Annotated in this window: 55 protein-coding genes (1 of these 55 cut by a window edge); 36 read left to right on the forward strand and 19 right to left on the reverse strand. The window is 72.5% G+C overall.

The genetic code is table 11. The features are described from left to right. A protein-coding gene (locus LE181_RS12700; RefSeq protein ID WP_225661355.1) for a succinate dehydrogenase hydrophobic membrane anchor subunit crosses the window boundary here: on the reverse strand, positions 1-123 show its beginning. The gene continues 345 nt to the left of window position 1, outside the view; only the first 123 of its 468 coding nucleotides appear in the window; it begins with the start codon at positions 121-123; the stop codon falls past the left edge of the window. Between the two features lie 8 nt (positions 124-131). Continuing rightward, on the reverse strand, positions 132-512 hold the full coding sequence (gene sdhC / locus LE181_RS12705) for a succinate dehydrogenase, cytochrome b556 subunit (RefSeq protein ID WP_190111125.1): 381 nt from the start codon (positions 510-512) through the stop codon (positions 132-134). 281 nt (positions 513-793) lie between these two features. Here sdhC and LE181_RS12710 point away from each other — a divergent pair, with 281 nt between their 5' ends. The 8 genes from LE181_RS12710 (at position 794) to LE181_RS12745 (ending at position 11,081) form a co-directional block, all read left to right on the forward strand. Then, entirely contained in the window at positions 794-2,434 is a 1,641-nt protein-coding gene (locus LE181_RS12710; protein ID WP_225661356.1) for a beta-N-acetylhexosaminidase, read from the forward strand. A 226-nt stretch (positions 2,435-2,660) separates the two neighbouring features. Beyond that, positions 2,661-4,736, forward strand: a complete 2,076-nt coding sequence (locus LE181_RS12715) for a glycosyltransferase (protein WP_225661357.1) — start codon at positions 2,661-2,663, stop codon at positions 4,734-4,736. Positions 4,737-4,830: 94 nt separating this feature from the next. Further along, positions 4,831-5,358 (forward strand): hypothetical protein, encoded by a 528-nt coding sequence (locus LE181_RS12720; RefSeq protein ID WP_225661358.1) that lies wholly within the window; start codon positions 4,831-4,833, stop codon positions 5,356-5,358. A gap of 218 nt (positions 5,359-5,576) precedes the next feature. Next, the gene (locus LE181_RS12725) at positions 5,577-6,683 is read left to right on the forward strand and encodes a DUF4328 domain-containing protein (RefSeq protein WP_225661359.1); all 1,107 of its coding nucleotides are present in this window, start codon (positions 5,577-5,579) and stop codon (positions 6,681-6,683) included. A 34-nt stretch (positions 6,684-6,717) separates the two neighbouring features. Then, positions 6,718-7,386: an RNA polymerase sigma factor gene (locus tag LE181_RS12730; protein WP_225661360.1), complete on the forward strand. Its 669-nt coding sequence runs from the start codon at positions 6,718-6,720 to the stop codon at positions 7,384-7,386. Next, positions 7,386-9,068 carry a hypothetical protein gene (locus LE181_RS12735; RefSeq protein ID WP_225661361.1) on the forward strand — a complete coding sequence of 561 codons (1,683 nt, stop codon included), beginning with the start codon at positions 7,386-7,388 and terminating at the stop codon, positions 9,066-9,068. Before LE181_RS12730 ends, LE181_RS12735 begins: the two co-directional genes overlap by 1 nt. Before the next feature lie 179 nt (positions 9,069-9,247). After that, complete coding sequence (locus LE181_RS12740) at positions 9,248-10,831, forward strand: acyl-CoA mutase large subunit family protein (protein ID WP_225661362.1); 1,584 nt, start codon at positions 9,248-9,250, stop codon at positions 10,829-10,831. Positions 10,832-10,862: 31 nt separating this feature from the next. Continuing rightward, on the forward strand, positions 10,863-11,081 hold the full coding sequence (locus tag LE181_RS12745; RefSeq protein WP_225661363.1) for a hypothetical protein: 219 nt from the start codon (positions 10,863-10,865) through the stop codon (positions 11,079-11,081). 27 nt (positions 11,082-11,108) lie between these two features. Here the strand turns inward: LE181_RS12745 and LE181_RS12750 are convergent, their stop codons facing one another. Then, positions 11,109-12,623 carry an alpha/beta hydrolase gene (locus tag LE181_RS12750; protein WP_225661364.1) on the reverse strand — a complete coding sequence of 505 codons (1,515 nt, stop codon included), beginning with the start codon at positions 12,621-12,623 and terminating at the stop codon, positions 11,109-11,111. Positions 12,624-13,040: 417 nt separating this feature from the next. On the opposite strand from LE181_RS12750, the gene LE181_RS12755 reads away from it, so the two are divergent. Together LE181_RS12755 and helR are read left to right on the forward strand one after the other, a co-directional pair. Then, on the forward strand, positions 13,041-14,231 hold the full coding sequence (locus tag LE181_RS12755; RefSeq protein WP_372458333.1) for a glycosyltransferase: 1,191 nt from the start codon (positions 13,041-13,043) through the stop codon (positions 14,229-14,231). Between the two features lie 95 nt (positions 14,232-14,326). Then, positions 14,327-16,489, forward strand: coding sequence for an RNA polymerase recycling motor ATPase HelR (gene helR / locus LE181_RS12760; RefSeq protein WP_225661366.1), 2,163 nt, complete (start codon positions 14,327-14,329; stop codon positions 16,487-16,489). Here the strand turns inward: helR and LE181_RS12765 are convergent. The 3 genes from LE181_RS12765 to LE181_RS12775 are packed head-to-tail and all read right to left on the reverse strand — an operon-like array spanning position 16,486 to position 17,682. After that, a complete protein-coding gene (locus tag LE181_RS12765; protein WP_308103126.1) occupies positions 16,486-16,662 on the reverse strand; it encodes a DUF397 domain-containing protein in 177 nt (58 codons plus the stop codon). The two genes, helR and LE181_RS12765, sit on opposite strands and share 4 nt — an antisense overlap. Next, positions 16,659-16,859, reverse strand: a complete 201-nt coding sequence (locus LE181_RS12770) for a DUF397 domain-containing protein (protein WP_225661368.1) — start codon at positions 16,857-16,859, stop codon at positions 16,659-16,661. The genes LE181_RS12765 and LE181_RS12770 overlap by 4 nt, the downstream gene beginning before the upstream one ends. Continuing rightward, positions 16,849-17,682, reverse strand: a complete 834-nt coding sequence (locus tag LE181_RS12775) for a helix-turn-helix domain-containing protein (protein ID WP_225661369.1) — start codon at positions 17,680-17,682, stop codon at positions 16,849-16,851. The genes LE181_RS12770 and LE181_RS12775 overlap by 11 nt, the downstream gene beginning before the upstream one ends. Positions 17,683-17,798: 116 nt before the next feature. Between LE181_RS12775 and LE181_RS12780 the strand changes: the two genes are divergently transcribed. Together LE181_RS12780 and LE181_RS12785 are read left to right on the forward strand one after the other, a co-directional pair. Next, complete coding sequence (locus tag LE181_RS12780) at positions 17,799-18,182, forward strand: hypothetical protein (RefSeq protein WP_225661370.1); 384 nt, start codon at positions 17,799-17,801, stop codon at positions 18,180-18,182. Beyond that, a complete protein-coding gene (locus tag LE181_RS12785; RefSeq protein ID WP_225661371.1) occupies positions 18,179-18,409 on the forward strand; it encodes a DUF6255 family natural product biosynthesis protein in 231 nt (76 codons plus the stop codon). The genes LE181_RS12780 and LE181_RS12785 overlap by 4 nt, the downstream gene beginning before the upstream one ends. Here the strand turns inward: LE181_RS12785 and LE181_RS12790 are convergent. Next, complete coding sequence (locus LE181_RS12790) at positions 18,406-19,137, reverse strand: GbsR/MarR family transcriptional regulator (protein WP_225661372.1); 732 nt, start codon at positions 19,135-19,137, stop codon at positions 18,406-18,408. The two genes, LE181_RS12785 and LE181_RS12790, sit on opposite strands and share 4 nt — an antisense overlap. A gap of 223 nt (positions 19,138-19,360) precedes the next feature. Between LE181_RS12790 and LE181_RS12795 the strand changes: the two genes are divergently transcribed. The 3 genes from LE181_RS12795 (at position 19,361) to LE181_RS12805 (ending at position 22,285) form a co-directional block, all read left to right on the forward strand. After that, entirely contained in the window at positions 19,361-20,029 is a 669-nt protein-coding gene (locus tag LE181_RS12795; protein ID WP_225661373.1) for a DUF4097 family beta strand repeat-containing protein, read from the forward strand. Between the two features lie 65 nt (positions 20,030-20,094). Beyond that, complete coding sequence (locus LE181_RS12800; protein WP_225661374.1) at positions 20,095-20,754, forward strand: GNAT family N-acetyltransferase; 660 nt, start codon at positions 20,095-20,097, stop codon at positions 20,752-20,754. 100 nt (positions 20,755-20,854) lie between these two features. Next, a complete protein-coding gene (locus tag LE181_RS12805; RefSeq protein WP_225661375.1) occupies positions 20,855-22,285 on the forward strand; it encodes an amidase in 1,431 nt (476 codons plus the stop codon). A gap of 79 nt (positions 22,286-22,364) precedes the next feature. Here LE181_RS12805 and LE181_RS12810 read toward each other — a convergent pair whose 3' ends face one another. Further along, positions 22,365-23,063, reverse strand: a complete 699-nt coding sequence (locus LE181_RS12810) for a FadR/GntR family transcriptional regulator (RefSeq protein WP_225661376.1) — start codon at positions 23,061-23,063, stop codon at positions 22,365-22,367. Positions 23,064-23,222: 159 nt separating this feature from the next. Here LE181_RS12810 and LE181_RS12815 point away from each other — a divergent pair, with 159 nt between their 5' ends. Together LE181_RS12815 and LE181_RS12820 are read left to right on the forward strand one after the other, a co-directional pair. Further along, on the forward strand, positions 23,223-23,732 hold the full coding sequence (locus tag LE181_RS12815; protein WP_225661377.1) for a gluconokinase: 510 nt from the start codon (positions 23,223-23,225) through the stop codon (positions 23,730-23,732). A gap of 30 nt (positions 23,733-23,762) precedes the next feature. Beyond that, positions 23,763-25,160: a GntT/GntP/DsdX family permease gene (locus LE181_RS12820; RefSeq protein ID WP_225661378.1), complete on the forward strand. Its 1,398-nt coding sequence runs from the start codon at positions 23,763-23,765 to the stop codon at positions 25,158-25,160. Between the two features lie 80 nt (positions 25,161-25,240). Here LE181_RS12820 and LE181_RS12825 read toward each other — a convergent pair whose 3' ends face one another. Then, positions 25,241-25,663 carry a MarR family winged helix-turn-helix transcriptional regulator gene (locus LE181_RS12825; RefSeq protein WP_225661379.1) on the reverse strand — a complete coding sequence of 141 codons (423 nt, stop codon included), beginning with the start codon at positions 25,661-25,663 and terminating at the stop codon, positions 25,241-25,243. A gap of 172 nt (positions 25,664-25,835) precedes the next feature. Here LE181_RS12825 and eno point away from each other — a divergent pair, with 172 nt between their 5' ends. Then, positions 25,836-27,143, forward strand: coding sequence for a phosphopyruvate hydratase (eno, locus tag LE181_RS12830; RefSeq protein ID WP_225661380.1), 1,308 nt, complete (start codon positions 25,836-25,838; stop codon positions 27,141-27,143). 55 nt (positions 27,144-27,198) lie between these two features. On the opposite strand, the gene LE181_RS12835 is transcribed toward eno, so the two are convergent. Further along, the gene (locus tag LE181_RS12835) at positions 27,199-28,794 is read right to left on the reverse strand and encodes an FAD-dependent monooxygenase (RefSeq protein WP_225661381.1); all 1,596 of its coding nucleotides are present in this window, start codon (positions 28,792-28,794) and stop codon (positions 27,199-27,201) included. 71 nt (positions 28,795-28,865) lie between these two features. On the opposite strand from LE181_RS12835, the gene LE181_RS12840 reads away from it, so the two are divergent. Next, positions 28,866-29,570: a TetR/AcrR family transcriptional regulator C-terminal domain-containing protein gene (locus LE181_RS12840; RefSeq protein WP_225661382.1), complete on the forward strand. Its 705-nt coding sequence runs from the start codon at positions 28,866-28,868 to the stop codon at positions 29,568-29,570. Here LE181_RS12840 and LE181_RS12845 read toward each other — a convergent pair. The 3 genes from LE181_RS12845 to LE181_RS12855 form a co-directional block, all read right to left on the reverse strand. Next, positions 29,502-30,641 (reverse strand): acyltransferase family protein, encoded by a 1,140-nt coding sequence (locus LE181_RS12845; RefSeq protein WP_225661417.1) that lies wholly within the window; start codon positions 30,639-30,641, stop codon positions 29,502-29,504. The genes LE181_RS12840 and LE181_RS12845 overlap by 69 nt on opposite strands. Before the next feature lie 71 nt (positions 30,642-30,712). Continuing rightward, on the reverse strand, positions 30,713-32,122 hold the full coding sequence (locus LE181_RS12850; protein ID WP_225661383.1) for a polysialyltransferase family glycosyltransferase: 1,410 nt from the start codon (positions 32,120-32,122) through the stop codon (positions 30,713-30,715). Further along, positions 32,119-33,114, reverse strand: coding sequence for a glycosyltransferase family 2 protein (locus LE181_RS12855; protein WP_225661384.1), 996 nt, complete (start codon positions 33,112-33,114; stop codon positions 32,119-32,121). The genes LE181_RS12850 and LE181_RS12855 overlap by 4 nt, the downstream gene beginning before the upstream one ends. A 186-nt stretch (positions 33,115-33,300) precedes the next feature. Here LE181_RS12855 and LE181_RS12860 point away from each other — a divergent pair, with 186 nt between their 5' ends. The 11 genes from LE181_RS12860 (at position 33,301) to LE181_RS12910 (ending at position 46,830) form a co-directional block, all read left to right on the forward strand. Next, positions 33,301-34,626, forward strand: a complete 1,326-nt coding sequence (locus LE181_RS12860; RefSeq protein WP_225661385.1) for a DUF6716 putative glycosyltransferase — start codon at positions 33,301-33,303, stop codon at positions 34,624-34,626. A 14-nt stretch (positions 34,627-34,640) separates the two neighbouring features. Further along, entirely contained in the window at positions 34,641-36,107 is a 1,467-nt protein-coding gene (locus LE181_RS12865) for an acylneuraminate cytidylyltransferase (RefSeq protein WP_225661386.1), read from the forward strand. After that, positions 36,104-37,048, forward strand: a complete 945-nt coding sequence (locus tag LE181_RS12870) for an N-acetylneuraminate synthase family protein (protein WP_225661387.1) — start codon at positions 36,104-36,106, stop codon at positions 37,046-37,048. The genes LE181_RS12865 and LE181_RS12870 overlap by 4 nt, the downstream gene beginning before the upstream one ends. Before the next feature lie 146 nt (positions 37,049-37,194). Beyond that, on the forward strand, positions 37,195-38,346 hold the full coding sequence (locus LE181_RS12875) for a hypothetical protein (protein ID WP_225661418.1): 1,152 nt from the start codon (positions 37,195-37,197) through the stop codon (positions 38,344-38,346). Between the two features lie 106 nt (positions 38,347-38,452). Then, positions 38,453-39,685 (forward strand): amidohydrolase, encoded by a 1,233-nt coding sequence (locus LE181_RS12880; RefSeq protein ID WP_225661419.1) that lies wholly within the window; start codon positions 38,453-38,455, stop codon positions 39,683-39,685. 130 nt (positions 39,686-39,815) lie between these two features. Continuing rightward, positions 39,816-40,847, forward strand: coding sequence for a BMP family lipoprotein (locus tag LE181_RS12885; protein WP_225661388.1), 1,032 nt, complete (start codon positions 39,816-39,818; stop codon positions 40,845-40,847). 248 nt (positions 40,848-41,095) lie between these two features. Next, the gene (locus tag LE181_RS12890; protein ID WP_225661389.1) at positions 41,096-42,670 is read left to right on the forward strand and encodes an ABC transporter ATP-binding protein; all 1,575 of its coding nucleotides are present in this window, start codon (positions 41,096-41,098) and stop codon (positions 42,668-42,670) included. Further along, on the forward strand, positions 42,667-43,773 hold the full coding sequence (locus tag LE181_RS12895) for an ABC transporter permease (RefSeq protein ID WP_225661390.1): 1,107 nt from the start codon (positions 42,667-42,669) through the stop codon (positions 43,771-43,773). Before LE181_RS12890 ends, LE181_RS12895 begins: the two co-directional genes overlap by 4 nt. Further along, positions 43,770-45,059 (forward strand): ABC transporter permease, encoded by a 1,290-nt coding sequence (locus tag LE181_RS12900; RefSeq protein ID WP_225661391.1) that lies wholly within the window; start codon positions 43,770-43,772, stop codon positions 45,057-45,059. The genes LE181_RS12895 and LE181_RS12900 overlap by 4 nt, the downstream gene beginning before the upstream one ends. Next, on the forward strand, positions 45,056-45,451 hold the full coding sequence (locus LE181_RS12905) for a cytidine deaminase (RefSeq protein WP_225661392.1): 396 nt from the start codon (positions 45,056-45,058) through the stop codon (positions 45,449-45,451). The genes LE181_RS12900 and LE181_RS12905 overlap by 4 nt, the downstream gene beginning before the upstream one ends. Positions 45,452-45,546: 95 nt before the next feature. Continuing rightward, positions 45,547-46,830 (forward strand): thymidine phosphorylase, encoded by a 1,284-nt coding sequence (locus LE181_RS12910; protein WP_225661393.1) that lies wholly within the window; start codon positions 45,547-45,549, stop codon positions 46,828-46,830. Between the two features lie 374 nt (positions 46,831-47,204). Here the strand turns inward: LE181_RS12910 and LE181_RS32640 are convergent, their stop codons facing one another. Further along, entirely contained in the window at positions 47,205-47,465 is a 261-nt protein-coding gene (locus LE181_RS32640; protein WP_225661394.1) for a DUF6255 family natural product biosynthesis protein, read from the reverse strand. Continuing rightward, on the reverse strand, positions 47,459-48,037 hold the full coding sequence (locus LE181_RS12920) for an ATP-binding protein (protein WP_225661395.1): 579 nt from the start codon (positions 48,035-48,037) through the stop codon (positions 47,459-47,461). The genes LE181_RS32640 and LE181_RS12920 overlap by 7 nt, the downstream gene beginning before the upstream one ends. 166 nt (positions 48,038-48,203) lie before the next feature. Here LE181_RS12920 and LE181_RS12925 point away from each other — a divergent pair, with 166 nt between their 5' ends. Genes LE181_RS12925 through LE181_RS12935 form a run of 3 tightly spaced genes read left to right on the forward strand, consistent with a single transcriptional unit; the run spans position 48,204 to position 50,028 of the window. Then, positions 48,204-49,139 (forward strand): helix-turn-helix domain-containing protein, encoded by a 936-nt coding sequence (locus tag LE181_RS12925; RefSeq protein ID WP_225661396.1) that lies wholly within the window; start codon positions 48,204-48,206, stop codon positions 49,137-49,139. Positions 49,140-49,147: 8 nt separating this feature from the next. Continuing rightward, positions 49,148-49,342: a DUF397 domain-containing protein gene (locus tag LE181_RS12930; protein WP_225661397.1), complete on the forward strand. Its 195-nt coding sequence runs from the start codon at positions 49,148-49,150 to the stop codon at positions 49,340-49,342. After that, complete coding sequence (locus LE181_RS12935) at positions 49,336-50,028, forward strand: RraA family protein (RefSeq protein WP_225661398.1); 693 nt, start codon at positions 49,336-49,338, stop codon at positions 50,026-50,028. Before LE181_RS12930 ends, LE181_RS12935 begins: the two co-directional genes overlap by 7 nt. Positions 50,029-50,078: 50 nt before the next feature. Here LE181_RS12935 and LE181_RS12940 read toward each other — a convergent pair whose 3' ends face one another. Together LE181_RS12940 and LE181_RS12945 are read right to left on the reverse strand one after the other, a co-directional pair. Continuing rightward, complete coding sequence (locus LE181_RS12940) at positions 50,079-50,591, reverse strand: hypothetical protein (RefSeq protein ID WP_225661399.1); 513 nt, start codon at positions 50,589-50,591, stop codon at positions 50,079-50,081. Between the two features lie 216 nt (positions 50,592-50,807). Next, entirely contained in the window at positions 50,808-52,073 is a 1,266-nt protein-coding gene (locus tag LE181_RS12945; RefSeq protein ID WP_372458334.1) for an MFS transporter, read from the reverse strand. A gap of 171 nt (positions 52,074-52,244) precedes the next feature. On the opposite strand from LE181_RS12945, the gene LE181_RS12950 reads away from it, so the two are divergent. Next, entirely contained in the window at positions 52,245-53,177 is a 933-nt protein-coding gene (locus tag LE181_RS12950) for a LysR family transcriptional regulator (protein ID WP_372458332.1), read from the forward strand. 87 nt (positions 53,178-53,264) lie between these two features. Here LE181_RS12950 and LE181_RS12955 read toward each other — a convergent pair whose 3' ends face one another. After that, positions 53,265-54,059, reverse strand: a complete 795-nt coding sequence (locus LE181_RS12955; RefSeq protein WP_225661402.1) for an alpha/beta hydrolase — start codon at positions 54,057-54,059, stop codon at positions 53,265-53,267. A gap of 104 nt (positions 54,060-54,163) precedes the next feature. Between LE181_RS12955 and LE181_RS12960 the strand changes: the two genes are divergently transcribed. After that, positions 54,164-55,312 (forward strand): adenosine deaminase, encoded by a 1,149-nt coding sequence (locus LE181_RS12960; RefSeq protein ID WP_225661403.1) that lies wholly within the window; start codon positions 54,164-54,166, stop codon positions 55,310-55,312. 192 nt (positions 55,313-55,504) lie between these two features. Next, positions 55,505-55,894 carry a hypothetical protein gene (locus LE181_RS12965; protein ID WP_225661404.1) on the forward strand — a complete coding sequence of 130 codons (390 nt, stop codon included), beginning with the start codon at positions 55,505-55,507 and terminating at the stop codon, positions 55,892-55,894. Between the two features lie 109 nt (positions 55,895-56,003). Here LE181_RS12965 and LE181_RS12970 read toward each other — a convergent pair whose 3' ends face one another. Beyond that, positions 56,004-56,216: a PspC domain-containing protein gene (locus LE181_RS12970; RefSeq protein ID WP_190112806.1), complete on the reverse strand. Its 213-nt coding sequence runs from the start codon at positions 56,214-56,216 to the stop codon at positions 56,004-56,006. Positions 56,217-56,288: the final 72 nt, after the last annotated feature.

The raw sequence follows: 56,288 nt of genomic DNA on the forward strand, positions 1-56,288 counted from the left end.
ATTGGTGCGCGTGGACTTCGGGGTCTTCTTGGTGCGCTTGCGCGGCGCTTCAATGAGCGGAGCCGGGTTGTCCACGTCGTAGAGGGACACGTCGCTCACAGCGGGGGTGGTTTCAGCGGACATCTCGTGCCTCAGCTCCCGAACAGTTCGCGTGCGGCGTGCCCGAGGACGGGGTAGATCGCCCCGGCCATCAGCACGACCCAGATGCCGACGACGGTCCAGAGCATCTGCTTCTGGTACCTCGGGCCCTTGGACCAGAAGTCCACCGCGATGACCCGGAGGCCGTTGAGCGCGTGGAAGAGGATGGCAGCGACCAGGCCGTATTCCAGGCAGGCCACGATCGGAGTCTTGTACGTCGCGACGACGTCGTCGTACGCCTCGGGAGAGACGCGGACGAGAGCGGTGTCGAGGACGTGCACGAACAGGAAGAAGAAAATGAGGACGCCGGTGACTCGATGAGCCACCCAGGACCACATGCCTTCCCGGCCGCGGTACAGCGTTCCAGCCGGCACGGAAAACCCTCCGGGAGCGGGGATTGGGGCCTGCCGGCTTCACTGTCGGTCGGGCCCGGCCGGGTACGGTCCACCGGCCCTGGCCATCGTAGCGACGCTCTGTCGGTTCGGTCCCCCGGGGTCTGTCAGGTGTGATCAAACAGGCACGTACGGCCTAGGCCACAGGGACCAAGGGGTCCCGGATGTCCGATGCGCCCCGGCGTGTCCGGGGCACGAGTCACGACACTCCGGGTGAAAACCAATATCTTCGCAGCAAAGCACCACATAGGAGGTTTTGCTCCATGGCACGGACCGTCAGGCTCTCCCGCGCGTCGGCCGTCCGGGGAACCGTGGCCAGCCTCGCCCTCCTCGCCACGATGTCTCTCATGGGGTGCCCCCGGGACGGATCGGCCGACCGGCCGGGCCGTGACGACTCCCGTTCGCCCGAGGGATCCACGGTCGCCACCTCGGCCAAACCCTCCCCGGCCGCACCCGGACCCGCGCCGGCGCCCGTGGCGCGCGGCGTGCCGCAGACCGTGCCCGCCGTCCGGGGGTACGCCCCGCGCAACGGCCCCGGCTGGCGGCCGGCCAACGGTGCCAGGGTGGTCGCCGACGAGAAGGGGCCGCTGGCCGACGAGGCCCGCCGGCTCGCCGCCGACCTGCGGCTCCCCTTCGCCCCTCCCCCCGCCCGGCCCGGCGACGTCGAGCTGGCACTGCGCCCCGCCCAGGGCGGCGGCCGCGAGTCGTACGAGCTGACGACCCAGGACCGCAAGGTCGTGATCACCGCCCCCGACGAGGCCGGCGCCTTCTACGGCACCCGCACCGTCGTCCAGGCCGTCCGCACCGGCGGCGGGCTCCCCGAGGGCGTGCTGCGCGACGGCCCCGACCGCCCCCAGCGCGGCCTCAACCTGGACATCGCCCGCAAGCACTTCACCGGCGACTGGATCGAGCGCCGGCTGCGCGAGATGGCCGACCTCAAGCTCAACCAGCTGGGCCTGCACTTCTCCGACGACCAGGCATTCCGCATCGAGAGCTCCTCGCACCCCGAGGTCGTCTCCCCGCAGCACCTCACCAAGGCCGAGCTGCGCCGCATCACCGACCTCGCCACGGCCCTCCACATCACCGTCGTCCCCGAGATCGACTCGCCCGGCCATCTGGGCGCCGTCATGAACGCCCACCCGTCCCTGCAGCTGCGCGACGCCTCCGGGACGGTCGCCCGCGGCGCCGTGGACGTCGCCAACCCCGAGTCCGCCCGCATCCTGGACGACCTGATCCGCGAGTTCGCGCCGCTCTTCCCCGGCCCGTGGTTCCACCTCGGCTCGGACGAGTACCGCGCGCTGATGGCCAAGGACCCGCAGACCTCCTACCCCCGCCTGGCCGAGGCGGCCCGCCGGAAGTACGGACCCAAGGCGCGCGTCCAGGACCTGGCGACCGGCTGGCTCAACGACCGCGCGGCGGTCGTGCGCAGCCTGGGCAAGACGCCGAAGGCGTGGAACGACGGATTCTTCACGGGCGGTGTGGTCACACCGGACAAATCCATCGAAGTGGAGTACTGGACGGGTAAGGAGATCGGCGCCCGTCAGCCGCAGGAGTACCTGAACGAGGGACGGACGCTGGTCAACCTGAACGACGAGTACCTCTATTACGTGCTCGGCCAGCCGAACCAGTTCGTCTACCCGACCGGCGAGCGGATCTACCGCCAGTGGTCACCGGCCGTGCTGCGCGGCACGGCGCCCGTACCCAAGGGCCCGACGACCCCGGACCGCATTCCCGGCGGCCGCCTGGCCGTGTGGTGCGACCTGGCGAACGCCCAGACCCCGGCGCAGGTGGCCGCGGGAATCCGCCTGCCACTGGCGGCGGTGGCCCAACGCCTGTGGGACCCCCGGGTCCCGTCCCGCCCGTGGGCGGACTTCACGGCTCTGGCCGGCCGGGTGCGTCGCTGACACATCGGTGTCCTCAATCGCCGGACAGGCTGATTTTCAGCCCGTCCGGCGATTGAGGACCGGGGTCCGGGGCGGAGCCCCGGTTCCGGGAAGGGGCGGGGTGGGGAAAGGCCGCGCGCAGCGCCCCCGGGTGCACCGCCCGGTTCCGGGGAACCGCGAACCGCCACCCGGCGGCAGCGCGGAGCGTTACCCTCCCCGGAAGCACCGCGTACGTAACGAGGGTCCGATGAAGATCGAATTCCTGCTGCACAACGCCTACGGCATCGGCGGCACCATCCGCTCCACCGTCAACCTCGCCACCGCCCTGGCCCACCGGCACGACGTGCGGATCGTCAGTGTCAACCGCCCCACCGACGAGCCGGAGCTCGCCCTCGACCCGCGCGTGCGGCTCACCTCCCTGGTCGACCTGCGCGAGGGCACCGAGACCGACGAGCACGCCGCCCCGCTCAACCAGCGGCCCAGCGAAGTCTTCCGCGACGAGCGCATCGACAACGGCCGCATGGCAGCCACCGCCCTCACCGACGAACGCGTCGCCGCGCACCTGGCCACCACCGACGCCGACGTCGTCATCGCCACCCGCCCCAAGCTCATCGGCTACCTCGCGCGGTACGGAGAGGGCCGCCCGTACCTGCGGCTGGGCCAGGAGCACCTCACCCACGAGGCGCACGTCGCCGAGCTGCACGCCGTGATGGACCCGGCCATCGCCGCCCTCGACGCCTTCACCACCGTCTCCGAGGCCGACGCCGTCCACTACCGCCGCGCCCTGCCGGACGCCGGGGCCCGCATCCTCTGCGTCCCCAACGCCGTCCCGGCCCCGGCCGCCGCTCCCTCCGACGGCACCTCCAAGCTGATCGTCTCCGCCGGCCGCCTCGTCGCCGTCAAGCGCTACGACCGCCTCATCGACGCCTTCGCCAAGGTCGCCGCCGAGCGCCCGGACTGGAACCTGCGGATCTACGGACGCGGGCCCGCCAAGGCCAAGCTGCGCCGGCAGATCGAGGAGCTGGGCCTGTACGAGCGCATCACGCTCATGGGCGCCCGCTCGCCCATCGAGACCGAGTGGTCCAAGGGCGCCGTCGCGGCCGTGGCCTCCGACGCCGAGTCCTTCGGCATGACGATCGTCGAGGCCATGCACGCGGGCCTGCCGGTCGTCGCCACCGACTGCCCCCACGGCCCCCGCGAGATCCTCACCGACGGCACCGACGGCGTGCTCGTCCCGCTCGACGGCTCCGGCACCGTCGACGCCTACGCGGACGCCCTGCTGCGGCTGACCGGCGACGCCGCCCTGCGCGCCCGGCTGGGCGACGCCGCCCGCACGGCCGCGCACCGCTACGAACCGGCCGCCGTCGCCCGCCGCTACGAGGAGCTCTTCGAGGAGCTGCGCCCGGGCTGCACCACCGCGACGCCGCCGAAGAAGGGCGGGCTGCTGCGCGGCCTGTTCGGCGGCCGCAAGCAGCCGCAGGCCGCCGCACCGCGCCCGCAGGGCGGCATCGCCCACCCCGAGGCGCGCTGCGCGGCCGACGCCGACGGCTCGCTGGTCGTCCGCGTGCCGGCGGAGCAGCTGACCGGTGCCGACACGCACGTCCTGCTCCGCCACCGGGGCAGCAAGGGCAAGGAGACGGTGCGGGTGGCCCTGCCCGCGCAGGGCCGCGAGGCGGGCACGTGGGTGGAGGCCCGCGTCGACCGGGCCGCGCACGTGCTGTCCGAGGGGCGCTGGGACGTCTACGCCGAGCGCGCGGGCGACGCCTCGCGCCGCCGCCTGCGCGCCGCGCTCGTCGAGCAGAAGGCGCTGCTGGACCTGCCGCTGCAGCACACCGGGCGGGGCGTCGCGGCCTGGGTGCCGTACGCGACCAGCGACGGCTTCCTGGCCGTACGGACCTGGCTGCGCCCCCGGCACGTCGAGGCCGTGGAGGTGCGGGTGGGCGAGGACGGGACGATGGTCACCCTCGCCGCCTCCGGGGACACGACGCTCGGGGAGGGCGCCGAGCTGATCGCCCGGCTGCGGGACGCCGACGGCTCGGTGGGCGACGTCCGGGGAGCCGTCGAGAACGGGACCGGCTTCCTGCCGCACGAGCCGATGAGCCGGCGCATCGGCGACGAGCAGGACCTGTGGGACCTCTACGTGCGCCCCGCGGCCGGCGCGGCGCTCGTGCGCCTCGGCCGGATCGCCGGGGACTTCGCCGACCGCAAGGGCATCGACACCTTCCCCGCCGCCACCCGCGGCGAGGTGCGGCTGCGGCCGTACTTCACGGTCACCAACGACCTGACCATCGCGGTGAAGGACGTGGCGGGCGAGGACGCGTGATGCTGTCCGCGGCTGGTGTGACGTAGGAGGAGCCTGCCGCGCTGTAAGACCCAGAGCCGTTTGTTTCGCGGAAACAGACAGAGGGAGAACGCTCATGGGTTTCTGGGGCTACTTACTCCTCGGCCGCGGCGGCGACGGGGCACTCGCCGAGTGCCCCGTTCCCGCGGTGCGCCGTGAACACCTGAGACCCGCCGGCACCTTCGCCGGCGGCTGGCGGCTGTGGGAGCACCCCGGGCCGCCCGAGCCGGCCGGCGTGGACGCGCTGGTGCGCGCGCTCGCGGACCGGACGGGCGCGCCGGCCCTGGCCGCGTACGTGATGGAGAGCCACTGCGCCGTCCTCGGCGGCGCGGAACCCGGGGGCGCGTGCTGGTCGGCCTGTCTGGGGCGGACGCCACTGGCCCACTACATGGCCGACACCGGGCTCGGCCTCGACGAACTCTTCCCCACCCCGCGGGCGGCCGCGGCGCACTGCGCCGCGTGGGCGGCCGCGGCGGGGCACGCGGTGGACGCGGCGGAGCTGGCGGGAGTGCTGGCCGCCGACCCCGAACCGCTGGTGGAGGACCTCTTCCACGAACTGCTGGCGCGGCTGGGCATGGTCGAACGGCGGCTCGCCGGACGGTGAAGCCGGCGGAGACGGCGGAGGACGGCCGGAGCCGCCACCCCCCACAGGAGAGGCTCCGGCCGCCGCCGTTGCGAACCCTGGTGGGGCACGCACTTCCTACAGCGCCGGGATTCGAAAATTCGTCACACCCTGGCCGCACCCCGCGGCCGCGTAGTATCTCCCGCTCATAGCCGTTTTCCGGGTGGCCGGGACCGGCCACCACCCTGGGGGTCGAAAACATGTATCCGTGCGGTCATTGCCGCGCCGCCGCAGTGGGCCCGGACGGCCGCTGCGCGGCGTGCGGGTCGTACCAGCAGCAGGTGGGCGTGGGGGCGCCCGCCGCGGCGTACCCGTACCCGGGCGCGCCGGGCATGATGCCGGCCGGGATGCCGGTCGGCGGCGTCGACCTGCGGCGCGGCGTGCGGATCGCACTGACGGTGTTGCTGTCGCTGACGATGGCGGTGCTGCTGCTCCTCATCGCGGCACGCAGCGAGCAGCGCGAAGCGCTCGACGAGATCCTCAACGGCGGCGCCTTGTCCAGCGCGCGCGAGCGGGCCGACGACGCCGACGGGTTCTACGCCGCCATGCTGGGACTGCACACCCTGGTGCTCATCGCCACGGCGGTGCTGTGGGTCATCTGGTTCCGCCGGATGCGGCTCAACGCGGAGGCGTTCGCGCCCGGTACGCACCGCTTCGGCAGCGGCTGGGCGGTCGGCTCGTGGTTCACGCCGGTCGTCAACCTGTGGTTCCCCAAGCAGATGGCCAACGACATCTACCGGGCCAGCGCACCGGCGGGCCCGCAGAGCGCGCCCAAGGGCCTGCTCAACGCCTGGTGGACGCTGTGGCTGACGGCGGGCGGCTTCAGCATCGTCGGCTCGGTCATGTTCGCGGTCGCCGAGCGCCGGCTCAAGACGCGCCGCTACATCTTCTCGTCGGCGCGCGAAGACGTCGAGTCGCTGAAGACCGCGATCTCGGTCTCCACGTTCGCCCTCGTGCTGTACATCGTCGCCGCGCTCCTGGCCCTGCTGGTCGTGCGGCAGCTGTCGAAGCTGCAGGAGCAGCGCGCCCTGGCCGGCCCGCTCGGCGTCCCGCCGATGGGCGGCGCGATGCCGATGACGGGCGGGATGCCCGCACCGGGCATGCCGGGCATGCCGGGGATGCCGTACGGTGCTCCGGCGGCGCCGCCGGCGCCGTCGGCGGGCTGGGCGCCCGTCCAGCCGCCCATGCCGCAGCCGCCCATGCCGCAGCCGCCCATGCCGCAGCAGCCGCCGGGGACGCCGTACGGGCAGCCCCCTCAGGGGCCGCCGCCGCAGAATCCTTTCGGCAACGGTCCGCAGGGCTACTGAACCGCAGGTACGACGCGTAGTGCAGGATGAGAGCGTGCAGGGGGACGACGCTGAGCTGACCGCCGCGGTGCGCGCGGCGCAGGGCGGGGACGAAACGGCTTTCCGTACGGTCTACCGGACCGTGCATCCCCGCCTGCTCGGGTACGTACGCACGCTGGTCGGCGATGCCGAGGCGGAGGACGTGGCCTCGGAGGCGTGGCTGCAGATAGCCCGGGACCTGGAGCGGTTCACGGGCGACGCCGACCGCTTCCGCGGCTGGGCCGCCCGGATCGCCCGCAACCGGGCGCTCGACCACATACGGATGCGCGGGCGACGCCCCGCCATCGGCGGGGACGACAGCGAACTCGCGGGCCGCGCGGGCGACGCGGACACCGCGGGCGAGGCCCTGGAGGCGCTCGGCACCGGCCGGACCCTCGCCCTCATCGCCCAGCTGCCGCAGGACCAGGCCGAGGCCGTGGTGCTGCGCGTGGTCGTCGGCCTGGACGCCAAGAGCGCCGCCGGCGTGCTGGGCAAGCGCCCCGGCGCGGTACGCACCGCCGCACACCGGGGCCTGCGCCGGCTGGCCGAACTGGTGACGTCCGGAGGCGGCAGTACGCCCGCCGACGCCACCCCCGGACAGCGGCAGTCACACACCGGAGCGGGCGGAGTCAACGCTTCTGCCGGTGTGACGCAATTGCGCGCGCGGACGCAGAAGGACATGTGATGGCGGACGACCACCGGTACGACAATGACTGGCTGGATGACGACGCCGTGGAGCGAGTGCTGCGCGGCGAATCCGTCGTCGCCGAAGACGTGGCGGGCGGGGGTGCGCCCGAGGGCCCGGAAAAGGCCGCGCGCGTCGCGGCCGAGCGCCTGGACGCCGCCCTGCGCTCCCTGATCGCCCCCCTCCCGGACGGCCCCCTCCCCGGCGAGGAAGCAGCCCTGACCGCCTTCCGCGCAGCCCGCGCCGAGGCTGCCGCGGCCACGGCCGACACGACCACGGGCGCCGCCGGCACCGCCACGGGCCTCGGCCCGGCCGCCGGTTCCGCCGCCGCCCGTGACCTCACGGCGGCGCCGGGCACGACGCCCGCCAACGGTTCGGCTCGGGCCACGGGCCCGGCCCACGCGGCCGGTTCAGCTCGGCTCACGGGCCCGGCCGGTGCTGTCGGTTCGGCGGCCGGTTCCGGTGCCGCGGGGTCTGCCCTGGGCCCGGGCGCGGGCGGTGCGGGCGGTTCGGCTCCTGCCGTAGGCCGTGGCCTCGCCGCAGGGCCGGGCAGGGTCGTCGGCGCCGACGGTTCGGCTTCGGGCACGGGCCCGGCTGGTGCGGCTCCGGCCGCGGGCCGTGGTCTGGCGGCGGGCGCCGGTGCGGTTGCCGGTTCCGGCGCCAACGGATCCGCCCCGGCCACGGACCCGGGCGGTGCTGTCGGTTCGGCTCCGGCCGCGGGTTCTGGCTCGGCCGCCGGTTCCGGTGCCGCGGGGGCTGTCCCGGCCGGTGCTCCTGATTTGGTCGCGGCCACAGGCCCGGCCGGCTCGGCCGGCGGCCGTGGCTCCGCCGTCGGCCCGGCCGCCGGCCACGGCTCCGGCGGCCGCCCCGCCGAGGTCGCCGGTCCCGGGCGCGTCGGCGTGCGGCCCGGCCGTGCTGCCGCTCCGGGTGGCCATCCGGTGCGGGACCCGCACGGAGGGTCCGGCGGGCGCATTCGTTCCTTCCTTCAGCGGCCCGTCAAGGCCGCCCTCGCGCTGACCCTGGCCGGGTGCGCGGTGGGTGGCGTCGCGGTGGCCGCCGGTGCGGGCGTGCTGCCCGTGCCCTTCGGGCGGGGCGGCAAGGAACCGGCCCCCGCCGCCAGCGTCAACGCCGCCGAGCGCCCCGGCGCCGGCGCCACCGGCACCCCCCGCCCGTACGGCACGCCCTCGCCGGGGGCGAGCGCCGGCAAGCGGACGGGGGAGCCCGACGTCCACGGCTCGCCGCGGCCCGGTGCCGGCACGACCGCGCCCGGCGGCGCCCCCAGCGGCGGGCCCGGCCGCAGCCCCTCGGCGCCCGCGCGCCCGGGCGAGGACCCCGGCACCGACGACCAGGGCGGCAACGACGACGCGTCCGGCGCGACCGGCGGCGGTGGCAAGGTCTGGGCCACCCGGATCTGCCGCGATTTCCTCGCCAACGGCAAACGGGTCGACGAGGACTCCGTCCGCACGCTGGAGCGCAACGCCGCCAGTGCCGGCCTCACGGCCGTCCGCACCTACTGCGAACGCCTGCTGAGCGGCATCCTCGACGCCAAGGGCGACGACGGCGAGGACACCGGCGCACCGACCGGCGGCGCGTCGGCCAAGCCGCGCACCCGCTCCCGCATCAGCCTCCCGGACCCCCTGCGGACACCGGGTGTGACACTTTCGGACGCCTCGGCGCTGTAAGGAGTGAGCCGACTGGTCATCGGCTGCGCAGGAGCCGGAGTTCCCCCCATACCGTCGGCTCTGCGCATCGGCGCGGGCGGGGCTCTTCCCCCGGCCCTGCCCGCGCCCCCCTCGGTTCGCCGTGCCCCACCGCTACAGTCCGGAGAAGGACCCTCCGAAACGGAGCGCGGGAGGCACCCATGACCCGGTCGACCGAATCCGGACCGCCCATCCAGCCCGTCTACGGCCCCGGCGACCTCGCCGGCTGGGACCCCGCCGAAAAGCTCGGCGAACCGGGCGCGTACCCCTACACCCGCGGCGTGTACCCCACGATGTACACCGGCCGGCCGTGGACCATGCGCCAGTACGCCGGCTTCGGGACCGCCGCCGAGTCCAACGCCCGCTACCGGCAGCTCATCGCCCACGGCACGCACGGCCTGTCCGTCGCCTTCGACCTGCCCACCCAGATGGGGCACGACTCCGACGCGCCCATCGCGAGCGGCGAGGTCGGCAAGGTCGGCGTCGCCATCGACTCGGTCGAGGACATGCGGGTGCTCTTCGACGGCATCCCCCTCGGCGAGGTCTCCACCTCGATGACCATCAACGCCCCGGCGGCCCTGCTGCTCCTGCTGTACCAGCTCGTGGCGGAGGAACAGGGCGTGGCCCCGGACCGGCTGACGGGCACCGTCCAGAACGACGTCCTCAAGGAGTACATCGCGCGGGGCACGTACATCTTCCCGCCCAAGCCCTCGCTGCGCCTGACCGCCGACGTCTTCCGGTACTGCGGCGCCGAGCTGCCCCGCTGGAACACCATCTCCATCTCCGGCTACCACATGGCCGAGGCCGGCGCCTCGCCCGCGCAGGAGGTCGCCTTCACCCTCGCCGACGGCATCGAGTACGTCCGCACGGCCATCGCCGCCGGGATGGACGTGGACGCCTTCGCGCCGCGGCTCTCCTTCTTCTTCGTCTCGCGCACCACCCTGCTGGAGGAGGTCGCCAAGTTCCGGGCGGCCCGGCGGATCTGGGCGCGGGTGATGCGCGAGGAGTTCGGCGCGCGCGACCCCAAGTCGCTGATGCTGCGCTTCCACACCCAGACGGCGGGCGTCCAGCTCACCGCCCAGCAGCCGGAGGTGAACCTGGTGCGGGTGGCCGTGCAGGGCCTCGCGGCGGTCTTCGGCGGTACGCAGTCGCTGCACACCAACTCCTACGACGAGGCCATCGCCCTGCCCACCGACAAGGCTGCCCGCCTGGCGCTGCGCACCCAGCAGGTGCTGGCGTACGAGACGGACGTGACGGCGACGGTCGACCCGTTCGCGGGCTCCTACGTGGTCGAGTCGCTGACGGACGCGGTCGAGGAGACCGCCGTCGACCTGATGCGGAGGGTCGAGGACCTGGGCGGCGCGGTCGCTGCGATCGAACACGGCTTCCAGAAGGCCGAGATCGAGCGCAACGCCTACCGGATCGCACAGGAGACGGACAGCGGCGAACGGGTCGTGGTCGGCGTCAACCGCTTCCGGCTGGACGAGGAGGAACCGTACGAACCGCTGCGCGTCGACCCCGGGATCGAGGCACGGCAGCGCGAGCGCCTGGCCCGGCTGCGGACGGAGCGCGACGGACGGGCGGTGGAGGCCGCGCTGTCGGCGCTGCGGAAGGCCGCCGAGGGCACGTCGGACAACGTCCTGTACCCGATGAAGGACGCGCTGCGTGCCCGGGCCACGGTGGGGGAGGTGTGCGGGGCGCTGCGGGAGGTGTGGGGCTCGTACGTCGCGACGGAGACGTTCTGATCTCCTTCCCGGCTGGGGGAGACTGGTGGCTATGTCCTCACCGCGCCGCACCTGCCCCGTATGCACCCGGGAGATCGCCGTCGTCGGCGGCCGTTTCGCCCGCCACGACCCGCCGGGCCGCCGTCCCGCCTTCACCTACGACCTCGTCTCCTGCCCGGGCTCGCGCCGCTCCGCCCCGCTGCTGGCCACGGAGCCACGGCTGTTCGACCCGGAGGAGCCGCCGATGCAGGGACAGCAGCAGCTCTTCTGACCCTGCGCGGCGGCGCCCCCGCGGCGCTCAGCGGCAGAGGACGTCGCCGTCCGGGCGCCTGCCGGTGACGAAGAACTCGCTGACGGTGCGGTCGGCGCAGGCGGTGGCCGAGGACTTGGTGGCGGACAGGTAGGCGCCGTGCCCGCCGGTGTCGACGGAGACCATGCGCGCCCGGTCACCGAACGCCTCCCGCATCTTCAGCGCCCCCCGGTACGGGGTGGCGGGGTCGCGCAGGTTCTGCACCATGAGGACGTTCGAGGGACCTCCGTCCGGGGTGATGCGGGTGGGCTTGTCGGCGGGGGCGTACTTCCAGAAGGCGCACGGCGTCACGTTGACGGGCATGCCGGCCGTCAGCGGGTGACGCACCCGGTCGGCGGCCACGGCGCGCTCGTAGGACGCGATCGAGCGGGGCCACTGCACGTCGTTGCATATGACCGCCATGGTGACCGGCGCATCGGCGGCCGGGACGATCAGGGGTTCGGCGACCGGCGGGGCGTCGTCGCCCGCGTCGCGGGCAGCGACGATCGTCGCGGCGAGCTTCTCGAAGGACCGGTCGTAGTACAGGGCCTGCTGCAGCTGCGCCCGCAACCGGTTGCCGGTGAGCAGGGGCTTGCCGTTCCGCTGCTCGGGGAGGCGGTCGAGCTTCGAGGCGAGCGCGAGGACCGCCGGCCGCACGTCCTCGGGCCGCTCCGCGACCCGGTGCTTCGCGTCACGGGAGGGATCGGCGGCCCACTTGGCGAAGTCGGGGAAGCGGTCGTCGGCCGCGGCCGACATGTTCGCCAGCCAGCCGCGCTCGACGCGGGACGGGTCCGGGTCGCCGTTGCTGTCCAGCACCCAGCGGTCGGTGCGCTGCGGGTACTTCTGTGCGTACACCGCGCCCACGTACGTCCCGTAGGAGCTTCCCCAGGCGGACAGCTTCTCCTCGCCGAGGGCCTCGCGGAGGCGGTCGATGTCGCGCACCTCGTTGGCGGTCGAGAACGAGCGGACGAGCTCACCGCCGTTGACCGCGCAGGACTCGGCGATGCGGCGCGACCGGACGACGTTCGCGCTGATGTCCCCGTCGGGGGCGGGGTAGGAGCGGAAGTGGGTGATCTCGCGGTCGTCGTCGTCCAGCTTGCAGTCGGCGCGGGTGCTCCCACCGACGCCGCGCGGATCCAGCCCCACGATGTCGTACGCGCCACGGGTCGCCTCCCGCAGCTCGGCCCCCATGGTGGCCACCTTGGCTCTGCCCGAGCTCCCGGGCCCGCCCGCTATGACCAGCAGCGTGCCCCGCCGCGCCTGCGGCCGGTCCGTGCGCAGCCGGGAGACGGCCACCGTGATGTGCCGGCCCCCGGGCTTGCGGTAGTCCAGCGGCACCGACAGATCGGCGCACTCGGCCCCCGGCGAGTCGGCGCACGCCTTCCAGGACAGGGCCGGGACGGCGGAGGCGGCGCCCGCCCGCGCCTGCGGCTGCGGCTGCGCTTGTGCGGGTGCGGTGATCGTGGCGGCGACGGCGGCGGACGAGAGGGTCAGGAGAAGGGCTTTGCGCTTCGTAAGTGCCATGTGTTCCATGGTGGTTGAGCGCGACGCACGTGACTATCCGGTGATCCACCTAGTGGCAGCGGGGGGTAGCCCCCGGAGGGATCTCAGGGTGGGGGCATGATGACCCAGGCCAAGGGGGCAGGGGGCAGCAGGCGGGGAGGCTGGGGGGCGCAGCGCGCAGCGATGACCTGGCGGAGAAGCGAGCCGGAAAAAGGACCGCCGGTGGGAGATCGAGAAGATCAAGAAGCGGTACGAGAGAATGGGGAAGGAGGAGCACCCACTCCTTGCCACTCTTAACTTATAGCGCACGGGGGGCCTTGCGGCAAGGCCCCGGTCATGGCGCAGAATCACCGTCCTGAGCCGGAATCTGCGGAAACGGGGAATCGCGAAGTGCGTGTGCTGTTGCTGTCGTATGGGTCGCGCGGGGACATCGAGCCGATGGTGGGGCTTGCGATGGAGTTGCGAGCGGTCGGCGTCGACGTGCAGATGTGCGCGCCGCCGGACTTCACGGAGCTGCTGGAAGGTTTCGGCTTCCCGCTGGTTCCGCTCGGCCAGTCGATACGCGAGATGGCGACCAAGGCGGTGACGGAGACGAAGCCGGAGACGACGGCCCCGGCGCCGGCGAAGAGCCTGCCGCAGCGCGCGGCCGAGATCTTTGCCGCGACGTACGCCTCGGTCCTCGCGGTGGCCGGGGACTGCGACGCGATCGTGGCGACCGGCTTGCTGCCCGCCGCGGCCGCCGGCCGGGCGGTGGCCGAGAAGCTGGGCATCCCCTACGAGTTCGTGGCCTGCTTCCCGACCTACCTGCCGTCGCCGCACCACCCGCCGCTAGCCTGGCCGGGCCGGCAGTCCCCGGCGGACGAGACCGACAACCGGGTGCTGTGGGACCTGAACGCCGAGAACCTCAACGGGCTGTTCGGCGAGGCGATCAACACCCACCGGGCGACGTTCGGTCTGCCCCCGGTGGACAACGTCCGCGACCACGTCTTCACCGACCGCCCGTGGCTGGCGGCGGACCCGTTCCTGGGCCCGTGGCCGGAGCCGTCGGACCTCGACGTGACGCAGACCGGCGCGTGGATCCGTACGGACGAACGCCCCCTCCCGGCCGACCTGGAGACGTTCCTGGACGCCGGGACGCCGCCGGTGTTCGTGGGCTTCGGCAGCATGCCGCTGCGCGAGGGGCAGGACGTCGCCCGGGCGGCCGTCGAGGCCGTGCGGGCGCAGGGCCGCCGCGTACTCGTCTCCCGCGGCTGGGCCGGCCTCACCCTGACCGACGACGCGGACGACTGCTTCGCCGTCGGTGAGGTCAACCAGCAGGCACTGTTCGGCCGGGTGGCCGCCGTCGTGCACCACGGCGGCGCGGGCACCACGACGACGGCCGCCCGGGCCGGCACGCCGCAGGTGCTGGTCCCCCAGATGGCCGACCAGCCGTACTGGGCCGGCCGCGTCGCCGAGCTGGGCATCGGCGCGGCACACGACGGTCCGACCCCGACCTTCGAGTCCCTGTCGGCCGCGCTCAGGACGGCCCTGGCCCCCGAGACCCGCGCCCGAGCGGCCGCCGTGGCCGGCACGGTCCGCACCGACGGTGCGGCGGTGGCGGCGAAGCTGCTGCTCGACGCGATCAGGTGATCCCCGCGGAACCACCGAGCCGGACCCGGACCCGGCCCCAGAGCACACGTACTTGTACCACCGGTCGCAAGCGGCCTCACAGCGGAGCTGATCACGTGAACACCCCGACCACCAGCGCTTTCGACCTCCCCGACACCCTCGCCCTCAAAGCCGACCCGGCACTGATCGCCGGCGACGAGCAGCACTTCGAGGCCATAGCGGAGTGCCTTGAGCAGTCCATCGCCGACCTGTCCGACCGCCTGGACGCCCTGCGCAGGGCGCCCGGCGGCCTCGGCCAGCAGGCCATGGAGCGGGACATGGAGATCCATCGGCTGTCCGCCCGCCTGCGCGCCCTGCGCCGCTTCGGGCTGGACCTGTGCCTCGGCCACATGGTCGTCGCGGACCAGCCCGAGCCCGTGTACATCGGACGACTCGGCCTCAAGGACAGCGAGGGCCGCCGGCTGCTGCTCGACTGGCGTTCCCCCGCGGCCGAGCCGTTCTTCGGAGCCACCCACGCCAACCCCATGGGCCTGGCGAGCCGCCGCAGGTACCGCTGGACCCGCGGCCGGATCAGCGACTACTGGGACGAGGTGTTCACCCCGGACGCGTTCGCCGGGCACGCCGCGCTCGACGACCAGTCCGCCTTCATCGCCAGCCTGGGCAGCAACCGCTCCCCGCGGATGCGCGACGTGCTCGGCACCATCCAGGCCGACCAGGACGCCATCATCCGCGCGGGATCCCGCGGCGCCCTCGTCGTCGACGGCGGCCCGGGCACGGGCAAGACCGTCGTCGCCCTGCACCGCTCCGCCTACCTCCTCTACTCCGACCCGCGCCTCGGCCACCGCCGCGGCGGCGTCCTGTTCGTCGGCCCGCACCAGCCCTACCTCGCCTACGTCGCCGACGTCCTCCCCAGCCTCGGCGAGGAAGGCGTCCAGACCTGCACCCTGCGCGACCTCGTCGCCGAAGGAGCCACCGCAGCGACCGAGACCGACCCGGACGTGGCCCGCCTGAAGTCCTCCGCGGACATGGTGAAGGCCATCGAGAAGGCCGTCAGGTTCTACGAGGAGCCGCCCACCGACGCGCTGACGGTCACCACCCCCTGGTCCGACATCCCGCTCACCGCCCGCGACTGGGCCGCCGCCTTCGAAGCGGCAGAACCGGGTACGCCGCACAACGAAGCGCGCGAGCAGGTCTGGGAAGAGCTGCTCACCATCCTCATGGACAAGCACGGCGACGCCGACGGCGAGGACTTCTCGCCCGAGCAGCTCCGCACGTCCCTGCAGCGCAACAGGGAGCTGCTCGGCGCCCTCAACCGGGCATGGCCGATGATCGAAGCGGCCGACCTCGTCGGAGACCTGTGGTCGGTGCCCGCCTACCTGCGGATGTGCGCCCCCTGGCTCGGCCCCGACGAGGTCCGCAAGCTGCAGCGCAAGAACGCCCCCCACGCCTGGACGGTCTCGGACCTGCCCCTCCTCGACGCCGCACGACAGCGGCTCGGCGACCCGGAAACGGCACGGCAGAAGCGCCGGCACAAGGCCGCCGTCGCCGCCGAACGCGCCCGCATGTCCGACGTCATCGACAACGTCATCGCGGCCGACGACGACGGCGAAGGCGCGGTCACGATGCTGCACGGACAGGACCTGCGGGACACCCTGATCGACGAGACCGCCCTGCCCGGCACCGACCTGGACCGGCTCGTCGGCCCCTTCGCGCACATCGTCGTCGACGAGGCCCAGGAACTGACCGACGCCGAGTGGCAGATGCTGCTGCTCCGGTGCCCGTCGCGGAGCTTCACCATCGTCGGCGACCGTGCCCAGGCCCGGCACGGGTTCACGGAGACGTGGCAGGAACGGCTGGAGCGGATCGGGTTCGACCGGATCGACCTGGCCTCGCTCAGCGTCAACTACCGGACGCCGGCAGAGATCATGGCCGAGGCCGAGCCGGTCATCCGGGCCGCGCTCCCGGACGCCAACGTCCCGACCTCCATCCGCAACGGCGACGTCCCCGTCGTCCACGGCCGTGCCACGGACCTGACCTCGGTCCTCGACGCCTGGCTCGCCGCCCATGACGAGGGCATCGCCTGCGTCATCGGCGATCCGACCTTCCGGTCGACGCCGCGCGTCCGGTCACTGACGCCGTCGCTGTCGAAGGGGCTGGAGTTCGACCTGGTCGTGCTGGTCGACCCGCAGGCGTTCGGCGAGGGCATCGAGGGAGCGGTGGACCGCTACGTCGCGATGACGCGAGCGACGAGGCAGCTCGTCATCCTCGAAACGGCCTAGCGAAGAGTGTCGAGGAGGGCGGCCCAGCTTGACGAGGGGAGTGTCAAGACTGGGCCGTCGGCGCGCTGCTTGGAGTCGCGGACGCGCACGCGCGTGGGGCCGTTGTCGACCTCGACGCAATCGCCGTTGTCGGGGCCGCTGTGGCTGGACTTCCGCCAGCCTCTGCAGGTCACCGCAGCGCGGCGACGAACGACGACCAACTTGACAGCGGTAGCGTCAAGATCGGGCCGTGGGGGTCCTTGGAGTCGCGGACGCGGATGTGGGCGGGGGAGGTGGCGTTGACTTCCAGGCAGTTGTCGCTGCCGTCGTCGTCTCCGGCAGAGCTGTAGCTCGACTTGCGCCAGTCCGGCATGTGCCGCTCAGAGCGCATGCTCATACTCCTCTGCTACTGCATTGATCAGGGACAGTGACGCCTGGCACGACAGCGCATCGCCTAGTGCGAGTTCGTAGGCGGCTTGGCACTGAGCAACCCTTGCCGGGTCGTCGTACATGTGTCCTGTCTTGACTCCCTCAACGTACGCCAAGGGAGGAGCGTCGTCGAACCCGTAGAGGGACAACGAGCTTGAGGTGAGCGCATGGCTGCCGATGCTGAAGGGGAGTACGTGCAGCCGGATACGGCCGCTGTCAGCGAGTCCTGCGATGTGGCGTAGTTGCGCGGCCATGACGGCCGGTCCGCCGACAACCCTGCGCAGCACATGTTCGTCCAGCAGCACCCACATGACCGGCCCGTCCGGCTCTTCGAGGATGTGTGCCCGCTCCAGGCGCTGTACGACTCGCCTGTCAACCTCGGCTGCTTTCACGTTGAGCAGCCCGAAACGGAAGACCGCGCGAGCATACGGTTCGATTTGCAGGAGTCCGGGGACGAGGGCGGATCCGTACTCCCGGATGCAGATGGCCAGCTTCTCCATTTCCACCAGCGGCGCGAAGTGCCCGGCGAAGCGGGATGTGCTCAGCGTCGGCAGGAAGCGCTCGAAGAAGCCGTCCGTCCCCAGCTCCTTGTCCAGCCTCCTGGCGTCCTCGATGCGCGGCTTGCGCCGCCCCGCCTCGATGTGGGCGATCAGCGACGGCGAGCAGACGACCGCGTCGGCGAGCGACTGCTGCGTGTGGTCCGCGGCCTCGCGCCGCAGCCGTAGCTCTTCGCCGTACGCCTGCCTGGCGATGGACGTCCCCTGCGGGACCGGGTCTTTGGCCATGGCGTAACACCCCTCTTGACAGTGGCGTTGGAGAGCCGGACCCCCTTCCGGAGCGTAGTCCCGCGCAGCGACGATCTCGGCACAGTCCGTAAAGAACGCCCCGAAGGGACCGCGCCGTGCACGACACCCCCAGGACCCACCCCGACCCCGACGTGACCACGTACCGCGAGGGCGCGTACGTCATCGACACCCGCAGTCACGCGTTCGCCCAAGTCCTCGGCCCCGCAGGGGCCCACGTGCGGGTCGTTGCGCCCGGGGGCGGCCGGCAGTGGGAGGTGCCCTCGCAGTGGTTGCGGCTGGCGACGCGCGGGGAACGGGAGGCGGCCGGGGTGCGGGGCGGTGCGCCGCGGTCGGCGGTCGGCTGTACGGAGTGCGCGGGACTGGAGGCGGCGCGGCGGGCGGCCGTGGCCGGTGGGGACGAGGAGGCCGTCGTGGACGCGACGATCGCGGTCCGCAGCCATTTCCGGGACGCCCATCTGCTGCCGGGACGGGCGTGGTGACGGTCTACGCCGCCGGGCGGCTGGTGACGCACTGCCCGCACGCCGCCGGGTGGACCCGCACGGCGGGGGAGGCCCGGTGCGAGCGGTGCGGGGTGCGGCGGTTCACGGAGTACGGGGCGGTACGGCCGTCGGGCCTGCCGCAGGCGGTCGTGCCGTCCCCGCGGGCCCGCCGGGCGGCGGACCGGGCGGCGGCCCGCAACGTGGCGATCCGGTGGGGGCGGCGCTAATCCGGCGTTCCGGGTTTGGTGTAGAGGACCTCGCGGGCCTGCTCCGCGGCGCGGGCGATGCTCTCGCCGATGAAGTCGGTGAAGCGGGCGATGTTCTCCAGGCGGGCGGCGGCCGGGGTGTCGCGGCCGAGGATGCCGACGCCCTGGCGCGCGACCTCGGCGAGCTGGGCGCTGGACCGGGCGGCGGCCATCGTCGACTGGTACCAGACGTCGTTGTCGACGACGTAGCGCTCGCGGCGGCGTTCGTCGCGTTCCCGGCGGACCAGGCCCTGGCTTTCGAGGAATGCGACCGCTTTGGAGACGGACGCCGGGCTGACCTGGAGGCGCTGGACGAGTTCGGACGCGGTGAGGCTCCCCGCGTCGGTGATGAAAAGACAGGTCAGGACCCGGGACGTCATCTTGGGCAGGCCCTGTTGCATGAAGAGGGTCGTGAACGTCTCCTCGTACTCGCGCACGGCCTCGGCGTCGCGTCCGTGCGCCGGCGTGGGTGCGGGCACCTCCGCGCCCGGCGGCGCGGCCTGCTTGGCGCGCCGCTGGGTGCGGCGTTCGGTGGCGCGGTGGGCCAGGTCGGCGCGGTAGGCGAGGGGGCCGCCGTTGCGCATCACCTCGCGCGTGATCGTCGAGGTGGGGCGGTCGAGGCGCCGGCCGATCTCCGCGTAGGCGAGGCCGTCGGCCAGGCCCAGCGCGATCTGCTGGCGTTCCTGCTGGGTGAGCCTGCCTCCCGGCATGCGTGGTCTCCTTCGTGCTCGTCGGCGCCTCCAGCATAGCGTTCACTTTTCATCCATTGCAACGAACGGGCGGCCTGATGTTGCGTTAGATCTACAGCCGTTGCAACGATATTCTTGCTGTGACCTGCAAGAATGCTGATTGCGTGCAACGAAGGAGTTGCCGGATCTGCGAACGCAACGTAGCTTTTCCAAAGTCAGAAACGACGAAGCGAAGGAACGCATCATGCAGAAGTTCGACACCCCCGCCCTGATCTCCACCGTCCTCGACATCCCCGCGGGCCGCGTCCAGTTCATCGCCGCCGACCGCGTCGACACCACGGTCGAGGTCCGGCCCGTGGACGCCTCGAAGGGTCGCGACGTGAAGGCGGCGGAGCAGATCCAGGTCGCCTACGCCGACGGCGTGCTGCGGATCGAGGCCCCGGCGGCGAAGAACCAGTACTTCGGCCCCACCGGGTCCGTCGAGGTGACGGTCCAGCTGCCCGCCGGCTCCTGCGTCGAGGCGCAGGCGGCCAGCGCCGAGATCCGGGGCGTCGGCCGGCTCGGCGACGTCACCTTCGAGGGCTCGCACGGCTCGGTCAAGCTCGACGAGGCCGCGAGCGTCTGCCTCACCACCCACGCCGGTGACGTATCGGTCGGCCGCCTGGGCGGCCCCGCGGAGATCAGCACCGGGAAGGGCGACATCCGGATCACCGAGGCCGTGCGCGGCACGGTCGTGCTGCGCACCCAGTCCGGCGACGTGTCGGTGGGCGCCGCGGCCGGAGTTTCGGCCTCCCTGGACGCCGGCACCACCTACGGCCGGATCCACAACGCGCTCAAGAACACCGAAGGCGCCGCCGGCCTGAACATCCACGCGACCACCGCCTACGGCGACATCACCGCCCGCAGCCTCTGAGGACCGCGGTGCCCGGGGCCGAATTCCGTTGGACGAGGGTGCTGCGACCGCGCCACCCTCTGGTCATGGAACCGCATTACTGGCCCCTGTACCGGCTGCGGATCACCACGCCGCGCCTTGAACTGCGCCTGCCCGACCTGAAGGTGCTCGACGAACTGGCCGCCGTCTCCGCGGCCGGCGTCCACGACCCGGCCGAGATGCCCTTCGCCGTCCCGTGGACGGACGCCCTCCCCGAGGAGCGCGGGCGGTCGACGTTCCAGTACGTGCTCGGCACCGTTGCGCAGTGGCAGCCGGAGAACTGGGTGCTGTGCCTGGCGGTGCTCTTCGAGGGCAGACCGGTGGGACAGCAGGACCTGCGGGCGCTGGACTTCGGGGTGACCGGGGAGGCGGAGACCGGTTCGTGGCTGGGCCTGGCCCACCAGGGCCGGGGGATCGGCACGGAGATGCGGGCCGCGGTGGCGCACCTGGCGTTCGCGGGGCTGGGTGCCCGGGCGCTGGTGTCGGCGGCCGCGACGGACAACGTCCGTTCGCTCGGCGTCTCCCGCAGGCTCGGCTACCGCCCCGACGGCTACGAGACCCTGGCCATCCGCGACCGTGCCCGCACCTTCCGGCGCCTGCGCCTGGACCGCGAGGCGTGGGAGGCGCACCGGAGAGTCCCAGTGGAGGTGACCGGTCTGGAGTCCTGCCTGCCGCTGTTCGGGGTGCCGTCGGCGGCCGTGGCGTGAGCCCGGGCGGGGCCGGTCCCGTCCGTCCCCGTCGCATCGCCCTGGTGTGCGGACAACTCCTGCCCCGTTAGCGTGTGTTCGAGTGGGGAAAGGGGCTCGGGTGACCGGTTACAGAAGCGAAGACCCCGGCAGAGAACTTGAGGGGCTCGGGGAGCAGGCGCGGGCGCTGGGGCGGCGGGAGGTCTCGTCGCGGGAGCTCGTGGAGCGGGCCCTGCGGCGGATCGCGGAGACGCAGCCCACGGTGAACGCCTTCCGGCGGGTGCGGGCCGAGGCGGCCCTGGAGGAGGCCGACGCCGCCGACCGGCGGCTCGCCGCGGGGGAGCGGGCACCGCTGCTGGGGGTGCCGATCGCCGTCAAGGACGACATGGACGTGGCCGGCGAGCCGACCGCCTTCGGGTGCCCGGGGACGTTCCCGGCGAAGAAGGACGACAGCGAGGCCGTGCGCCGGCTGCGGGCCGCCGGCGCGGTGATCGTGGGCAAGACCAACACCCCGGAGCTGGGGCAGTGGCCCGTCACCGACGGGTCCGCGTTCGGTGTCACCCGCAATCCGTGGAGCCCGCAGCACAGCCCCGGCGGTTCCTCGGGCGGCTCGGCCGCCGCGGTCGCGGCCGGGCTGGTGCCCGCCGCGCTCGCCTCGGACGGGGCGGGCTCGATCCGCATACCCGCCGCCTGGACGCACCTGGTCGGCATCAAGCCGCAGCGCGGGCGGATCTCGACGTGGCCGCAGCGCGAGGCGTTCCGCGGCATCACCTGCGACGGGCCCCTCGCCCGTACCGTGGGCGACGCCGCGCTGCTGCTGCACGCCGCGAGCGGCTCGCACGAGGGCGACCTGCACCGCCCGCCCGCCGTCGACATCCTCGCCGCCGCGGGCCACGGGCCCCGGCGGCGGCTGCGGATCGCCCTGTCGCTGCGGCCGGCGTTCGCCGCGGTCCGGCACTGGCTCGACCCGGCGGTGCGCGCCGCGACCGTCCGCATGGCCGAACGGCTCGAAGTGCTCGGCCACGAGGTGGTCGAGGAGGACCCGCGCTACGGGCCCATCGGCCTGGCTTTCGTGCCCCGTTCGATGGCCGGGGTGCGCGACTGGGCGGCCCGCGTGCCCGACCGGACGCTGCTGGACCCCCGGACGCACGCGAACGTCCGCGGCGGGTTGGTGCTCGGCGGTGCGGTGCTGCGTGCGGCCCGCGCGGCGGAGGCTCCGCTCAAGCGGCGGATCGGGGGGATGTTCTGGCGCTTCGACGCCGTGCTGACGCCCACCACGGCCGTGCCGCCGCTGCGCACCGGGGCCCTGGCCGGCCTCGGCAGCCACGAGACCAACTCCCGCATGATCGTGGCCTGTCCGTACGCCTGGCCCTGGAACGTGCTGGGCTGGCCCGCGGTGAGCGTGCCGTCCGGCCTCACGGAGGCGGGACTGCCGATGGGCGTGCAGTTGCTCGGGCCGGCGAACAGCGAGCCGCTGCTCATCTCGCTGGCCGCGCAGCTGGAGGCGGACCAGCGGTGGGACGAACTGTGGCCCGCGGGCCGGCCGGACTGACGGCCCTGGCGGAGGGGCCGGCCGTGGGGGAGTCGGCCGGCCGCGGGGGAGGCGGGCGGCCCCGGCCTCCGCCGTTGTCTCAGGGGGCCAGGACGTCCAGCTCCGCCATCGCCCCCGACGCGATCTCCCGCGTCAGCGCCTCGGCCCGTTCCGCGTCCCGCTCCCGTACCGCCTCCGCGACGCGGACATGCAGGGTCACCGCGGCCGGATCGGGGTCGGTGAACATCACCTGGTGATGGGTGCGGCCGGTGAGGACCTCCGCCACCACGTCGCCGAGGCGGGCGAACATCTCGTTGCCGGAGGCCCGCAGGATCACGCGGTGGAAGGCGATGTCGTGGACGAGGTAGCGCTGGAGCTGCTGGCCGCGCGAGGTGGCGACCATGCCCAGGGCGTGCTCGGTCAGCTCCGCGCACTGCTCGGGAGTGGCCAGGCGCGCGGCGAGTCCCGCGGCGACGGGCTCCACCGCCGAGCGCAGCACGGTCAGCGAGCGGAGCTGGCGCGGACGGTCGGGGCCGGCCAGGCGCCAGCGGATGACGCGCGGGTCGTAGACGTTCCACTCCTCGGGCGCCAGGACGGTCACGCCGACGCGGCGCCGGGAGGTGACGAGGTGCATGGACTCCAGGACGCGTATCACCTCGCGGACGACGGTGCGCGAGACGTCGAACCGCTCCTCCAGCTCGTCCGTGCGCAGCACGCTGCCCGGCGGGTAGTCGCCCGCGGTGATCGCGGGCCCGAGGGAGTCGAGCACGCGCGCGTGCAGGCCCTGTGCGCTGTCCATGGGATCAGCCTACGGGGCCACTGCCACCGCGATTAAGTATGACGTTTTAGTTACGAGCCCTTGAATACGTCGTACAAGTGGGTTTCAGTGAGGCCGCGCACCCGAGGCCGCCCCGGGCGCCGCAGCACCGATGTCGACGGAGACAGCGAGGTACCCCGGATGACCACCCCCCACGTCATCGTGGTGATGGGCGTAGCCGGCACGGGCAAGACCACGGTCGGCCCGCTGGTCGCGGACGCCCTCGGCGTCCCCTACGCCGAAGGCGACGACTTCCACCCCGCCGCCAACATCGCCAAGATGTCCGCGGGCGTCCCGCTCGACGACGCCGACCGCGAGCCCTGGCTCGACGCCATCGGCGACTGGGCCCGCGACAGGGCGGAGCGGGGCGGCGTGGTCAGCTGCTCGGCCCTCAAACGCGCCTACCGCGACCGGCTGCGCGCCGCGGCCCCGCCCGGCACCGTCGTCTTCCTGCACCTCACCGGCGACCGCGAGCTCATCGGCGCGCGCATGGCCGCCCGCCGGGGCCACTTCATGACCACCCGGCTGCTGGACTCCCAGTTCGCCACCCTCGAACCGCTCGACGCCGACGAGGCGGGCATCCGCGTGGATGTCACGCCCGAAGCTGCCGTCATCGCCGAGCGGGCGGTCGCCGCACTGCGGCGGCTGTAACCCACACACCTCCCCCCTCAAGGAAGCCCCGTGAGCACTCTCAGCGTCGAGATGCTGGCCGCGGCCCCCACCGCACCGATCACTTCGGCAGGTCACGCACAGCTGGGCATCGCCGTCCTCGTCGGCATCGCCGTCATCGTCCTTCTCATCACCCGCTTCTCCCTGCACGCCTTCCTCTCCCTGACCATCGGCTCGCTCGTCCTCGGCGCGGCCGCGGGCGCCCCCCTCGACAAGGTCATCGCCGGCTTCACCGCGGGCCTCGGCTCGACCGTCGCCGGCGTCGGCGTGCTCATCGCGCTCGGCGCGATACTCGGCAAGCTGCTGGCGGACTCCGGCGGCGCCGACCAGATCGTCGACACGATCCTGGCCAGGGCGGGCACCCGCTCCATGCCCTGGGCCGTCGTGCTCATCGCGGGCGTCATCGGGCTGCCGCTCTTCTTCGAGGTCGGGATCGTCCTGCTGATCCCGGTGGTGCTGCTGGTCGCCAAGCGCGGCAACCACTCGCTCATGCGCATCGGCATCCCCGCCCTCGCCGGCCTGTCCGTCATGCACGGCCTGGTGCCCCCGCACCCCGGGCCGCTGGCCGCCATCGACGCCATCGGCGCCGACCTGGGGACGACGCTGGCGCTCGGCGTGCTCGTCGCCGTGCCGACCGCCGTGATCGCCGGCCCCCTCTTCTCCCGCTACGCCGCCCGCTGGGTCGACATCGCCCCGCCCGAGAAGCTGATCCCGCAGCGGCCGTCGGAGGAGCTCGAACGCCGCCCGGGCTTCGCCGCGACCGTGGGCACGGTCCTGCTGCCCGTGGTGCTCATGCTCGCCAAGGCGCTCGCCGACGTCGTCATCGACGACCCGCAGCAGCCCGTGCAGCGGGTGACCGACGTCATCGGCTCCCCGCTGATCGCCCTTCTCTCCGCCGTGCTCGTGGGCCTGTTCACCCTCGGCCGGGCCGCCGGCTTCGGCCGCGACCGGCTCGCCGGGACCGTGGAGAAGTCGCTGGTGCCCATCGCCGGCATCCTGCTCATCGTCGGCGCGGGCGGCGGCTTCAAGCAGACCCTGATCGACGTCGGCGTCGGCCGCATGATCCTGGACATCTCCAAGGACTGGTCCGTCCCGGCCCTCCTCCTCGCCTGGCTGATCGCCGTTGGCATCCGGCTGGCGACCGGCTCGGCGACGGTGGCCACCATCTCCGCCGCCGGGCTCGTCGCCCCGCTGGCCGCGGACATGAGCACGACGCACTCCGCCCTGCTCGTGCTGGCCGTCGGCGCCGGTTCGCTGTTCTTCTCGCACGTCAACGACGCCGGCTTCTGGATGGTCAAGGAGTACTTCGGCATGAGCGTGGGCCAGACGATCAGGACCTGGTCGCTCATGGAGACCGTGATCTCGGTCGTGGGGATCGCCTTCGTGCTGCTGCTCTCCCTCGTGCTGTGACACGGGGACCCGTGCTGTGACACGGGGAGCCCGCCGTGCCCCGGCGGGCTCCCCGTGTCAGGTCCGGCGCCGGGCGGGCACTAGCGGGTGGCGAGCCGCTCCAGCAGGGCGGCGCTCCGCGCCAGCAACGCCCGCTCCTCATCCGTGAGTTCGGCCTCGATGGCCTGCGCGAGCCAACCGGCCCTGCGGCCGCGCTCCGCTTCGAGTGCGGCCCGGCCCGCGTCCGACAGCTCGACCAGTGACTTGCGGCCGTCCGTGGGGTGCGCCCGGCGCGTGACCAGGTCCTGTTCCATGAGCAGCCCCACCGCCCGGGCCATCGACTGGGGGCGTACGCGCTGATCGGCGGCGAGGTCGCTGGTGGTCATGGCGCCGTTGCGGTCGAGTGCGCCGAGCACGGCGGCCTGGCCCAGCGGGATGCGGTCCTCGTGCTTGACGCGTCGGGTGAGCTTGCCCATCGCGGTGCGCAGTTCGGCGGCGATGGTGGCGGCTTCCGGGGTGGGCATAGGGCACTTTACCCCGTTGGTCAGCCTGCGTACCTCATCTGCACAGCACAGCTGTACAGCAATACTGCACAGAGAAACTGCACAGCTTTGCTGTATGGTTTGGTGTTGTCGGGCTCAGCGCCAGCGTTGTCGCAGCCGGGGCCACGGCACACGACAACGGGAAGGACCTCCCATGTCCGCAGAAGCGCTCCGAGCCGTCGACGCCGCCGTCGAGACCGTCACCGCCCGCCGGATCATCGACAGCCGGGGCAACCCCACGGTCGAGGTCGACGTCGTCCTGGCGGACGGATCCCTGGGGCGCGCCGCCGTCCCCTCCGGCGCCTCCACCGGCGCCCGGGAGGCCGTGGAACTGCGCGACGGAGACGCCGCGCGCTGGCACGGCAAGGGCGTCGACCGCGCGGTGGCGCACGTCAACGGGGAGATCGCGGCGGCCGTGCGCGGCCGGGACGCGACGGACCAGGCGGGTCTCGACGCCGCGCTGGTCGCCCTCGACGGCACCGCCACGAAGTCCCGGCTCGGCGCCAACGCGATCCTCGGCGTCTCCCTCGCCGCCGCCAAGGCCGCCGCGGCGGCCCACCGCCAACCCCTCTACCGCTACCTCGGCGGCGCCGACACCCACCTCCTGCCGCTGCCGATGATGAACATCGTCAACGGCGGCGCCCACGCCGACAATCCGCTGGACTTCCAGGAGTTCATGATCGCGCCCGTGGGCGCGGACACCTTCGCCGAAGCCGTCCGCATGGGCAGCGAGGTCTTCCACACCCTGCGCCGCGACCTGCTGGCCGCCGGGCACTCCACGGGCGTCGGCGACGAGGGCGGCTTCGCACCCGCGCTGCGCACCGCCGAGGAGGCGCTCGACTTCGTGATGACCGCCATCGAGCGCACCGGCTACCGCCCCGGCACGGACATCGGCCTGGTCATGGACCCGGCGTCCTCGGAGTTCTTCCGCGACGGGATGTACGACTACGCGGGCGAAGGGGTGCGCCGCACCCCCTCCGAGCACGCCGACTACCTGGCCGGGCTCATCGACGCCTACCCGGTCGTCTCCATCGAGGACCCGATGGCGGAGAACGACCTGGACGGCTGGCGCGAGCTGACCGCCCGCGTCGGCGACCGCTGCCAGCTCACCGGCGACGACGTCTTCTGCACCAACGAGACGCTGCTGCGCGAGGGCATCCGCACCGGCGTCGGCAACTCGGTCCTGGTCAAGGTCAATCAGATCGGGACCCTGACCGAGGCGCTGACGGCGGTGGCCACGGCCCACCAGGCGGGCTGGACGGCCGTCATGTCGCACCGCTCGGGCGAGACGGAGGACACCACCATCGCGGATCTGGCGGTGGCCACCGGCTGCGGCCAGATCAAGACCGGCTCGCTCTCCCGCTCCGACCGCACGGCCAAGTACAACCAGCTGATCCGCATCGAAGAGGAGCTGGGCGACGCGGCGCGCTTCGCGGGCCGCGTCGCACTGCGCCGGGGATGACCACCGCACGGAGCGCGCGCCGCCGTCGACACGGCGAACGCCGCCCGATGCGGCGCTAGCCGCCCACCGCCGTCAGGTATGCGCTCACGTCCGCCGGGTCGTCGGTCGCCAGACCGACGTACCCGTCGGGCCGTATCAGGAACAGCCCGCTGCCGTACGCGTCGTGGACGTGACCGTCCGGATCCCGCAGGTCGGGGGCCGGGCCCTCGACGCGGCACGTCCGCACCAGACCGTCGTCGACGGGCGGCAGCCCGCCCTCGTGGCCCACGGCCAGCAGCGTGAACCGCGGCCCGCAGAAGGCGTCGAAGAGCCGGACCGTGGCCCCCGCAGGGTCCTTGCACGGCGCGTCCGGCGCCCGGTCCCCGGCCCGCACCGCACCCTCGGGGACCTCCCGGCGCAGCTCGCAGGTCAGCGGGCTGGTGGGATAGCCGATGGTGAGCTGATGCGTCTCGGGACCCCGGCGGGGGCGGCCCCCCGTGCCGTCCCCGCCCTGGTCGCGGTGGTGCACGCGGGTGCTCAGGCCCAGCACGCCGGCCGCCACCTCGCGCCGCTCCGCGTCGTAGGTGTCGAGCAGGGCGTCCGGCGCGCTCCGGCGCAGCACCGCGTCGAGCTTCCAGCCCAGGTTGTAGCCGTCCTGCACGCTGGTGTTCAGACCCTGGCCGCCCGCGGGGGAGTGGACGTGCGCCGCGTCCCCGGCGAGGAAGACACGGCCCTCGCGGAACCGCCCCGCCATCGCGGCACGCGCCCGGAACGTCGAGGCCCATGTCACCGCGCCCACCCGCAGGTCCGTACGCCCCGTCCGCTCCTCCAGCAGGCGCTGCAGCGCCTCGGACGTGCCGTCGCGCTCCGCGTCCGGCTCCTGGCCGGACTCGTCGAAGCGGGCCATGAACTGGAAGGTCTCCACGCCCTCCAGGGGGCGCAGCATCAGCGTCCCGCCCGGCGCCGTGGGCCAGATGTGCCAGTGCGTGCGCTCGATCCCCTCCACGAAGGCGTCCGCCAGCAGGACGGGGCGGGGGTCGACGACCTCCCCCTCGAAGTCGATGCCGAGCGCCCGGCGCACGGTGCTGCGCCCGCCGTCGGTACCGACCAGGTAGGCCGCCCGCAGCGTCTCCCGCCCGCCGTCCGCACGCGTGAGGGTGGCGGTGACGCCGTCGGCGTCCTGCGCGAAGTCCGTCAGCCCGGTGTCGTAGTCGACGTGACCGCCCAGCTCCGCCAGGCGCTCGCCGAGGATCTCGACCGTGCGCCACTGAGGGAGCATCAGGATCTCGCCGTACGGCACCGTGGGCGAGGGGGCGGCGCGCTCGACGAGCTCCCACTCCCCGATCCGGGTGGCGCCGTCCCAGCTCATCATCGGCGGGCACGGCCCGCCCGCGGCCAGGAGGGCGGGCAGCACGCCCAGGTCCTCGAAGACCTCAAGGCTGCGCGGCTGCAGGCCCGTTCCCCGCGACCCCGGGAAGCCGCGGGACTCGCGGTCGACGATGCGGTGGCGGATGCCGCGGCGGGCGAGATCGATGGCCAGGACGAGCCCGGTGGGGCCCGCGCCCACGATCAGCACTTCCGTGCCGGAGCCCTCGTCCGCCCCTCGTGTCCCCGCGACCCCCGTATCGGCGCCGGTGCCCATGGTCGTGCCGTTGCGCGTGTCGATGCTCATGCCGCCGTCCCCCTTAACGCTGTTAAGTGCATGGTGTTCAGCGTGGCCTGAACGCCGTTAAGCTGTCAAGCGTGGGAACTCGACTGGGGAAACTGGACCGTTCGCGGGTCGCCGAGACCGCGCTCGAAGTGCTGAACGACGTGGGGCTCGAAGGGCTCGCCCTCCGGCGCATCGCCAACGAGCTGAACGTCCAGGCACCGGCGCTGTACTGGCACTTCAAGAACAAGCAGGAACTGCTCGACGAGATGGCCACCGAGCTCATGCGGCGCATGCTCGAACCCCTGGAGGGCATCGAGGCCGCCACGTGGCAGGAGCACCTGACCGCGTCCGCCCACGTCACACGCCGCACCCTGCTCGACTACCGCGACGGCGCGAAGGTCTTCAGCGGCACGCGCTTCACCGCCAACCACCACGCGATACCGCTGGAGCGGTTCCTGGAGGTGTGGACGGGCGCGGGCGCCACCGTGCGCGGCGGGGCCCGCGCCTGGTTCACCGCCCACACCTTCGCGGTCGGCTACGTCATCGAGGAGCAGTCCGTCTACCCGCTCCCCGGCGGCAGCCGCGACCCCGCGTACGAACCGGACGGCCGCGCCCACCGCCTGGAGGGCTTCCCCCTGGCCGGCCAGGCCGGCTGGGAGTTCTTCGGCGACCTCGACAAGGGCTTCGAGGAGAGCCTGGCCGCGATCGTCGCGGGCATCGACGTGACGCTAATGCAGCCCGCCCGCCGCGCCCCGGCCCCGGACGCCGGCGGAAGCGGCGGCGTCACCGCTCAGTGACCTGCGCAGCACGGGCGTGAAGCGGCGCTCCACCCAGCGGTGCAGCGCCCAGGCCAGCGCCAGCATCACCAGCACCGTCAGGGCGAACGCCGCGTACGAGGGCACGCCCAGCCCCCGGTGCAGGGCGCCGATCACCACCCACCCCAGGTGCTCGTGCACCAGGTAGAAGGGGTAGGTCAGCGCCCCCGCGAACGGCAGCCACCGCCAGTTCGCCCAGCCCGTCCGGCCCGTCGCCACCGCCGCCACGGCGGCGTAGCCCAGCGCGAGCACGGCGATGATGACGTACGGGGAGCGGTAGGAGAAGTAGTGCGGGTTCGGCGGGTGCGACAGACCCGCCACCGCGTAGTGCTGGCCCAGCAGGAAGCTCACCCCCACGACGCCCCAGGCGACCGCGTCGTTCCCGAAGCGGTGGACGAGGTACAGGCCGATGCCGCCGATGAAGAACGACGCGTACTCCGGCATGAACACCACCCGCAGGAACTCCACGTGCGACGCCGTCGTGATCACCGTCATCAGCGTCCACCCCGCGCAGAACAGCACCACCCGCCGCCGCGTCGCCCCCGGCAGGACCACGCACAGCGCGAACAACGCGTAGAAGCGCACCTCCGCCCACAGCGTCCAGCACACCCCCAGCACCCGCTCCGCCCCCGCCGGCTGCTGCAGCATCGTCAGGTTGACGAGCGTGTCGCTGGCCGACACCGTCCGGTACGTCACCCACGGCAGGGCGAACACCAGCGTGACGAGCACGACGGCGGCCCAGTAGGCGGGATAGAGGCGGGCCGCGCGCGAGGCGGCGAACGACCGCAGCGGACGGCCCCAGCCGCTCATGCAGATCACGAAGCCGCTGATGACGAAGAAGATCTGCACCCCCAGACAGCCGTAGGCGAACGCCGCGGACAGGTGCGGGAACTCGTGCCGTGGCGAAGCCCCCCACGCCCGGCTGACGTCGCCGTCCCGCCCGCCGTAGTGGTACGCCGCCACCATCAGCGCCGCCAGCAGCCGTAACCCGTCCAGGGCCCGCAGCCGCCCGCCCGCCGCCTCGCGTCCCCGACCGCCGCCCGGCTCCGGCAACGACGCCCCGTCGCCGTTCACCCGGATGGGAACGGCACCCCGCGCGGCCGCGAGGAAGCCTGCGCCGGGCCTCACCGCGCGCCGCCACGGGCGCGGGCGGCATCCGCCGGAAGACGACGGCCGGCCGTCCGCTGTCCGGGAAGGCGCAGCGCGAGGCGCCTGCGCAGTGCCCGCGCCCGGCGGGCCGCGCGGCGCACCGCGCGGCTCCGCGCCAGGAAGCCCAGCTGCGCGGGGACCGCCCCGGGCAGGGCCAGCACGGTCAGCCGGCGCCGCTTGAAGTAGCGCCACGTACGGGCGTCCAGGCGCGCGGCCAGGTAGCGCTCGGCGGCCGGGCGCAGCCCCGGATTGACCTGCGGCTGCATCGCGTAGCCGACGGCGGCGAGCAGCCCGCCCACGTGGTCCGGGTCGCCGGGCGGCCCGTCCTCCTCGGCGAGCCCGGGCAGCAGCGCGTCGACGAGCGTCACCGGCACGCGGTTGCTGTTCTGGTACGGGGTCAGCCGCTCCAGCAGCAGATCCGTGCCCGCCCGGGCGACCGGCAGGCCGTAGAACGTGCGCGCCGTCAGCAGCGCGGTGGAGAAGCAGGCCACCACGAGCGCGGGCCGCAGCCGCTGGTAGACCACCTCGGCCAGCACCGGAGTCCGCAGGACGGTCAGCGTCGCGCCGAGCCGGTCCGCCTCCTCCTCCAGCAGCCGCGACCAGCGGGCCGGCGCCGACGGATGGGGCTTGAAGACCAGCTCGCGATGGCCGCGCCCGACCGCGCCGCGCAGCATGCGCACGTGCAGCCGCTCCTCCTCTGCCGGCGTGAGGATGTCCAGCATCGACAAGTACTGGCCGAGCAGCAGCGCCGCCCCCTCGGGAACGCGGGGCAGGGCCGCCCCGGCCCCGTCCGCCAGCTCGGCGAGCACCTTGGTGAACACCTCGCCCGGCACGACCTGCGCCGTGACCCCGAACTCCTGCAGCAACAGCGGCTCCAGGCCGGGGACCAGGTCCAGGTGGAGCAGCCGGCGCACGCGCGTGCCGATCAGCGGGTCCAGCTTGCTGCGCGTGGGCCCGTAGCTCATCAGCCCGTCCGCGTAGACCTCCAAGGGCGCGTCGGGAAACAGCTGGGCCAGCGCGAGGGCCGGGTTGACCTGGATGGACTCCAGGACGATCGTCACCTCGTCCTCGCCGAGGCCCCAGAGCAGCCGCAGGTGCCGCTCCCACAGCGGCACGTCGTCGGGGCGCGGGGACCAGCCGGTGGGGTGGAAGGGGCTGATGGTCTCGTTCCAGGACAGCACCCCGTCGAAGCGGTCGCGCAGCAGCTCGAAGCCGGGCGTCTCGTCGAAGGCGGGCGTGGTCTCCGGGACGGCCGCGGTGTTGGCGACGAGCAGCAGTCGGCGGCCGGCCGCGGGCAGCAGCCCGGCGTCGATCGCCGCGGCCAGCGTGGCGGCCCCGTAGAGCGTCGAGGCGAGGAGGATCTGCGTGCGGCGGCGAGCGCTCATCGGACGGCCACCCCCGCCGCCGCGGGCGCGGGCCGCCCGGGCCGGCGGCGCAGCCTGCGCAGCCGGGCGGCACGGTCCTCGTCCATCGCGTGCAGGGCGTCCTGGAGAAGGTCCCCGGGCAGGCGCCGGAGTGCCTCCGCACTTCTCGAACGCAATGTCCTGGCGACCGCGGGTTCGAATCTCTCGATAGATCCGAGATGGTGCGCCATGATGGCGCAATACGTACGAACGGCCTTCGGCAGGAGTTTATCCGCATCCGGATCGCACGCCGTTTCGTCAATTACTTGGTCGAACGCACGGAGGAAATCCAGCTGCCGCACATCACCGATTTGGGTGAGTGACGTGGCGACCCCGCGACGGTAAAAGACGCCGAGCAGCCCGACGGCGGCGAAGGATTCCGCCTCGCGGTGCAGCCGCCAGATCCACGGCCGGTCCTCGGCCGTGCGCAGCCCGTCCCGGAAGTGCAGCAGACCCCGGTCCAGCAGCCGGCGGTGGTAGACGCCCGCCCACGCGTACGGATAGTCGACGGACGTCGAACGGTCGGCCGGCAGGATCGCCCCGCGCGGCCGCAGCACCTCCCCGCGCCGGCCGACCGGCACCCGGTGGACCGTCCGCACCCGCCCCGTGCACTGCACGTGATCGGTGCGGACGAAGTCCACGCCCAGCTCCTCGGCCGCCGCCAGCAGCCGGGCGCAGTGACCCGGCGCCAGCCAGTCGTCGCCGTCGAGGAACGTCACGTACTCCCCGCGCGCCACGTCCAGCCCGCTGTTGCGGGCGGTGGCCAGCCCCCCGTTCGCCGTGCGCCGCACGAGCACCGCCCCCGGCACCTCGCGCCCGGCACGCTCCAGCAGGTCCGGCGTGCCGTCCGTCGAACAGTCGTCGACGAGAATGAATTCGAAGTCCTCACGCGCGTTCGCGCACAGGCTTCGCAAGGTGTCGGGCGCATATGTCTGCACGTTGAAGAACGGCACGACGACGGAGAGCTTGACCACGCGCGTGACGCTATGCGCCCCTCCGGCATTCGCCCTGACGCAGGGCGTAAGCGAAGGTGAACGAAGCACGGCGGATCGATGAACCGCCTTTTCCGTCAACCGATTCGCCGGCCGTCGGTGTGCTGTTTACCGGCTGTTGAAGTCCCGTTGGGCAGCCAAACGGAATGGATTTCTATCGTCGTCGGCGTGCCATCACGTACCGAAACCCCACCACGGGTCGCCGTGCTCGCGGACTCCGACACCCGGTGGAAGTGGGGGGCGCTCACCGCGCACCGGCTCGCCCCCGGCGGCCCCCTCGACGGCTACCTGCTGAGAGGCCGCGCGACCCCCACGGTCCGCCAGCTCGCCGAGGTCGGCGTCCGCACGGACGTGCTGCGCGAGGTCACCGGCGCCCGGTTCGTCGCCACGGCCGGCCGCGAGCGGTACGACGTCGTCGTGCTCGCCTGCGTCGGGGGCGCGGTGCAGGCCATGCTGCACGGACTCCGGCACGCCTGGGCCGGCGCCCCCGCCCGCCCCGTCGTCGTCACCGGCTACGTCGGCGTCGTGTACGAGAAACTCGCCGACGGCCTGCTGCTGCGGCACGGCGCGGACGTCGTCCTCGCCAACTCCCGTGACGATGCGGAACGTTTCCGCGCCGTGTACGCCGGGGCCGGCGCCCCCGCGGACGGCGTCACCGAGTGCGCGCTGCCCTTCCTCGACGGCGAGCGGTACGCCGGACCGTCCCCGGAACGGCCGTACACCGTGGTGTTCGCCGCCCAGCCGTCCGTACCCGACGGCCGCGCCGACCGGCTCTACCTGCTCGAACGCGCCGCCCGCCACGCCCGTCTGCACCCCCGGCGCGAGGTCCTGGTCAAGCTCCGCAGCCGCCCCGGCGAACACACCACGCACATCGAGGAACACCCGTACCAGAAGCTCGCCGCCCGCCTCCCCGGCGGCCTGCCGCCCAACTGCCGCCTGGTGTACGGGCACATGGGCGAGGTCCTGGACCGCACCGACCTGCTGGTCACCGTCAGCTCCACCGCAGCCCTGGAATCCCTCCACCGCGCCGTGCCGACCGCCGTCCTGACCGACCTCGGCATCCGCGAGCCGCTCGGCAACCACCACTTCCTCGGCTCCGGCTGCCTGGCCTCCTGGGACGAACTCGACGCCGGCCACCTGCCCGCGCCCGACCCTCGCTGGACCGCCCGCCAGGGCGTCGCCCCCGACGGCTCGTACGCACACGCCTTCGACGCGGCCCGCGAGCGCATCGCCGATCTCACCGCCCGCCCCGCCCTGCCCCCGCTCGTCCCCTACTACACCGCCCGCACCGCCCCCGGCTACCTCCCCGCGGTCCTCGCCCGCCACGGCTTCGACCCCGAAGGCCGCCCCCTGCCCGGGCGTGCGGCCCCCGCCCGCGAGGAGAACGCCCTGCGCCGCGCCACGCGCACCGCCCTGCGGGACATGGCCCGCGGTGCCTACCGGCACGGGGTGCAGCGCGTGGCGCCCGTCATCCGCCGGCTGGGGGAGCTGTGACTCAGGAGGACACCGTGTCCGTTCCACCGGCTCCGGCTTCACCGGCTCCACCGGCCGTCCTGGCCGTCATCCCCGCCCGCGGCGGCTCCAAGGGCGTGCCCTCCAAGAACCTCGCCGCCGTCGGAGGCGTCCCGCTCGTCGCCCGGGCGGTACGCGCGTGCCAGGCGGCACGGCTGGTCACGGACGTGGTCGTCTCGACCGACGACCCGGCGATCGCGGCGGCGGCCCGGAGCGCGGGGGCTTCGGTCGTACGGAGGCCGTCGGCGATCGCGGGGGACACGGCGACGAGTGAGGCGGCGGTGCTGCATGCGATGGAGGCGTACGAGGCGCGTGGCGACCGGGCGGTCGGCACGGTGCTGTTGGTGCAGTGCACCAGTCCGTTTCTCACGGCGGAGGACGTGGACGGGGTGGCTCGCGCTGTCGTCGAGGGGGGTGCGGACAGTGCGCTGACGGTGGCGCCGTTCCATGGCTTCGTGTGGCGGGAGGAGGGGGAGGAGGCGGCTGAGGCTGCCTGCGGCGCGATTCCCCAGCCCCGCCCTTCCCCCGTTCCCCGGGGCTCCGCCCCGGACCCCGCTCCTCGAACGCCGGAGGGGCTGGATGGGTCGCCCGGACCGGCGGAACATCCAGCCCGGCCGGCGTTTGAGGACGACGCGCGCCGGCGCGGACAGGGAAGGCACGGGACCGGCGTCAACCACGCCCCCTCCCACCGCCCCCGCCGCCAGGACCGCCCCCAGGACCTCCTCGAAACCGGCGCCGCCTACGCCATGGAAGCCACCGGCTTCCGCACCACCCGCCACCGCTTCTTCGGCCGCACCGAACTCGTCCGCACCGACCCTGCCCGCGTCCTGGAGATCGACGACCCGCACGACCTCGCCCGCGCCCGCGCCCTCGCACCCCTGCTCGACGCCGAGCCCGGCGCGCTGCCCACCCGGCAGGACGTCGACGCCGTCGTCCTGGACTTCGACGGCACCCAGACCGACGACCGCGTCCTCATCGACGCCGAAGGGCGCGAACTCGTGGCCGTGCACCGCGGCGACGGGCTCGGCATCGCCGCGCTGCGCCGGGCGGGGCTGGAGCTGCTGATCCTGTCGACCGAGACCAACCCCGTGGTCGCCGCCCGGGGCCGAAAGCTCGGCGTGCCCGTGATCCACGGCAGCGAGCGCAAGGACCTGGCGCTCAAACGGTGGTGCGAGGAACGCGGCATCGCCCCCGAACGGGTGCTCTACGCCGGCAACGACGTCAACGACCTGTCCTGCTTCGGCCTCGTCGGCTGGCCCGTGGCCGTCGCCGACGCCCACGGGCCGGTACGCGCCGCCGCCCGGGCCGTGACCACCACGCCCGGCGGCAGCGGCGCCGTCCGCGAGATCGCCGGCTGGCTCCTCGGCCCGGCCCTCGACGCCGAGCCACCGGCCGGCCCTCCCGCCCGTCCAGTCCCGCCCCGCCCGCCCGTCCCCTCCCGTGAAGGAACCGCCTCCTCATGACCTCCGCCCCGCGCAGCGGCACCGGCACCCGTACCCGTTTCCTCGGCAACCGTCCCCTGGGTCCCGGCCACCCCGTCTACGTCACCGGTGAGATCGGCATCAATCACAACGGCGACCTCGACCACGCCTTCGCCCTGATCGACGCCGCCGCCGACGCCGGCTGCGACGCCGTGAAGTTCCAGAAGCGCACCCCCGAGGTCTGCACGCCGCGTGACCAGTGGCAGCTCGAACGCGACACGCCCTGGGGCCGGATGACGTACATCGACTACCGCCACCGCGTCGAGTTCGGCGAGGAGGAGTACCGCGCGATCGACGAGCACTGCCGCACCCGCGACATCGCCTGGTTCGCCTCCCCCTGGGACACCGAGTCCGTCGCCTTCCTTGAGAAGTTCGACGTGCCCGCGCACAAGGTGGCCTCGGCCTCCCTCACCGACGACGAGCTGCTGCGCGCCCTGCGCGCCACCGGCCGCACCGTCGTCCTCTCCACCGGCATGTCCACCCCGCGGCAGATCCGCCACGCGGTCGAGGTGCTCGGCAGCGACAACATCGTGCTCTGCCACGCCACGTCCACCTACCCGGCCAGGGCCGCCGAGCTCAACCTCCGGGTGATCAACACCCTGATGGCCGAGTACCCCAACGTCCCCATCGGCTACTCCGGCCACGAGACGGGCCTGCAGACCACCCTCGCCGCCGTCGCCCTGGGGGCCTCGTTCGTCGAGCGCCACATCACCCTCGACCGCGCCATGTGGGGCTCCGACCAGGCCGCCTCCGTCGAACCCGGCGGGCTCCAGCGGCTCGTGCGCGACATCCGCGTCGTCGAGGAGTCGCTGGGCGACGGCGTCAAGCGGGTGTACGACAGCGAGCTGGGCCCGATGCGGAAACTGCGCCGCGTGGCGGGGGTCCTCGCCGAGGCCGGCGACCGCGAACCCGTCGCGGTCTGACGGGCCGCGCGGTGACCACCCCCGAGGGGCCGGTCCCCGGCCCGCCGGTGACCACCCCCCAGGGGCCGGCTCCCGGCCCGCCCCCGGAGGCGGCGGGTGCTCCCGCCCGCCGCCTCCGGGGCGCGAAGGAACCGCCGGCCCCCACCCTGGCCTTCGTCGAGAGCCCGGTGCAGTTGCTGAACGTCCTCGAATGGGCGTACCGCGCCGCCCGCCGCGACGCCCCCGCGTCCGCTCCGCGCGCCGAGGTGCCCCCGCTGTGCGACGGAGTGCCCCGCCAGCCGGAACGCCGGGACATCACCCCGCTCGCCGGCGACCTGCTCGTCGTCGTCCTGGCCCCCCGCGACCCCATGACCCGCGGCCAGCTGCGCCGGATGGCCGAACTGGCACGCGACCAGGGGTACCGGGTCCGCTGGGAGGAGGCCCGGGGCGGCCCGGGGGCGCCGCTGCACACCGTCGGCTCGCTGGCCGGCCCGCTGCGCAGGGCCCGGCGGGTGGTGGTCGGCGATCCGTTCTCGCGCTACGTGCAGCTGCTGCTGACCATCACCCGCGCCCGCGAACTCGTCGTCGTGGACGACGGCACCGCGACCATGGAGTTCGTCTCCCAACTGGCCCGCGGCGAACGGCTCGTACGGTGGCACCGCCAGACGAGCCGCGCACGACCCGGGGCGCGTGACGTCGTCTTCGCGCCGGTATCCGCATCAGTGCGCCGCAAGTTCACGCCGAACGCCCGCCGTACGGTGGAGGTCTTCACCTCCATGCCCGTCGAACCGCCACCCGGAGTGACGGTCACGGCCAACGACTTCGCCTGGACCCGCGCCACGTACGGCCCTCCCCGCCTCACCCGTGGCACCGACCTCGTGGGCACCTCGCTCGTCGAGACCGGGGTGGTCGACCCCGAGCGCTATCTGGACGCCGTCGCCGCGCTCGCCCTGACCCACGGCGCCACCCGCTACTTCGCCCACCGCCGCGAGAGCGCCGAGAAGCTGCACCGCATAGCCGCCCGGCTGGGCCTGGAGGTCGTGCGGCCCGAGCTGCCGCTGGAGCTGGTCGCCCGGCGCGGCCCCATCGGCCGTACGGTCCTGAGCTTCCCGTCCACCGTCGTGCACACCCTGCCGCTGGCCCTCGCGGGCGCAGGGGTGAGCGTAGCGGTCTGCGACATCGACCCCACCTGGCTCACCGAGCACGCCTCACCCCGCGCCGAGGGCTTCCTGGCCGGGGTCACCGGCACCGCGCGGGAAGTACGGAAGCTGCCGCGTGTGCCCGTTCCGGCGGCGCGTGTCGCCGAAGGTACGCCGTAAATACGGGTCATACCCCTCTGTCGACCCATCCATGCGGCTGAACTTTTCTTGATTGAGGGACAGTTGCCCCATCGGGGGCTCTACGCTTCGCAGGGTGAACCATCTGATGCCCTGCGAAGCCGACCCCGAAACCGTCGAAGGTGACCTGCCCGGCGTGCTCCCCTCCGGACTGCGTGCCGAACTCATCGCGTTCCGGCGGGACTTGCACATGCACCCCGAGCTGGGTAACCGCGAGTTCCGCACCACCGCGGCGGTACGGGCGAGGCTGGAGAAGGCCGGGCTCAGACCGCGCACGCTCGCCGGGGGCACGGGACTGGTCTGCGACATCGGCCGGGACGGCGCGTCGTACGCCTCCGCCGGCCGCCCGGTGCTCGCCCTGCGCGCCGACCTCGACGCACTGCCCATCCCGGACACCAAGACCGTCCCCTACCGCTCGACGATCCCCAAGATGGCCCACGCCTGCGGCCACGACGTGCACACCACCGTCGTCCTGGGCGCCGGCCTCGTCCTCGCGGACCTGGCCGAGCAGGGGCTGCTGCCCAACCCCGTGCGGCTGATCTTCCAGCCCGCCGAGGAGGTGCTGCCCGGCGGTGCCCTGGACGCCATCGAGTGCGGGGCGCTGGACGGCGTCGGCCGGATCCTGGCCCTGCACTGCGACCCCAAGGTCGAGGTCGGCAAGATCGGCCTGCGGACCGGAGCCATCACCTCCGCCTGTGACCGGCTGGAGGTCAGCCTCGCCGGCGCCGGCGGCCACACCGCCCGCCCGCACCTGACCACCGACCTGGTGACCGCCGTCGCCCGGGTCGCCACGGACGTGCCGGCGCTGATCGCCCGGCGCGCCGACGCCCGCTCGGGGCTCTCGGTCACCTGGGGACGCCTGGAAACCGGCCACGCGTGCAACGTCATCCCGCAGCACGCCGAGCTCGCCGGCACCGTCCGCTGCCTGGACCTGCACACCTGGCGCGAGGCGCCCGACCTGGTGCACGCCGCGGTCGACGAGATCGCTACGCTGCACCGGGCCAAGTCGGAGATCAACTACATCCGGGGCGTGCCCCCGGTGGTCAACGATCCCGAGGTCACGGGGCTGCTGCGGCGGGCCATGGCGACGCGTCGCGGGCGGTACGCAGTGGAGGACACCGAGCAGAGCCTGGGTGGCGAAGATTATTCGTGGTACCTGGAGCACGTCCCCGGCGCGATGGCCCGGTTGGGCGTCCGCCCAGTGGGTGATAACACCCGTCGTGACCTGCATTGCGGCGATTTCGACGTCGACGAGCACGCGATCGAGGTGGGGGTGGAGCTCTTCACGGCCGCAGCTTTGCTGGACGGCAACCGAATGTAGGCGGTTTGGTCAAGACTGGTTCGCGACGATCCGATAACGGCTTTCAGGTACCCCTTTTATCTGCATCTACGCGCGTTACGATTCCCGCGAACCAGCGCCAATGGAGGCGCTTCGAGTGAAGGGGCCCCTCGTGCGCCGGGTATCCACTATCGCTGTCGCGGGCATCACCACCGCGGCTCTTGCATTCACTCTCACCGCCTGTGGTGAGTCCTCGACCGAGTCCGGTGGCGGCAAGGACAAGGGCGCCGGTCTGGCGTTCGACGTCGGCGGCCGTGACGACCACTCCTTCAACGAGTCCGCCGCCCGTGGCGCGGACAAGGCGGAGAAGGAGCTGGGCATCAGCACCAAGATGATGACCGCCAAGAACGGCGAGACCGAGGCCGACCGCGAGCAGCGGCTGAACTCGCTGGCCGAGGCGGGCTACAACCCGGTCATCGGCGTCGGCTTCAGCTACGCCAAGTCGATCGAGAAGGTCGCCAAGGACTACCCCAAGACCACCTTCGCGGTCGTCGACTCGGTTGTCCCGGGCAACAATGTCGACAGCATCACCTTCGGTGAGCACGAGGGCTCCTACCTGGCCGGCGTCGCCGCCGCGCTGAAGTCCAAGAGCCACAAGGTCGGCTTCATCGGTGGCGTGAACAACGCCCTGATCCAGAAGTTCCAGGCCGGCTTCGAGCAGGGCGCGAAGGACACCGACTCCAAGGTCGAGGTCGTCTCGCAGTACCTGTACCCGAACAACGACAAGGGCTTCAACGACCCGGCGGCCGCCAAGGAGAAGGCCAAGGGCATGCTCGACTCGGGCGTCGACGTGATCTACACCGCGGCCGGCCTCTCCGGCAACGGTTCGATCGAGGCCATCGCCGCCCAGAAGGGCGCCTGGGCGATCGGCGTCGACTCCGACCAGTACCAGCAGCCGGGTCTGGAGAAGTACAAGGCTTCCATCCTCACCTCCGTGGTGAAGAACGTGGACGTGTCGGTCTTCGACCTCATCAAGAGCGTCAAGGACGGCAAGCCGCTCACGGGCCCGCACGCCTACCTGCTGAAGGACGGCGGCGTCTCGCTGGCCACCTCCGGCGGTCAGATCGACGACATCAAGGAGCAGCTGGACGCTGCCAAGAAGAAGATCGTCGACGGCCAGGTCAAGGTCCGCACCTCCCCGTGATCACGGGCCGGTGATGACCGGCCTGTAAGGACTGCGGGCCCGGCAGCGGGGATTACTCCTCGTGGCCGGGCCCGCATACGCGAGTCAACGCTACGCGCGTAGCACCCCATTGGGACGTGTAGCCTCGCCCCCGCCCAGCAGGCCCCGCCGTTCCCCCGCATGGCCGAGCCGACTTTTTCGCTCCCTTTCCCCGAGGAGAGTGCGCCATCAAAGCGTCCACCACAGAAACCAGCAGTACCGCCCCGGCGGTGGAACTCGCGGGTATCACCAAGCGGTTCCCCGGTGTCGTGGCCAACCACGACATCCACCTCACGGTCCGCCGCGGCACCGTTCACGCCCTCTGCGGCGAGAACGGCGCCGGCAAGTCGACCCTGATGAAGATCCTCTACGGCATGCAGAAGCCGGACGAGGGCACCATCACCCTGGACGGCGAGCAGGTCACCCTGAACACGCCGGCCGACGCCATCGGGCGCGGCATCGGCATGGTGCACCAGCACTTCATGCTCGCCGACAACCTCACCGTCCTGGAGAACGTCGTCCTCGGTGCCGAGAAGCTCCACGGCATCGGCAACAAGGCCCGCGCGAAGATCAAGGAGATCTCCGACGCGTACGGCCTGGGCGTGCGCCCGGACGTCCTCGTGGAGGACCTCGGCGTCGCCGACCGCCAGCGCGTGGAGATCCTCAAGGTCCTCTACCGCGGCGCCCGCACGCTGATCCTCGACGAGCCGACGGCCGTCCTGGTCCCGCAGGAGGTCGACGCCCTGTTCGACAACCTGCGCGAGCTCAAGTCCGAGGGCCTGACGGTCATCTTCATCTCGCACAAGCTGGGCGAGGTGCTCTCCGTCGCGGACGACATCACCGTCATCCGCCGCGGCACCACCGTCGGCACCGCCATCCCCAGCCAGACCACGCCCAAGCAGCTGGCCGAGCTGATGGTCGGCGAGGAGCTGCCCTCGCCGGAGACCCGCGAGTCCACGGTCACCGACACGCCGATGCTCACCGTCGACGGCCTGCACCTGTCGGCCACCGACTCCGACGGCGTCGTGCGCGCGGTGCTGGACGGCATCACCTTCACCATCCACAAGGGCGAGGTCCTCGGCCTCGCGGGTGTGGAGGGCAACGGCCAGGCCGAGCTCGTCGAGGCCATCATGGGCATGCGCCACCCGGACGGCGGCGTCGTCACCCTCGACGGTGCCGACATCACCCAGGCCCCGACGCGCAAGCGCCGCGAGGGCGGCATCGGGTACATCCCCGAGGACCGCCACCGCCACGGCCTGCTGCTGGAGGCGCCGCTGTGGGAGAACCGCATCCTCGGCCACGTCACCGAGAAGCCCAACAGCAAGAAGGGCCTCATCGACATCAAGGCCGCCCGCGCCGACACCGAGCGGATCGTCCGCGAGTACGACGTGCGCACCCCGGGCATCGAGGTCACCGCGGCCTCGCTCTCCGGCGGCAACCAGCAGAAGCTGATCGTCGGCCGTGAGATGAGCCACCAGCCCAAGCTGCTCATCGCCGCCCACCCCACCCGTGGCGTGGACGTCGGTGCGCAGGCGCAGATCTGGGACCAGATCCGCGAGGCGCGCCGCGAGGGCCTGGCGGTCCTGCTGATCTCCGCCGACCTGGACGAGCTGATCGGGCTCTCCGACACCCTGCGGGTGATGTTCCGCGGCCGCCTGGTCGCCGACGCCGACCCCGCGACGATCACCCCGGAGGAGCTGGGCTCGGCCATGACCGGCGCCGCCTCCGGACACCTTGAGCACACCGAAGATTCCTCGGAGACCACCGAGGAGAACGAGAACCAGGAAGGCGGTGACGCGAAGTGAAGAAGCTCGACAAGAACAAGCTGATCCTGGGGATCGCCGCCCCGGTCCTGGCGATCGTCACCGCACTGGTCATCACCTCGGTCATCATCGCGGCCACCGGCAAGGACCCGTTCCACGCCTATGAGGTCATGGTCGACTTCGGCTCCAAGGCCGACAGTCAGGTCTGGATCATCAACAAGGCGACGCCGTACTACCTGTCCGCGCTGGCGGTGGCCATCGGCTTCCGGATGAACCTGTTCAACATCGGCGTCGACGGCCAGTACCGCATCGCGGCGTTCTTCGCCGCGGTCGTCGGTGCCTCGCTGACGCTGCCGGGCATCATCGAGATCCCGGTGATCATCATCATCGCGATGATCGTCGGTGCCATGTGGGCCGGCATCGCCGGCGTGCTGAAGACCACCCGCGGCGTCAGCGAGGTGATCAGCACCATCATGCTGAACGCCATCGGCGCCTCGGTCATCGGCTACTTCCTGCAGGACGGGCGGCTGGCGGAGAAGGAGGGCAACCTGATCCACACGCCCTACCTGCCCGACTCCGCGCACTTCTTCGAGATCCCGACCACGCCCAAGCCCATCTACGGCTTCGTGGTGGTCGCGGCCGTCGCCGGTCTCGCCTACTGGTTCGTGCTGAACCGTTCCCGCTTCGGCTTCGACCTGCGCACCGTGGGCCGTTCCGAGTCCGCGGCCCAGGCCAGCGGCGTCAACGTCAAGCGCATGGTGATCACCTCCATGCTGCTCTCCGGCGCCATGGCCGGTCTGGTCGGCATGCCGACCCTGCTCGGCGTCTCGTACAACTACGGCACCGACTTCCCCACCGGCATCGGCTTCACCGGTATCGCCATCGCGCTGCTCGGCCGCAACAACCCCATCGGCATGGCCCTCGCGGCCCTGCTCTGGGGCTTCCTTGAGCGCACCGGCACCCAGCTGGAGTTCGAGGGCTACGCCCAGGAGATCGTCGGCGTGATCCAGGGCGTCATCGTCCTGTGCGTCGTCATCGCCTACGAGATCGTGCGCCGGTACGGACTCAAGGTCCAGCAGCGCAAGGTCGGCGAGGAGCTCGCCGCCCAGGCCCGTAAGAGCGACAAGGCGGAGGCTTCCGCATGAGTACGACCTTCACCTCCTCGCTCGCCGAGCGGCTGAGCGGCAAGAACAAGGACAACGGGAAGCGCAGGCTCTCCGCCCCCGTGATCATGCTCGGCATCGCCGGCGCACTGATCCTGCTGTCCGCACTGCGCGTCATCACGGGCGCGGACGACCTGACCTCCTCCGGTCAGTTCAGCGGCGCGCTCGGCGCGGCCGTGCCCATCGGCCTCGCGGGCCTCGGCGGCCTGTGGTCCGAGCGGGCCGGCGTCGTCAACATCGGCCTCGAAGGCATGATGATGCTCGGCAGCTTCAGCGCCGGCTGGGTCGGCTGGCAGCACGGCCCCTGGGCCGCCGCGGCCGCCGGCATCCTCGGCGGCGCGCTCGGCGGTCTCATCCACGCCATCGCCACCGTCACCTTCAACGTGGACCACATCATCTCCGGTGTGGCCATCAACATCCTGGCCCTGGGCGTCACCCAGTACCTGGCCAAGCTGTGGTTCGGTGCCGAGGGCAGCGCGGCCCAGCTGGCGGGCGGCAACGACAAGCAGTCGCCCGTCATGGAGAACATGGGACACTTCTCGATCCCCGGCCTGTCCGACTGGCTGAACTCGATCGAGAAGCACCACTGGTTCCTCGTCTCCGACCTCGCCGGCATCCTCGACGGCCTGGTCTCCGACGTCTCCTGGCTGACAATCGTCGCGGCGCTGCTCTTCGTCGGCACGTTCTTCGTGCTGTGGCGCTCCGCCTTCGGCCTGCGCCTGCGTTCCTGCGGTGAGAGCCCGGTGGCGGCCGAGTCCCTCGGCGTCAACGTCTACACCTACAAGTACGCGGCCGTGGTCGTCTCCGGCGCCCTCGCGGGCCTCGGCGGCGCGTTCCTCGCCATCGGCACGCACATGTACTCCGACGGTCAGACCGGCGGCCGCGGCTACATCGGTCTCGCCACGATGATCTTCGGTAACTGGCGTCCGGGCGGCGTCGCCATGGGTGCCGGCCTGTTCGGCTTCATGGACAGCCTCCAGCTGCGCTCCGGCGGCCCGACCGTCCACGCGCTGCTGCTGCTCGTCGCGGTGCTGCTCGTCGGCCTGGTCGCCTGGCAGCTGAAGAAGGGCAAGAGCAAGCAGGCGATCGCGAGCGCGGTCATCGTCGCCGTGCTCGTCGTCTGGTACCTCCTCACCACGACCGTGCCGCTGGAGTTCGTCGACGCCACGCCGTACGTCGCGACCCTGCTGGTGCTGTCGCTCTCCGCACAGCGCCTGCGGCCGCCCAAGGCCGACGGCCAGCCCTACCGGAAGGGCCAGGGCAAGTGACCGACTCCCCTGATTGGGAGGCCCTGCGCGCGCAGGCCCGGGACGCCATGTCCCGGGCCTACGCCCCGTACTCCGGCTTCCCCGTCGGCTCGGCGGCCCTGGTCGACGACGGCCGCGTCGTCACCGGCTGCAACGTGGAGAACGCCGCCTACGGCGTCGCCCTGTGCGCCGAGTGCGGCATGGTCTCCGAGCTGATCGCCACCGGCGGCGGCCGCCTGACGCACTTCACCTGCTGCGACCGCCACGGCAACATCCTGATGCCGTGCGGCCGCTGCCGGCAGCTGCTGTGGGAACACGGCGGCCCCGAGCTGGAGGTGGACACGACGAGCGGCATCCGCCCGCTCGCCGAGCTCCTCCCCGACGCGTTTGGGCCCGCCGACCTGAATCGTTGAAGATGTCCCTAAGCGCCGGACGGGCTGATGTTTCAGCCCGTCCGGGTCACTTTCCGGCCCCGGGAAGACCTGAGGACTACGAACCTAAGGAAAATGTGCTGATGGACGCCATTTCCGTTATCCGCACCAAGCGCGACCGCGGCCGTCTGACCGACGAGCAGATCGACTGGATGATCGACGCGTACACGCGCGGCGAGGTCGCCGACGAGCAGATGTCCTCGCTCGCCATGGCCATCCTGCTCAACGGCATGGACCGTGCGGAGATCGCCCGCTGGACCGCCGCGATGATCAAGTCCGGCGAGCGCATGGACTTCTCGTCCCTGCCCATGCCGACCTCGGACAAGCACTCCACCGGCGGCGTCGGCGACAAGATCACCCTCCCGCTGGCCCCGCTCGTCGCCGCCTGCGGCGCCGCGGTGCCGCAGCTCTCCGGCCGTGGCCTCGGCCACACCGGCGGCACCCTCGACAAGCTGGAGTCCATCCCCGGCTGGCGGGCCCTGCTCTCCAACGACGAGATGATGGACGTCCTGCGCAACGTCGGCTCCGTCATCTGCGCCGCCGGCGACGGCCTGGCCCCGGCGGACAAGAAGCTCTACGCGCTGCGCGACGTCACGGGCACGGTGGAGGCGATCCCGCTGATCGCCAGCTCCATCATGTCCAAGAAGATCGCCGAGGGCACGGGCTCGCTGGTGCTGGACGTGAAGGTCGGCTCCGGCGCCTTCATGAAGAACATCGCCGACGCGCGCGAGCTGGCGTCCACGATGGTGGGCCTGGGCACCGACCACGGCGTCAAGACCGTGGCCCTGCTGACCGACATGTCCACCCCGCTCGGCCTCACCGCGGGCAACGCCCTTGAGGTCCGCGAGTCGGTGGAGGTCCTGGCGGGCGGCGGCCCGGCGGACGTCGTCGAGCTGACGCTGGCCCTGGCCCGCGAGATGCTCACCGCGGCGGGCCTGCCCGACGCGGACCCGGAGAAGGCCCTGCGCGACGGCTCGGCCATGGACCACTGGCGCCGCATGATCATCGCCCAGGGCGGTGACCCGGACGCCGTTCTGCCGGTGGCCCGTGAGCAGCACGTGGTGACGGCGGCCGAGTCCGGTGTGCTGACGAAGCTCGACGCGTACGCGGTGGGCGTCTCGGCCTGGCGCCTCGGCGCCGGCCGCGCCCGCAAGGAGGACCCGGTGCAGGCCGGCGCGGGCATCGAGATGCACGCCAAGCCGGGCGACACGGTGGTCGCGGGCCAGCCGCTGATGACGCTGCACACGGACACGCCGGAGAAGTTCGAGTACGCGCTGGCGGCGCTCGACGGCGGCGTGGAGATCGCGGAGGCGGGCACGGAGTTCAAGGCGAACCCGATCGTTCTGGACCGCATTGCGTGACGCGTAGCGGTTGACGCGTAGCGTCGCCGCACGAGGAAGGCCCCCGCCATGTGCTTGGCGGGGGCCTTCGTCGTGCGGCGGGGCCGCTCCGCTGCGCTGCGCGGTGGCCGGAGTGTGGCTGCACCGCTGCGCGGCTGGCCGGGCGGAGGGGCAGGGCTGCGCCCCTGGGGGCCGCCCGCTGCGCGGGGCGGTGGGGTGCTCCGCTAGGGGGCGGTGCCGCTTCGGCAGCCCGGTCGGGTGCCTTGACGGGCCGGGTGCTCCTGCGGCCGCGCAGCGGGCGGTCCCCATGAGGGCGTAGCCCGGCCCCTCCGGCCCCCAAGCCGCGCAGCGGCGCAGTCGCACTGCGCCGCCGCCGCGTGCGGTCCCTCGGGGATTCACGAACCAGTGCGCCGTCTGGTCCAGCGGGTGCCGGTTGCCACTTTCAACGCCACATTCCGGGCGGCTGCCCGGTCGGCGGCCGCCGCGTCCCGGGCGGACGGGGTGACGGCCCGGGGTAGACCGGGAGGGCGTACGGCCCGGTAGTCGGTGAAGCGCCGGGTGCCGCAGCGGTTGCAGCGGGAATCTCCGGCGGTATGGGTCCAGCCGTCGAGGTGCGGGCACGTTTCCGTCGGCGCGTGGGCCGTTCCGGTCAGCATGTGCGTGCCGGCAGCAGGTGGGCGTCGCGGAAGTGACTGCGCACGGCGACGGTTGCATCCTCGATCCGGCGGTGGTCGCCGTTGGTCACGGCCTCGCGCCGGGCCGTTTCCAGCTCGGTGCAGTCGGCGCACCCGACGGGCGACCGCGGCGCCCGTACCGGGGGTGCGCCCACCACGAACCACGTGGCCTTGCCGTGCCCCGGGCCGTGGGTGCAGACGCCCCACGCGTCGGCGCTGCGTTCGATCAGCATCAGCCCGCGGCCGGACTCGTCCTCGGGTGAGGCCATGCCCCGCCGGACGGGCAGCCCCGCCGCCCCGTCGTGCACGAGCACCCGCAGATGCCCGGGCCCCGCCCACTCGGCGGAGAGCGTCACGGGTGTCCTGCAGCCCTTTTCCAGGCAGGCGTTGACCGCGTTGGTGACGGCTTCGGAGGTGAGCGCGACGGCCGTTTCGGCCAGGTCGGTGCGGCGTGCCGCCGTCAGCATCGTGCGCACGGCTTCGCGGGCGGTACGGACCCATGCGGGGTGGGGTGGGAAGACGAGGGAGCAGTCGGGGGCGAGGGGAGTTCTCATGACGCGTCTCCAGGGGTGGGGCAGCGGTGGCGTTGCCGTGGCCAACTCCCGTTGATCCCGGTGCACTTCCGCCACGTCGAGTGGCCTCGACGGTATGGGCAGACTGGCGTCTGTTCCAACCATGTCCACGAAAGACCCCTCGCAAGGGTGATGAGTGGGGGAGTTGGTGGAACAGCTCGCCGCAGGGCGAAAAACTGCGCGCACGCTCACACGGAGGAAGCGCATGCCACCCAGAAGCACCCCCAGCGAACGTCAGCGACGGCTCGGAGCGGAGCTGCGCAAGCTCCGCACTCGCGCACGGTTGTCCGGCGACGACGTCGCCGCGCTGTTGCAGGCCGACCGATCGCGGGTGAGTCACATCGAGGCGGGGCGGGTCGATGTGCCGCGGAACGGCCTGTACAAGTTGCTACGCGCTTACGGTTGCGAAAGCGGCCCGCTGTTCGATGCGCTGATGGACATGGCCCACGACCGGGGCAAGGGGTGGTGGGACGAGTACAAGGACGTGCTGGCCCGCAGGGCTCTTGACTTGGCCGAGCTGGAGTCCCGGACAACTGCCATTCGCGCCCATGACTCGTCGGTCATCCCGGGCCTGCTCCAGACCGAGGACTACGCACATGCTGTCATCACCGGTGTCGAGAGTGAGCGTCCACACCTTGATCAGGGCGTGAGGTTCAGGATTGAGCGGCAGCGGGTCCTGGCCGGTCTGCGCAGTTACCACGCTGTCATCTATGAGGCCGCGCTGCGTATGCGAATCGGCGACACGAACACGATGCGCAAGCAGCTGTTGAAGCTCATCGAGATCGCCCGCCTTCCCCATGTGACACTGCAGATCTTTCCGTTCGAAGGTGGCGCCTACTCCACGTTCAGTCGCAACTTCGTCCTGTTGGGCGGCCCCACCCCTGAACTGGACACCCTGTATCGGGAACATCCGACCAGCGCGGACTTCATCGGGGACGGAGACGTCATTGCCGACTACACCAGAATGTTCGAGCGGCTCACCTCCCTGGCGCTCGCTCCCGTTGACCCGGAGACTGCCCCTGAGAGTCAGGAGACCAGGAACTCATTGAGTCTGATCCAACACGCCTTGTATGAACTGCGATAGGTAGCGATATGTCTGAGCTTGCATGGCGTAAGTCCTCATTCAGCGTCGGGCAGGACGGCGACTGCGTCGAGGTCTCCTCCCGCCCCGGCGGACTCATACGCCTCCGTGAGAGCGACGACCCCGCTCAGGTCATCGCCACCACTCCCACGGCCTGGGCCGCCCTCCTCACCACCGTCAAAGCCGGAAGGCTCCCCGCATGCTGAAGGACTTCGCCGGACTGTCCACGCCGTTGGTGGCCGACGCCTGCGTGCGGCACGGCATACCGCTCCGCATCGCGCCCGCCGGCATCGGCGCGGTCGTACCCGGCCGGCGGATCGCGGGGCGGGTCCTGCCCGCCCGGCACTACGGCAGTGTCGACGTGTTCCTGGAGGCGTTCGGCCGGGCCCGGCCCGGGGACGTGCTCGTCATCGACAACGGCGGCCGCACCGACGAGGCGTGCGTCGGCGACCTGGCCGTGCTGGAGGCCGAGGCGGCCGGCGTGGCGGGGCTGGTGGTGTGGGGACTGCACCGGGACACCCCGGAGCTGGTGGAGATCGGACTGCCGGTGTTCAGCTACGGCTCCCACCCGCCCGGCCCCGTACGCCTCGACGAGCAGGAGCCCGAGGCCCTGGCCTCGGCACGCTTCGGGCCGCACCTGGTGAGCGGTGACGACCTCGTCTTCGGTGACGACGACGGCGTCGTCTTCCTCGCCGCCGCGCACGCCGAGAACGTACTGGCGACGGCGCACGAGATCCGGCGGACCGAGCGCGAACAGGCGCGCCGCATCAGGTCCGGGGACACGCTGCGCCGCCAGACGTCGTTCGACGACTACCTGGCGCGCCGTGCGGCCGACCCGTCGTACACCTTCCGCCGGCACCTCCGTCGGATCGGCGGGGCCATCGAGGAATGACAAGAGGCACCGCGCAGCGCGCGATGCCTCTGTCCTGCGTGCCGAGTGGGTCAGGCACGCACCATCCACCAGGCGCCGGCGCCGCCGCAGCCGTCCCACTGGTAGGTGGTGCTGCGGTAGCCGGGCGGGATGGGGGAGCCGACGCAGGTCCACATGCCGTGGCGGACGGGCTCCTGGTACCACATGCCGATGCCCTGGCAGCCGTCGCGGTTGAAGTTGGAGGTCACCTTGCCGGGCGGGATGGGCGAGCCCGAGCAGGTCCACTGGCGCTCGGTGGCGAGCGAGTGCCACCAGGCGCCGATGCCGCTGCAGCCGTTGCGGTCGTAGTTGGTGACGACGTAGCCGGACACGATCGGCGAGCCCGAACAGGTCCAGATCCCGTTCTTGACCGGCTCCTGGTACCAGGAGCCGGCGCCCTTGCAACCGTTGCGGTCGTAACCGCTGATGACGTACCCGTCCGGGATGGGCGCCCCGGAGCAGGACCAGCTGCCCCGCGGCTTCCACCCGTTGGACGCGGCACTGGCCGTACCGGTGGCGGCCCCCGTGAGGACGGTCGCGATCATCGCAACCGCTCCTACGACTGCGGCGATCCTGCTCAGGAAACGTCTGTCCACTTCACACCTGTCCTGTGGGCATGTGCACTTCACGTCTGTCGTCGCCAAGAACATCGGAACGCGGGGAAGGTGTCATCCCCCTTTGGTGGAAGCAGGCGCAACAGGGCCCGTCCCACCACCCGACGGGTGAGGGGACGGGCCCTCCGGCGTGAAGGACGGAACGTTTCAGCGGCGGGCGGAGACCGCCACCACCCGCTGGCGCGTCATCGCCTGGCGCGTCGCGTACAGCGTGATCGACGCCGCGCCCACCATGGCCAGCAGGCCCAGGACCACCGTGCCGTCCCAGCCCGCCGAGCGGAAGGCCATCGCGCCGAGCGTGCCGCCCACCGAGCTGCCCAGGTAGTAGGCCGTCTGGTAGAGGGCGGACGCCTGGGCGCGGCCCGTGGTGGCGGCGCGGCTGACGGAGGACGAGGCCACCGCGTGGCCCGCGAAGAAGCCGGCGGTGATCAGGACCAGGCCCAGCAGGACCGCGGTCAGGGAGGACGTCAGGGTCAGCAGCAGACCCGCCGTGGTCGTGCCGACCGCCAGGTACAGGGCGCCGCGGCGGCCCAGGCGGCCGACGAGCCGGCCGGCCGCGGCCGACGAGACCGTACCGACCAGGTAGATGAGGAAGATCGAGCCCACCACGCCCTGCGGGAGCGAGAACGGGGCGTCCGCCAGCCGGTAGCCGATGACCGTGTAGACCGCTCCGAAGACGGTCATGAAGAGCAGGCCGATCGCGTAGAGGCGGCGCAGCAGCGGATCGGACAGGTGCGCTCCGAGCGTCCGGCCCAGGGACTTCGCCGAGACCGCCGCCGGCGTGAAGTGCCGGGCCCGCGGGATCATCGCGCGGAAGACGACCGCGCACACCACGGCCAGCGCGCCGACCGCGGCCAGGCCCGCGCGCCAGCCCCATGCCTGGGTCACCCAGCCGGCGAGGATCCGGCCGACCATGCCGCCGATGCTGTTGCCCGCCACGAACAGCCCGATCGCGCCGATCAGGGCCTTCGGGCGCACCTCCTCCGCCAGGTACGCCATCGCCGACGCCGGCACGCCGGCCAGCGCGGCACCCTGCACCGCGCGGAGGGCCACCAGCCAGCCCAGGTTCGGGGCGAGCGGCACCAGCACGGACAGGAGCGCGGCCACGCACAGTGCCGCCGTCATCGTCGTGCGCCGTCCGTAGCGCTCGGAGAGCGCGCTGAGCGGGATGACCGCGAGGGCCAGGCCGCCGGTCGCCGCGGAAACGGTCCAGCTGGCCTGATCGGGCGTCACGCCGAGGTCGTCGGAGATCGCCGGGAGCAGTGCCTGCGTGGAGTAGAGGAGGGCGAAGGTGGCGACACCGGCGGCGAAGAGCGCGAAGCTCATCCGGCGGTAGCCGGGCCCGCCGGGGACCAGCCGGGTGTCGGTGTCATCGGAGGGAAGGGACGACGCGGTGGAGGCACCCGAACGCATGATGACGACGGATGCCCCGGTATCGGCAGGAGGCATGGGAAAACCGTATGCAGGCTGCATCTGATGCGTCCAATGCACAGACTCGCCATAATCGTTCCCATGCAGCATGACCGCAGGTCACGGGTGTCTCTGTCACCAGTTGGCAACAGGAGTGTTACTCAAAACTTTGACGTGCCGCCAACGGCCGAACTGGAGGCGGGCTCCTGGGCCACCACCCTGACGCCGCGTCTGGCCCAGTTCGTGGCCGTCGCCCGCCACGAGCACGTCACGCGCGCCGCCCAGCAGCTCGGCATGCCGCAGTCGACGCTCAGCCGCTCCATGGCCCGGCTCGAACACGACCTGGGCGTCGACCTCTTCGCCCGCCACGGCCGCACGGTATCGCTCACCGCGGCCGGCCGCGCCTTCCTCGGCTCCGTCGAGCGCGCCCTGGCCGAGGTCGACCGTGCCGCCGAGGCCGTACGGGCCGACGCCGACCCGTCGACCGGCAAGGTCGCGTTCGGCTTCCTGCACACGATGGGCTCCGAGACCGTACCCGAACTCATCCGGGCCTTCCGCACCGACCACCCGCGCGTGCGCTTCCAGCTCTTCCAGAACTACGGCGAGGCGATGATCGAGCGCCTGCGCGACGGCGACCTCGATCTGTGTCTGACGTCGCCGGTGCCGGACGCGCCGGACCTGGTCGCGCGCCGGCTCGACGAGCAGAAGCTGCGGCTGGTCGTGCCGGACGACCACCCGCTGGCGGTGCGCAAGCGCATCCGGCTCGCGGAGGCGGCCGGGGAGCTGTTCGTCACGCTCGAACCGGGGTACGGGCTGCGGCGCATCACCGACGCGCTGTGCGCGGAGGCGGGGTTCGTGCCGAAGGTGGCGTTCGAGGGGGAGGACCCGGAGACGCTGCGGGGGCTCGTGGCGGCGGGCCTCGGGGTGGGGTTGCTGCCCCCGCCCGCGGTGCCGCGGCCGGGGGTCGTCGAGCTGACGGTGACTGCGCCGCGGGCCGTTCGGGAGATCGGGGTGGCGTGGTTGGACGGGCATCCGGATACGGCGCCTGTTGCCGCCTTCAAGCGGTTCTTGCTGTCGCGGCGGGGGCAGTTGTTGCTGCACCGCTAGGCGGTGCTGCTTGTCCTCAAGCGCCGGACGGGCTGAAATCCAGCCCGTCCGGCGCTTGAGGACCGGGATCCGGGGCGGAGCCCCGGGTCAGTGTCGCAACGACTGGCCGAAGCCCGACGCCAGCGGCATCCGTAGACCGAGCGGCGGGGGAGCCGCCAGGGCGTCGGCCACCGGGCGGGCGTAGGGGTGGGAGAAGAGCGCGCCGCGGACGAAGTCGGCCGTCAGGGCCTGCACTTCGGGGCGGTGCTGGCGCAGGGCGTGGCCGTCCGAGTGGACCTCGAAGCGGCACACGTTCCTGTTGATCTTCTTGGCCCGTTCGGCCAGCCGGTAGGACAGGTCCGGGTCCGTGCGCTCGTCGTTGGTGCCGTGCACCAGCAGCACCTGCCGGCCCGCGAGCTGGCGCACCGGGTCGGGGTCGAGCATCGCCTCCGGGTCGGGCAGCCAGGGCGCGAGCGCCAGCACCGAGGTGACGGCCGGGTGCCCGGCGGCCCGTAGCGCGGCGCGGGCGCCCATGCCCGTACCGATCAGGCAGACCGGTACGTCGCCGTAGCGTCGCACGACCTCCTCGGCCGCCCACTCCGCGTCGTGCACGGGATGGGCCGCCGGACCGTTCCAGCCGCGGTGGCGGTAGTGGACGACGTGGACCACCAGACCCTCGTCGCCGCCGGCCCGGGTCAGCCGGCGGGCCAGTGGCCGCTGCGCGGCCGGCGCGAAGCGCGAGGGGCGGCGTATTCCGGTGGCGCTGCCGTCGGGGAGCAGCAGGGCCACTCCGTGCACGGCGTTCCCGGCGGGGCCGGTTCCGAGCGGCTTTCCGAGGCGGGCCGCCGGTCGCGGGTCCGCCGGACCTTCTGGATCTCGCTGCGGCAACGCTTGTTGCACCATGGCAGACAACGATGGCAGAAGGACGGGTGGTGTCCACCCCGCCGATGGGTCACTGTTCCGTATCGTTCGCGTACATCTACGCGCGTAGGGGCTACAGTGCCGAGATGACGAGCGAGACCTTCTCCCGGCCGGCCTCCCGGCCTTCACCCGATCAGATCCGTCGCGCGCCCAAGGTGCTGCTCCACGACCACCTCGACGGTGGAGTGCGGCCCGGGACGGTCATCGACCTCGCCGCCGAGGTGGGGTACGACAAGCTGCCCGAGACGGACCCGGACCGGCTGGGCGTCTGGTTCCGCGAGGCCGCCGACTCCGGGTCGCTGGAGCGCTACCTGGAGACCTTCGCCCACACCTGCGCCGTCATGCAGACCCGCGAGGCGCTGGTCCGGGTGGCCGCCGAGTGCGCCGAGGACCTGGCCGAGGACGGCGTCGTCTACGCCGAGGTGCGCTACGCCCCCGAGCTGCACGTGGAGAAGGGCCTCAGCCTCGACGAGGTCGTCGAGGCCGTGAACGAGGGCTTCCGGGAGGGCGAGCGCCGGGCGCGCGCCAAGGGCCACCGCATCCGCGTCGGCGCGCTGCTGACCGCGATGCGGCACGCGGCCCGGGCGCTGGAGATCGCCGAGCTGGCCAACAAGTACCGCGACTCCGGCGTGGCCGGCTTCGACATCGCGGGCGCCGAGGCGGGTTTCCCGCCCACCCGCCACCTGGACGCGTTCGAGTACCTCAAGCGCGAGAACAACCACTTCACGATCCACGCGGGCGAGGCGTTCGGCCTGCCCTCGATCTGGCAGGCCCTGCAGTGGTGCGGCGCCGACCGGCTCGGCCACGGCGTGCGCATCATCGACGACATCGAGATCGCCGAGGACGGCACCGTCACGCTCGGCCGCCTGGCGTCCTACGTGCGCGACAAGCGCATTCCGCTGGAAATGTGCCCCACGTCCAACCTTCAGACGGCCGCCGCGAATTCATACGAAGAGCACCCCATCGGTCTTCTCCGTAAGCTGCACTTCCGACTGACGGTGAACACCGATAATCGTCTGATGAGCGGCACCAGTATGAGCCGTGAATTCGAGCACCTGGTCAAGGCGTTCGGCTATTCGCTGGACGACATGCAGTGGTTCACCGTCAACGCGATGAAGTCGGCGTTCATCCCATTCGACGAACGTCTGGCCATGATCAACGAGGTCATCAAGCCGGGCTACGCCGAGCTCAAGTCCGAGTGGCTCTTCGACCGGATCCCGGGCGGAACGGCCTGACCAGCAATTCCTATTCGGGCCGGCCCCATGGGCCGGCCCGGTGGAAAATACGGTGAAGGTACCGGTGGATACGGCCGGGGTTCTCCATCCCGGCCGTGTCAGTGATTGCGTACCCACCGAACTCGTGGCTAGGTTGCGTGCCGCTCGGCATTTTCCGTTGCTTCCCGCATCCCCGTCACGAGGACACAACTGATGAAGCAGGCATCCCTCAAGGCCCTTGGCGCCGCCGTCGTCGGTGCCGCCATCGCCGTCGGCGCCGCGGGCACCGCCTCCGCCGGCACGCTGGAGGCCGTCACCACCACCGCCACGGGCGCGTCGAAGGGGCTCCCCATCGAGCAGCTCGCCCCGGTGGCACCGGCCGGCGGGCCGCTGCTCGTCGCCGCGAACAGGCTGATCGCCTCCGGAGTCATGGAGCAGACGGCCAGGGCCGCCGACATCGCCCTCGCCCCCAACCTGCCCACCGAGACGCTCACGCCGCACGACAACAAGGGCAATGCGGGCCTGCTCGGCGCCCTGCCCACCAAGGCCATCGCCCCCAACGGGATCTCCCTGCCGGGTCTGGGGACGCCCAACATGCGCTGAGGCACCGGCGCCGCACACACGGGACGGACAGCACGACGGGCCGCGCACCCCCAGGGGTGCGCGGCCTGCGCGTCGTACGGGACGGCCGCACCGGGCGGCGGCCCGGACGTCACCAGCTCTTGGCGGCGGCCCGCCGGCTGCCCTCCTCCGGCATCAGGATCCACAGCGCGATGTAGAGCAGGAACTGCGGGCCGGGCAGCAGGCACGACAGGAGGAAGATCACCCGCATCGTCGTCCGGGAGGTGCCGAAGCGCTCGGCCAGACCCGCGCAGACTCCGGCGATCATCCTGTGGTGACGGGGGCGGACCAACGGAGCGGACATGGCGGTGACTCCTTAGCGTCGTGGCGTCTTCGCCTCGTGGCGTCGAGGTGCGGGAACGTTTCCCGATGTCCT

It is taken from the genome of Streptomyces sichuanensis (genome assembly GCF_020328095.1).
In the GTDB taxonomy this organism is placed as follows: Bacteria; Actinomycetota; Actinomycetes; order Streptomycetales; family Streptomycetaceae; genus Streptomyces; species Streptomyces cinnamoneus.

Excerpts from the sequence above, each read along its gene's own strand:
- LE181_RS12710 (WP_225661356.1), top strand. The coding sequence starts at position 794 with ATGGCACGGACCGTCAGGCTCTCCCGCGCGTCGGCCGTCCGGGGAACC.
- LE181_RS12715 (WP_225661357.1), top strand. The coding sequence starts at position 2,661 with ATGAAGATCGAATTCCTGCTGCACAACGCCTACGGCATCGGCGGCACC.
- LE181_RS12720 (WP_225661358.1), top strand. The coding sequence starts at position 4,831 with ATGGGTTTCTGGGGCTACTTACTCCTCGGCCGCGGCGGCGACGGGGCA.
- LE181_RS12725 (WP_225661359.1), top strand. The coding sequence starts at position 5,577 with ATGTATCCGTGCGGTCATTGCCGCGCCGCCGCAGTGGGCCCGGACGGC.
- LE181_RS12735 (WP_225661361.1), top strand. The coding sequence starts at position 7,386 with ATGGCGGACGACCACCGGTACGACAATGACTGGCTGGATGACGACGCC.
- LE181_RS12740 (WP_225661362.1), top strand. The coding sequence starts at position 9,248 with ATGACCCGGTCGACCGAATCCGGACCGCCCATCCAGCCCGTCTACGGC.
- LE181_RS12745 (WP_225661363.1), top strand. The coding sequence starts at position 10,863 with ATGTCCTCACCGCGCCGCACCTGCCCCGTATGCACCCGGGAGATCGCC.
- LE181_RS12750 (WP_225661364.1), bottom strand. The coding sequence starts at position 12,623 with ATGGCACTTACGAAGCGCAAAGCCCTTCTCCTGACCCTCTCGTCCGCC.
- LE181_RS12755 (WP_372458333.1), top strand. The coding sequence starts at position 13,041 with ATGGTGGGGCTTGCGATGGAGTTGCGAGCGGTCGGCGTCGACGTGCAG.
- LE181_RS12770 (WP_225661368.1), bottom strand. The coding sequence starts at position 16,859 with ATGCGCTCTGAGCGGCACATGCCGGACTGGCGCAAGTCGAGCTACAGC.
- LE181_RS12775 (WP_225661369.1), bottom strand. The coding sequence starts at position 17,682 with ATGGCCAAAGACCCGGTCCCGCAGGGGACGTCCATCGCCAGGCAGGCG.
- LE181_RS12790 (WP_225661372.1), bottom strand. The coding sequence starts at position 19,137 with ATGCCGGGAGGCAGGCTCACCCAGCAGGAACGCCAGCAGATCGCGCTG.
- LE181_RS12795 (WP_225661373.1), top strand. The coding sequence starts at position 19,361 with ATGCAGAAGTTCGACACCCCCGCCCTGATCTCCACCGTCCTCGACATC.
- LE181_RS12800 (WP_225661374.1), top strand. The coding sequence starts at position 20,095 with ATGGAACCGCATTACTGGCCCCTGTACCGGCTGCGGATCACCACGCCG.
- LE181_RS12810 (WP_225661376.1), bottom strand. The coding sequence starts at position 23,063 with ATGGACAGCGCACAGGGCCTGCACGCGCGCGTGCTCGACTCCCTCGGG.
- LE181_RS12815 (WP_225661377.1), top strand. The coding sequence starts at position 23,223 with ATGACCACCCCCCACGTCATCGTGGTGATGGGCGTAGCCGGCACGGGC.
- LE181_RS12825 (WP_225661379.1), bottom strand. The coding sequence starts at position 25,663 with ATGCCCACCCCGGAAGCCGCCACCATCGCCGCCGAACTGCGCACCGCG.
- eno (WP_225661380.1), top strand. The coding sequence starts at position 25,836 with ATGTCCGCAGAAGCGCTCCGAGCCGTCGACGCCGCCGTCGAGACCGTC.
- LE181_RS12835 (WP_225661381.1), bottom strand. The coding sequence starts at position 28,794 with ATGAGCATCGACACGCGCAACGGCACGACCATGGGCACCGGCGCCGAT.
- LE181_RS12850 (WP_225661383.1), bottom strand. The coding sequence starts at position 32,122 with ATGAGCGCTCGCCGCCGCACGCAGATCCTCCTCGCCTCGACGCTCTAC.
- LE181_RS12870 (WP_225661387.1), top strand. The coding sequence starts at position 36,104 with ATGACCTCCGCCCCGCGCAGCGGCACCGGCACCCGTACCCGTTTCCTC.
- LE181_RS12880 (WP_225661419.1), top strand. The coding sequence starts at position 38,453 with ATGCCCTGCGAAGCCGACCCCGAAACCGTCGAAGGTGACCTGCCCGGC.
- LE181_RS12900 (WP_225661391.1), top strand. The coding sequence starts at position 43,770 with ATGAGTACGACCTTCACCTCCTCGCTCGCCGAGCGGCTGAGCGGCAAG.
- LE181_RS32640 (WP_225661394.1), bottom strand. The coding sequence starts at position 47,465 with ATGCTGACCGGAACGGCCCACGCGCCGACGGAAACGTGCCCGCACCTC.
- LE181_RS12920 (WP_225661395.1), bottom strand. The coding sequence starts at position 48,037 with ATGAGAACTCCCCTCGCCCCCGACTGCTCCCTCGTCTTCCCACCCCAC.
- LE181_RS12930 (WP_225661397.1), top strand. The coding sequence starts at position 49,148 with ATGTCTGAGCTTGCATGGCGTAAGTCCTCATTCAGCGTCGGGCAGGAC.
- LE181_RS12935 (WP_225661398.1), top strand. The coding sequence starts at position 49,336 with ATGCTGAAGGACTTCGCCGGACTGTCCACGCCGTTGGTGGCCGACGCC.
- LE181_RS12940 (WP_225661399.1), bottom strand. The coding sequence starts at position 50,591 with ATGATCGCGACCGTCCTCACGGGGGCCGCCACCGGTACGGCCAGTGCC.
- LE181_RS12945 (WP_372458334.1), bottom strand. The coding sequence starts at position 52,073 with ATGCGTTCGGGTGCCTCCACCGCGTCGTCCCTTCCCTCCGATGACACC.
- LE181_RS12955 (WP_225661402.1), bottom strand. The coding sequence starts at position 54,059 with ATGGTGCAACAAGCGTTGCCGCAGCGAGATCCAGAAGGTCCGGCGGAC.
- LE181_RS12960 (WP_225661403.1), top strand. The coding sequence starts at position 54,164 with ATGACGAGCGAGACCTTCTCCCGGCCGGCCTCCCGGCCTTCACCCGAT.
- LE181_RS12965 (WP_225661404.1), top strand. The coding sequence starts at position 55,505 with ATGAAGCAGGCATCCCTCAAGGCCCTTGGCGCCGCCGTCGTCGGTGCC.
- LE181_RS12970 (WP_190112806.1), bottom strand. The coding sequence starts at position 56,216 with ATGTCCGCTCCGTTGGTCCGCCCCCGTCACCACAGGATGATCGCCGGA.